We start from the raw sequence: 57,671 nt of genomic DNA on the forward strand, positions 1-57,671 counted from the left end.
GGACTTGAAGAGGAGTTCTGCATCAAGCGGCTCATGCGCCATGCTCCGTATTGCAACTTTGAGTATATCGTGCGCAACTGTTTCCGCAATGTTTATGACACGAGTGCGCCGAAATCGGAATGTGCCGTACCGAAGATGACGATAGATATTGAAAGACTGCGCACGTTTCTTAACGTGAGATATGCCTTCAGAAAGAATGAAATCACTAACGACTGCGAATATAGAGAGCGAGACAGTTTTCTCTTCTCGTGGAAATCGGTCACGAAAGAGGTGCTCAACACTATTACGATCAATGCAAAGGCTGAAGGAATAGATGCGTGGGACAAGGATGTGAAGCGATTTATTGAATCATCGTTCACAGAGGAATACGACCCGATTGCCGACTGGATATCGTATCTGCCCAAATGGGACGGAGAGGACCGTATTGATAAGTTTGCCGAGAGGGTGAAAACGGACAATCAGGACTGGGTGAAGAACTTCCACTTGTGGTTTATCGGTATGGTAAGTCAGTGGATGCGCACAAACTCCATGCACGGTAATTCACTTGTTCCGCTGCTTGTAGGTGAGCAGGGCGATGGAAAGTCAACGTTTTGCAGAATGATCATTCCCGAAGAGCAGCAGATTTATTTCACTGACAGGGTGGATTTCACGAAGAAAGAGGACGCAATGAAGGCTTTGAGTCGTTTCATACTGATAAACATAGATGAATATGACAGTATTTCAAAACGTCAGACAGCGTTTTTGAAGTACATGTTGCAGGCGGTGGACGTGAAATATCGCAATCTCTATGAGAGCATCACGCAGCAGCACAAGCGATATGCAGCCTTCATCGCTACGACCAATAATCCCCAACCATTGATAGACTACACCGGTTCACGACGATACATGTGCATCAGAGTCAAGGAGCGCATAGACACAAGCACGGCGGTGAACTACGAACAGATGTATGCTCAGGCAGTAGCGGAAGTGAAATCGGGAGCGAGGACCTATTTCGACAACGAGACGGAACATAAGATTCAGATTGACAATGCCGACTTCCTACAGATTGACTGCATGGACGACATCTTCTTCGAGATGTTCCATCGTCCGTCCAAGGATGAAAAGGCTTTGCGACTTACGGCAACGGAGATTGTGCAGCGGATGAAGATGAAGTATCATAACATCAGCATCAACAACAGTAACATCATGCGTGTGGGGCATATTGTGACACGCAACAAGTTCAAGTTGACAAGGGGAAAGTCCCGCCGATATGATGTTGCGACAAATGACACAGTGGTGACACTTGAATAATGCAGATAGGGGATGCAACATACTGATAATCAGAACATAGACACTACGACACTGGCATTTTTGAAAAACTCTATGTGCGTGCGCGCGAGGATGGGTGTTAAAGATGGGTTGAATGGGCTAGGGGGGAGTTGATTAATCAGCGGGAGATGTTGTTCTTGTGGTTTGTCTGCGTAAATCTGCGAGATCTGCGGGAGGCACATTGGGGTTTCTTTGTGCCGATAGTTTGAGTACTCTTGCGTGAATATTCTCCCGCAGATTACGCAGATCACGCAGAGAGGAATGCAGCAAGCTGCATTATTACGCAGAGAAAGACAGTTTGGTAGTTAATGTGGTTTTTGTGTTTTGTCTGCGATTATCAGCGTGATCTGCGAGAGACATTGGGGTTTCAGTTGCGCAATAACTTGAGTACTCTTGCGTGTTATTCTCCCGCAGATAGCGCAGACGAATGCAGCAAAGCTGCATTATATCGCAGAGAAAGACAGTTTGGTGAGGTTGTGAGGTTAATGTTGTTTTGGGTTTCGTCTGCGTAAATCTGCGAGATCTGCGGGAGAATAGGTCGTTCATGTGAAATAGGACTGATGAAACTTTGGCTAACACGGCATACATGATTTCATTGCACGCATGAAAAAATACGAGTACTTTTGCATAAAATTCAGCGGCGCTCGGCAAAACATTCAAGCTAGCTTGATGATTTTGCTCTCGTTTGCAGAATTTTTGCCCCTGTCATTTGAAAATCAGGTGACTGGGCTTAATGAAAGGAGGAACATTATAGGTGTGATGCTTTCAGCAAGTCTCAAACAGTAAAAAAACAATTTAAAACGAAAGGAAAAAGAAACATGCTGAATTACAAAATTTACATGAACAAAAACAAAAAGAATCTGAAAACCTATAACAAGTTTTACGCTCGTGCCGTCTATCTCGGAATAGCTCAACTTGATGACATGGCAGGAAAGATTCAGGCAAACTGCTCAGTTAAAAAGAGTGATGTGCTAGCGGTACTCACAGAACTTGCCGAGGTGATGACTGCCGAACTTCAGGAATCAAAGGTCGTAAAGATCGCAGGGCTAGGTTCATTCAAACTCACACTAANGTGTGTTGGCGCAGATAGCGTTAAGGAGTTCTCACCAGCCAAGAANATCAAAAAGGTNAACATCCGCTTCTGTCCAGAGGCACATGTAGACGCAGGTTCAAAGACACGCACAAAGGCATTGGTAACTGGTACGAAGATGAAGGAGTACGCAGAGTACAACAAAATCAANACTGCATCAGCTGCAGGTGATCCAAACGGCGGAGTAGTAAAGCCTTAAACATCGTTCCCCCTCTGCTGCGCATCAGAGGGGGATTTGTTTTAACACACAAACAACGAATTAAAAACAGAACAAAATGGAAAAGAACAAAGTAAACATTTCATGGATAATCAAGATAGTAATCGCTATCGCTTCAAGTCTTCTAGGGTTGCTCGGAACGCAACAGAATGAAACACAGGAATAGCCAAGTGAGCTATCACGATTTCAACGACTTAATTAAAATTATAACCAACTTGATATGGTTAATTGCAGCGCTCACAGCGCTACTTAGCTGCACGGTATGGATTGCAGGATAACAAGAGAGGGATGCGCTAAAGCGCATCCCTCTTAATCGTTTATGGGGTCTCGTAGATAATGTGTTGTTTGTTTTCTCGCAGATAGATTGAGTACTCTTACGTGAATATTCTCCCGCAGATTACGCAGATTACGCAGACGAATGCAGCGGGGCTGCATTATTTCGCAGAGAAAGACAGTTAGGTGAGGTTAATGTTGTTTTGTTGTTTTGGGGTTTGTCTGCGATTATCTGCGTAATCTGCGAGAGATACTGGGGCTTCTTCTGTGTATATAGATTGAGTAAGTTTGGATGTGTATTCTCCCGCAGATAGCGCAGATGACGAAGAGGAATGCAGCTTTGCTGCATTTATTCGCAAATGTTTGTATTTTAAAGTTATTGTATATTATCAGCGTGAATCAGTGTGTAAATAATTAGTGATAAAATTTGGTAGTAGATTAAAATTATGTAACTTTGCGTTTAGAAGTTATTCTCAGATGAGATAAATATCTGAAATTAAAATGACCATGAAACAGTTCTACTTACACACCAGACAAATAAAGATTCATGTTAGAATTATAAATCATGAAAAAATGCATATAACATTTTTGGCAATGGTGTTGTATTTCTTCGTTTTACCAATTTATGGCGTTCATCATGATATAATGATTGGGAGCACTAAAGACTCAACCATATGTGAACAGCCTGATACACTTCCTTATTTTTCCAAGGAAGGGATTGCATATCCTGAATATCTACAAAAACAATTTATGAAAAAGGCTAATAAAGATTTTTATCCTTTTCATATAATAATGAGTTTTGTAGTCGAAAAAGACGGACGTGTTTCAAATATTATAATAAAAACACCAAAGCAATCGAGATATTCCAGTCAGTTAAGAAAAATCATAAATAATATGGGAAAATGGAAACCTGGTTCAAAAGATGGTAAAACAGTTAGATGCAGACTTTACTTTAACGCCTATATCCATTAAAGATTAATGTAGAAATGAACATAAATATAACGGTTTTAATGCTCTCTATTAAGAATAACACGTATATTTCTACAAGTAGTGAACAGCTTAAAAATACAAACAAAATAGCTTATGATAAAAACAAAATCTTTATTATTGAATGTTGCCATATCTTTGGTTGTATTGGCATGTGGAATACTTATCGGCAAGTTTCTTCCCTCAACTAAGCCCAAAACGCCCAAGATTACAAAATATGTATATTATGGAGAGATTAATACGGGATGTAAAACCCCTATGCCACCACTAGTTCATCGTATTAGTCGTTCTGACATTTTTAATAAACTTGGTGGGGTGCCAAATGTTGCTACTGCTTATGAAATAAGTAATGCAATATTTATTCGTACATTTGGTAAAGATAAGATAAATTATTCCACGCCTTTTAGGATAGAATTACAAGATGGTTATATATGGAGTATAGAGGCGCAATCACTAAAAACACCACTTTTGCTTTTTTACAATATTAGAATTGATAAACGTAATGGTAGCATTGATAGTTTGTTCGTAGAAAAATAAAAAATAGCTTATGATGAAAACTAAATCTTTATTTGTGAAAGTTCCTATATTTTTGGCTATATTGGTATGTGGAATAGTTATAGGGAGGTATCTTCTCTCAGCTAAGCCTGAAGCACCCAAAATAAAAAAATATGACTATGTGGGAAAGATAAAAACAGGATTTCCTCCTGAAAAACTACAATATCATCATTTTACTAGCATCAAAGAGGTTAATAAATTTGGTGTGGTACCAGATGCCGCTACTGCTTATATTATAGCTAAAGCTATATTGCGTGCTACATATGGTAGAGAAGATAATATAGATTATTCCATACCTTGTACTATACAATTACAAGATGGTAATGTCTGGAGTGTTGATGCAGCATATAGTAGGGATATGTTTACGACATGTTATAATATTGCAATTGATAAACGTGATGGTCATATCGTAAACTTGAGCGCAGAAATATAATATGGTTTCCCGCAATTGTATTTCTCTGCGTAAATTTGCGTAATCAGCGAGAGACATAGGGGTTCCTTTGTGCATATAGATTGAGTACTCTTGCGTGTTATTCTCTCGCAGATAGCGCAGAGAATGCAGCAAGCTGCATTATATCGCAGAGAAAGCCAGTTTGTAGTTAGTGTTGTTTTGGGGTTTGCCTGCGTAAATCAGCGAGATCAGCGGGAGACTTATTGGGATAAAAGTAATCTACGCTACTGTGTATACTATATTACTACTCTGAGAATGTCACATTTATTGTTATCATATATTTGAATTCTGACATAATAATAGTATCTTTGCACTATGACATAAAGGAAACTGATAATCAATAATCATGAATGGCTGAATGTCGTTATTCTTGATATGTTAACTTGATATGATAGTGGCAGATTGCACTATATATAGCAGTGTAATCAGTAGGAAAATAGGGCATAGATATATAATTTATAGTCTAATTTTGTGTTGTACAAAAAAAGCTTACTAAGAATTATAATCAATTAATAAATCAGTTCATAAAGAACCACTGAATATATAAAAGACTTTAATGATGGAATTAAAAACAATCACGAAAATGTACTTCATGGACAGTAAAATAAAATGTATATATGTGTCCCTTTTACTGCTTTTGCTAAGCTCTTGTGGGAAAAATAAAGATGTCTCAGAATTTGTAGTAGATCATCCCTACGAAACTAAAGTGGAGTATATGAAAGACACAATCAAATTAACAGATATAAGTCTTAATGATCCCAGTGAGAATCGTTCTTATATATGGGTGAAAAAGAAGGGACAGTACTATTCTAATGGAGAGTTAATGATGTCAACAGAAGAACATACAGAATATTTTTCCACACTAATGTATAGTGAATCACCAATTAAAGGAGTGTCCATGATTCGTAAAGAAGGTAAAAATTTATATTCGTATAAAACATATTTAGAAGTGGCACCACATCATTGGGAACTGCATAATGCTATTTATTATGATAAATCTTATCGAATAATTAAGTTTCAAGATAAGTTTGCATGTGATTTTATGCTTAAAAAGTAGATTATGAAGAATATAAAGATTAAAATATTTTTAATATTGTGTATTGTCGTTTTGTTGAGTTCCTGCAAAAGAAACAATAGTATTTATAAGCTACATCCGCCATATAAATATCAAGTTGAATATTGTGGTAATAAAATCATTTTAAGTAAAATTAGCAATACAGGGGAGACTACTTCTACAATATGGAAGAAAAGAAACGGGGAATACTTTGATGAAAATAATCGTCTACAAATGTCATTAAAAGACACTAGTTATCGTTATTATCAGAAAGTACATAATGTTAGACATGTAAAAACATCTACATGGATCCGTCCAGAAAATGATAGTCTTTATTCAGCTACAACTAAATATATATGGAATAATTGCTATGATGAATTAAAGTTTGTTGTTTATTATGATAAATCTTATCGAATAAAAAAAATACAGGTTGGAGGATTATATGAGTATCGTAATAAATAGAGAATTATAGATGCTGTTGTAATGTTATGGGATTAATGCCGTAAACAAATGAATTAATCTTGTGTTGTGTTCGACTTGCACAACCTATAAATAAGAACTTCGAGATCAGCGGGAGACTTATTGGGGTTCCTTTGTGCATATAGATTGAGTACGCTTGCGTGTTATTCTCCCGCAGATAGCGCAGATTACGCAGACGAATGCAGCGGGGCTGCATTATTTCGCAGAGAACTGCATTTTGAAGTTATTGGGGGGTGTCTGTTTGGATCTGCGTGAGAATAATCCCAATCATGTTTATATTCCTTTGGCTTTATTAGCTATATATACGCCTGCTAGAATGAGGGCACTACCAATATATGCCATGGTTGTCATTGGCTCATTAAGGAATAGGGCACTTACTATAACGGTCGTTATAGGATTAAGATAAACATAATTTGATGTTTTCATTGCGCCAATCTGTCCGATTGCCCAACTCCATAGCATGAAACAAACGAAGGATGCGACGAAACCTAAAAATAAAAGATTCATCCATATCTCTGGTCTGGCAAGACCTGATAGTGGAAAGTTCCATGGCTTGAAGATGAATACTGGTAGGATCGTTACTAGACCATAGAAAAACACTTTTCTTGTGATAAAAATAGAACCATATCTTGATGATGCCCTTTTCATAAGAATACTGTATATAGCCCAACAGAAGGCTGCTGTGAGAGCAAGAATGTCGCCAAGAGGATTAAGATGTAGTACGAAATGACCATTGAAAATAACTACGCCAACACCCATTAAGGCGGTTAGTGAACCGATGATTAGTCGTGGAGAAGCCTTCACACTCTTAACCATTGCAATGGCGATACATGTCGTGATAAGCGGAGCCGTACAAACAATGAACGCAACGTTGTTGACATAGGTGATGCCTACAGCCATATTCTCTGAAAGAAAATACATCGAACCTCCAGATATTCCAAGCAGAATCATTAAAGCTTCGTCTTTCCAGTTGTCGCACATCAGTTTATGTGGTGATATAAACCAGATACTTATATAAGCAAGAAAAAAGCGTATTACAAATATTTCCTGTGGTTGCAGTCCGCCAAGCAGTAAAACTTTCGTGTTTATAAATGTGCCACCCCAACATAATACTGTTGCTATGGCTATAATATGACCTAATCGTGGCGATTTACTTTCCATCAATACAATTTGTTAATGTTGCCGCAAAGGTACAGTTTTTATTTCTATCTTTTTATATGATATTGAGTTTATCTCATACTTTTACCACAATGCCGCATAATGAATGTATTAATGTAAAGTCTCCTTCATCACTTAATGGCATTGAGAGATTTCAGAAATGCATCGTAATTTGACATATCAAGTTTGCCTGCTGATTTACCAGAGCGAGCCTCTTCAATAGCTTGACGTGTTTCCTCATTTGGCGTATTATATACAGCATCAAGCAGAATGCTCTCTACGTAGTTGTTGAGACTTCTGTTTGCATGTCTTGCCTTAATTTTCAATGCTTCAATCAAGCCTTCATTAAGTCTGAATGCGGTCTGTCTTTTGTTAGTTGAAATTTCTGCTTCCATATTTAATGTTATCTATATGTTATACATGTGTTATACATCTGTATGCAAATATATAACGCTTTTTCGTAATAACAAAGTAATTATGAATAAAAATATGAATTTTAATATTAATTTTATTTGTTATATCTGTACTTCTTAACCAAGAGTGTTTATGTTCTCAAACTTTATAATATAAACAAAATAGGCTAAGAACTAGTTTCTTAATCAACTTTGCCTTTAAAATATTATTTTGTATTCAAAAAAAATGCTACCTTTGCGTTATCTATGATAGACAGACTAACAGTTGAGAAGATTAAGGATGCATCCAATATTGTGGATGTTGTCTCGGAATTTGTTACACTGCGCAAGAGCGGCAGTAACTATAAGGGGTTGTGCCCTTTTCATAACGAGAAGACTCCTTCTTTCTACGTTTCGCCTGCAAGAGGTACTTGCCATTGTTTCGGATGTGGTAAGGGTGGAAACCCTATCAGTTTCATTATGGAGCATGAGCAGATGACTTACCCAGAGGCATTGAGATGGTTGGCTAATAAGTATAACATAGAAATACACGAACGCGAACTATCCGACCAGGAGAAGGAAGAACAGAGCGCACGCGAGAGTATGTTTATCATGAATGAATGGGCTAACGAATACTTTCAAAACTTGCTGCACAATAATGTTGACGGTGTGGCTGTGGGTATGCAGTATTTCAGAAGTCGTGGATTTCGTGATGACATCATCAAGAAGTTTCAATTAGGTTTTGACCTTACAGATAGGTTGGCACTTGCAAGAGCTGCCCTTGCTAAGGGATATAAAGAGGAGTATTTGCTGAAAACAGCGATTTGCTATAAAAGCGATCGTGGAGAAATTGTAGATAGATATTCTGGAAGAGTAATTTTTCCTTGGATCAGTTCTAGCGGAAGAGTGGTTGGATTTACAGCCCGTGTACTTGATAGCAGAACGAAGGGAGTGAACCAGAAATACGTTAATTCGCCTGATTCAGAAATATATCACAAGAGTAATGAACTTTATGGTATATACCAAGCTAAGAAGGCGATAGCCAAAGAAGACAGAGTATATCTTGTAGAAGGACAGGCTGACGTTATTTCAATGCATCAATCTGGCATTGAAAATGTGGTAGCAAACTCTGGTACGGCTTTAAGCATTCAGCAGATTCATACGCTTCATCGTTTCACTAGCAACATTACATTGCTCTATGACGGAGATGCTGCTGGTATTCATGCAGCATTGAGAGGTACTGATATGTTGTTGCTTGAAGGAATGAACCTGAAAGTATTGTTGTTGCCAGATAATGATGATCCAGATAGTTTCGCAAGAAAGCATACAGCAGATGAATTAAAGAAATATATTGAAGACAACTCTACCGACTTTATAAGATTCAAGACTTCATTGCTGCTTGATGGACAAAACGATCCATTGAAACGCTCGGAGGCTATAAACTCAATCGTGGCAAGTATTTCAATGGTGCAAAACCCGATATTGAGAGATACATATCTGCACGACTGTTCGCAGCAAATAGGTATAAACGAGGCTACACTGATTAATCAGATGAATAACATGATCCGTGAACGAAAGGAGAGCGGAGTAATGAGAAACTCTAATATGCCACAACAGGAAACAAATACTGCACAGCCTGGATATGCTGCAAATGCACAGAATGTGGCAGGAACGTCACAGTTGGCAGTCGCTTCAACACAGGTGGAACAACTCATGATACAACTTGTGATAAAGTATGGAGACAGAGTGGTGTTTAATGATGTAGAGGATGAAAACGGAAATGTTTTCGATTTGTCTGTGGCTGAATACATTAACTTGAGTCTTTCTGCAGATGAACTTTCTTTCAATGACCCAACGTATAACGATATACTAAACGAGGCGGTGGAACACTGCGAGGATAGAACGTTTAAGACAGAACCATACTTCGTGCATCATCACGACATCAAGATAAGTCAGATCGCCATAAACATGACAGAGGAACGATTCAAATTATCTGAAAGTCAACAGACAAAGGATGATGACGAAAGTCTGCGTACCAGGATTGAACACTTGCTGCTTGATTTCCGTATGGACTATGTGGAGCAGCATTTAAGGGACCTGAAAAAGCAAATATCAAAGTCTTCGTCTGACTCGGAAACCCTTTTCAAGCTTATGGCTGAATATAAGGACATGACAGAAATGAGAAATGCTCTGGCACGTCAACTGGGAAATAATATAATAGTATAACAACAAGTAAATAAAATCAATTTTATGTATTACATACAGAAAAGTTTTGAAATATCAGCCTCACATCATCTTACTCTTTCTTATGAGAGTAAGTGTACCAATGTGCATGGACACAACTGGCACGTGACGGTATATTGCAAGTCGAAGACCCTTAACTGTGATGGAATGGTTGCTGACTTCAGTGAGATAAAGCATCTTATTCATGGCAGACTGGATCATGCAGACTTGAACAAAGTGCTGCCGTTTAATCCCACTGCCGAGAATATAGCACGATGGATTACCGAACAGATACCTACATGCTACAAAGCCTCTGTTCAGGAAAGTGACGGAAACATAGCTATTTATGAAGAGGATGTATAGAGTTAACGATATATTTTATTCGCTTCAGGGTGAGGGTAGAAACTCTGGAATGGCAGCCGTATTCATAAGATTCAGTGGCTGCAATCTGAAATGTTCATTCTGCGATACCGACTTCTCGGAGTATAAAGAAATGACTTTAGACGATATTCTGGATAGCGTGAAGCAATTAACGGATGAATGTAACGGTAGTGAACGCCCACTCATCGTATTGACAGGAGGCGAACCAACATTGCAGGTTGACGAGGAATTTATTTCAGCTTTCCATGAACTAGGCTATAAAGTGGCAATGGAATCAAACGGGACAAAGGAACCACCAGTAAATCTTGACTGGTTTACTGTTTCGCCAAAGACAAATGTCAAGGTTAAGAAATGCAATGAGTTGAAATGTATTTTTGATGAGCGAATGCTTACAGACACATTTGACATAGAAGCTGATTATTACTATCTGCAACCTTGTGATACGGGTGATCTTATGCGTAATTCTGAAATCACTACTATCTGTATAGAATACATAAAGCGACATCCGAAATGGAGATTGAGTCTTCAGACTCATAAGCTGATTGGATTTAAGTAATACGAAATTTAACTGATTTAATAATATTACCTGAAGAATAGAATAAGTAATGATATATTTCCATTGGATAGTAATAACGGTGTATCTTATTGTTGTCATTCTCACGATGATAGCGGTATTGATGGACAATCGCCAGCCTGCAAAGACCGTTGCGTGGGTGATGGTGTTGTCGTTTATTCCAGCGGTTGGAATCATTATCTACTTCTTTTTCGGACAGAATTTCAGAAAAGAAAGAATTATAAGTCAGCGAAGTCTTGACGAATTGACTAAGCGAAGTATGCTTGAATTTGCCGAACAGCGCAATCTGCATCTTCCTGAAAAATCAAGATCATTGCTAAAGCTGTTTGCAAACCAGAGTATGGCTTTTCCATTTAAGGATAATTCAGTAGACATATATACAGACGGATATGATTTATTCCTTGCTCTGCTAAGGGATATAGGGCGAGCGCAGGACCATATTCATATAGATACTTATATCATAGACAACGACCCATTAGGAAGGCTTATATGCGATGCACTTATTGACAAGGCAAGACAGGGCGTAGAGGTACGCTTTATATATGATGATGTGGGCTGCTGGAGAGTTAAAGATAAATTCTTTGACAGAATGAGGAAGGAAGGAGTGAAAGTGCAGCCGTTTATGCCTGTAAAATTCCCTGCACTCACAGGAAAAGTGAACTATCGCAATCACCGCAAAATATGTATTATTGACGGTGAAGTAGGTTTCATCGGTGGTATGAATATCGCCATGAGATATATAAAAGGTGATGGCGACCGTCCTTGGCGTGATACTCATCTGCGCATTGTGGGTGGAGCTGTTTATGCATTGCAGCGTGCTTTCCTTATCGATTGGTATTTCGTAGACCGAACATTGATAACCGACCATAGATATTATCCGGATAACACCCATCTTGCGGAAAACAATTGTTTAGCCCAATTGGTGACAAGCAGTCCTATTCAGCCTTGGCCAGACATTATGCAAGGATATGTGAAGATATTGCTTGAGGCAAAGAAGTATGTTTATATGGAGACACCTTACTTTCTGCCAACAGAACCAATATTATTTGCTATGCGCACGGCAGCTTTGTCAGGTGTAGATGTGAGGTTAATGGTGCCGATGCATGGTGATTCCAAAATTTTGGAATGGGCATGCAAGTCATATCTTGGAGAGGTTGTAGAGGCTGGCGTGAAAGTCTACCTATACAAACCTGGATTCAATCATTCCAAGATTATGGTGAGCGATGATTATATCTCTACCTGCGGAAGCACGAATATCGACTTCAGAAGTTTTGAGAATAATTTTGAATCAAACATGTTCTTCTATGACACTGAAATGGCTTTAAGAATAAAGAATATATATCTTGAAGACGAAGAACATTGCATTGACATAGAAGAAGTTCGCGATTTCACTCATCGCTCATTTATTCAGAGACTTTGGGAATCGCTTGTAAGACTTTTGAGTCCGCTCTTGTGAAATATACTGAAGTTCACGCTTCCGTAACTTCTATGTTCAACGAAGTAAGGATTCTCTGAGAAATCATATTGCTTTCCGTGTTCAAAGACAAGTAATCCGTCTTCTTTCAGCAGATTGCCTTTCAATATCAAGTCTGGTATTGTTGGTAATTCCTTGAGTGCGTAGGGTGGATCGGCGAATATAAAGTCGAACTGCTGGTGGCAACATCTCAGAAATCTAAACACATCCCCACGAACAAGAATATCATTATCCTCATTAAGTTTAGCGAAGCATTGACGTATAAAACTTGAATGTTCACGGTCGGCTTCAACGCTGATAACCTGTTTGCATCCTCTGCTTGCAAGTTCGAGAGAAATACTTCCCGTACCAGCAAAAAGATCTAGTGCGCTTGCATCTTCAAAGTCAATATATCCCTGTAGCACATTGAATATGTTTTCTTTTGCGAAGTCAGTTGTAGGGCGAGCCTTGAACGTGCGTGGAATGTCGAAACGGCGTCCTTTATATTTACCTGTAATTATTCTCATCTTCCTTTTAAAAATAAAGTCATTAAATCAAATTGCAGTCCCTTTATCTGTGTAATAGGGGCGCGATTGAATTCTGCCGTAGGGTTTACGGCATATATTTTTTGTACGTATTGTTTTAGTTCAGTGGTAAGTTCCTCTTTGTCTGGAATGTTTCCACTAAGATATAATTCGTCTTCACGATTGTCTAGTCCCAACTGTTTCCATACGTAAAGTATGAAATAGGATGCGTCTTTGTGGCTCATGATGTCATAGCTGTTGCAGAAAGTGAATCTGTTTTGTGCAAAGCTGAACAGATCGAGTTGCTTACCTCTGAAATAAGCATAAAGTTTCTTTCTCACTCCGGTAAAGCTGCGCTTGTGCATATAGTTCCAGACAGGTTGCATAAGTGGCAGAATCTTTATATCGCTGAAATGATCAGTAAGCACTAGTTTGATATCTTTGTTTATAGGATATACAGCTACAGCATTCTGCATAGGCAAGACGGTGTTAAGAATTTCGTCTGATTCATGACCAGTGAAAGTGTGGCGAAACAGCAATTCGGAATCTTCATCATCAAATTCCTCAAGTGGAATGAGCATCACGGGAGTGTCTATAAGTACTTGCGCACGTTGAAATCCCTGACTTAGAATAGGACTATTGGTGAAAGCCTCTCTGAGATTGGCTGCCATAGACATTCCACTTCTTACAACATACGGATCATAAGCCAGTCCATTGATGGCTGTGCTGTCTACGATTGCAAACGACATAGAATTGCGCGCTATTCGTAGCGTAACTCTTGGTAGAGTTAGAGGTTTATTGCATGTTTCGTCTGTCATAATTTATATCTGTTTTATTTGTTCAATGTCAAATCTCATTCGTGCTGCTTCTTTAAAAAATCACTGTAGTGTTAATACAGAGGAAACATATCACAACGAGGGAAAGCATACATAAGGATAGAATTAAATTATTAGTGATTTTTAATTTCATTCCGATTATTATATCTATCTTTGTGCTGCAAAGTTACAAAAAAGTTTTTACTACATAGCATTGAGCACAAAGGAATTTATAAATCAAATAGTTATAGAGTTCGGATTCAAGCCTACAGAGGATCAGATGAATGCTCTTGATACGTTTGCCCGCTTTCTTTCAGATCGCAGTCAGCATTGCGTTATGATTATGCGCGGTTCGGCTGGAACAGGTAAGACTTCGCTTGCAGGTGCAATGGTTCGCACTTTTACTAGATTGGGACAGAAACTGCTACTTATGGCTCCAACGGGTAGGGCAGCAAAGGTATTCTCATTGAACAGCGGTATGCCAGCCTTTACGATTCATAGGAAGATTTATCGCGAGAAAAGTTATTCAGGTATTGACGGTAAGTTTAATCTGAATGACAATATGCACAAGAATACTTTGTTCATGATTGATGAGGCATCAATGATAGGTAGCGGAAACGGTTCTCTTAATGGTGATTTCGGTTCGGGAGACTTGTTGTCTGATCTTATACAATATGTATATCAGGGTGACAACTGCCGTATGATGCTTGTAGGAGATAAGGCTCAGTTGCCACCTGTTGGCGAGGATGAAGCACCAGCTCTTAATCGACTTCTGCTTGAAGGCTATGGGATAACGGTATATGAATGTGACTTAAATGAGGTGCTGAGACAGAGTAAGGATAGCGGTATATTATATAATGCCACCATGATAAGGCAGATGATAACGCATGACGAGGCTACTGAATTACCAAAAATTACTTTTACGGGTTTTGCTGATATTGTGATGATGCCAGGAAATGAACTTGTTGAAAGCATAAGTTCAAGCTACTCTGATGTTGGTATTGATGAGACAATGGTTGTTACGCGAAGTAACAAACGTGCAAATATATATAATCAGGGCATAAGAAACACTATTCTGGACAGAGAAGAAATGCTTTGCTCCGGAGATATGCTTATGGTGGTGAAGAATAAGTATCTGGAAACAAACGAACGTCAATTATCGTTCATAGCAAATGGCGATAGAGTGAAAGTGATAAGAGTGAGGAATATACGCGAACTGTATGGTTTCAGCTTTGCTAACGTGATGCTGTCTTTTCCAGATTATGACAATTACGAAATGGAACAGATCGTAATTCTAGACACGTTGATGTCTGAAGCTCCGGCACTGACTCATGAACAGAGCGAAAAACTTTATGAGCAAGTGATGGAAGACTATGCAGATATTCCGCTGAAGCGTGACAGAATGATGAAGCTGAAACAAGATGATTATTTCAATGCATTGCAGATTAAATATGCTTATGCAATAACATGCCATAAGGCACAAGGTGGACAATGGGCACATGTATATCTAGACCAAGGATATATGACTGATGAAATGTTGACACCAGACTATATCCATTGGTTATATACTGCCTTTACACGAGCTACAGATAAATTGTTTCTAGTGAATTGGCCAAAGACGCAAACAGCGTCTATTCCTCAACAATAGGGTATATTTCGATAAACTCTCCCTGATGACGCTTTCCATCGTAGATAATGTCTACAATCTTTTCGCCTACAAGGTCTGGCTCATGAAATCCAGGTAAACGCATTTTTCCGTTAAGATCTGTTGTTGTAGGTCCAGGATGAACACAATAGATTTCTACAGGAACTTTATTTTTATCAAAGTCGAATGCAAACGTCTCTGTCATCACGTTTTGTGCAGCTTTACTAGCCTTATAAGCCAAAGGATTCCAATATGGATTCACGCTTACTGGAACTGTTACATTCACAATTCTTCCTTTATTGTCTGCGATTGTAGGAACAAGTCCTTTCGTAAGATAATATGTTCCTATATAATTCACCTGAACGGTTTCAATAATATCTTTTATGTCTGAGTCATAGCTAGCGCAAGCCATGTCTCCAGGTATGCCAGCATTGTTTATTAGCATAGACAAGTCAGGATGATTACGCTTTATCTCTGCTATAGAATCGTCAAGAGACTTCAAGTCAGACAGATTTATATTCACCCATTCTGCATCTTTTGCTCCAAGATCCTTTAATTCCTGAATGGCTTTCTCTGCTCTCTCCTTGTTTCTGGCACCCACAAGTATATGCCATCCTTTCAAAGCTAAATGTTTACTAATTCCGAATCCAATGCCTTTGTTGGCACCTGTAATAAGAACTTTATTCATATTGATGATATTTATATTATATGTTAGTTTCTTTTTCCGTCAAGATACTCAGCGAAAATGATTGCAGCACTTTCAACTTTTCTCACACATGGACGCTTTTTGTAGTACTCTGCTGTGCGTTCAGATGCCTCGTAATTGGAATGAGCTGCATCTTCCTTGTTGAGTTTCAGCAGGTCTGCACATATAACTGAACCGTTACGTTCTTTGAATTTAGCCAACAGTTCTTGAACAACTTTGTAGCAAGCCGACTTTCCTTCTCTGTCTGAGCCTTCAGTTTGTCCGCAATCAAGTCCGGCAAGAATAACCATTCCCGATACTGCACCGCACATCATTCTCAATCTTCCTACACCTCCTCCAAATCCAGCAGAGATCTTCTTTGCTGTGATATCGTCAAGACCATATATATCTGCAAAGGCAACTACAACACTTTGGCAGCATCCGTAACCTTGCATAAAGTTATCTATCGCCTTTTGTACTCTATCTTCAAGTTCTTTTTCCATCTTTCTATTTTTGCTTTTATTGTGTTCGTTGAAATCACGATCAAAATATCTTATTTGGACTACTGATGGCAAAGTTACAATATTTTGCTTTAAATACAATTTCTTTGTTGCAATTTCTCTGTATACCATTTATATGGTAGATAGGTATGACGTATTTGTGTTATTAATATACCACACGGAAGGTATTGTTTACAAAGGAAAAACGTCCTAACTTTGCAACTGTGAAAATTAATAAATTTATTGTAATTGAAAATTAAAATTATGAATACAAATAACATGATTCGAATGTGCAACCGATGTTGCACGATTTCTATTAAATAAGAGACTGACACAAAAAAGATTTTGTCCGTCTACACGTTTGAAAGTTTTTAAATATTGTATACTATATATATAAGGGACAAAATGAGAATAATAAGTAATGTAGTAAAAAGAGGTTTTCAGATTATTAGCTATTGTATCACCCATAACAGATCAGATTGTAAGAATCTATGTTGATGGATCACCATTTACTTATTGAATTAACAAAATTCCAAATATAGTTGGGAACGATTTACTAGTCATTATGTTGGCTCCCGATGTAATTTTAATTGTATAGAAATTATGAAGATAAATATAAATTTGTGTGTATCACGAAGATACGCTCTAACCCTACTTGTACTCTTTGTGTTAGCTGGTCATGCTTTGGCTCAAACACTACATGGCACAGTAACAGATAAGAATACAGGTGAACCGATTATTGGCGCATCTATTAGTCTTAGAACAACGTCTGACGGCAAAGCTGTCGCCGTAAGCGATGAAGATGGTAAGTTCTCTATCAATGTAAATAACTTCCCTTCAACGCTTGTTATAAGTTATATTGGCTATAAAAAAGAAGAGATTAATGTTTCCAAGGTTAGCAATAGTAATCTAGACATTCATCTAACAGAAGACTTTCGTGGACTTGATGAGGTTGTTGTGACAGCTCTTGGTATATCAAAAGCCAAGAAAGCTATTGGTTACAGTGCACAGAATATTTCTGCAGCCGACCTTACTAGAGCACAGGACAATAATTTTCTTAACAATCTCAGTGGAAAGGTAGCTGGTCTTCGTATCACAGGCTCTCAGGGTGACCTTGGATCTAGCCGTATTGTTATACGTGGTGAGACATCAATAGCAGGAGAGAATCAACCTTTATTTGTTGTTGATGGAATCCCTGTAGATAATTCTCAACTCAATTCTCAGAATGTAGGTCGTGACTTTAAAAATGCTATAGCCGATCTTAATCCTGAGGATATTGATAATATAACAGTGCTTAAAGGTCCTAATGCATCGGCTCTTTATGGTTCTCGTGCAGCTCATGGTGCTATTATCATTACTACAAAAACGGGGAAATCACAGAAGGGATTGGGTGTCACTTTTACTAGTTCTAACAAATTGTCTTTTGCTGCAACGCTCCCTACTTATCAGAATGTATTTGGACAGGGTGCTGACGGACAGTTCAGTTACGTTGATGGTAAAGGAGGCGGTGTGAATGATGGTGTTGACGAGAGTTGGGGACCGAAGATGAACACAGGTCTTCTCATTCCACAGTTTGACAGTCCTCTTGATGCATCAGGCAATCGTATTGCTACTCCATGGGTGTCGCATCCTAACAATGTTAGAGATTTCTTTAGAACAGGTTTTAGTACAAACAATGGCATCTCTATACAAAAATCAGATGACAACTATCAGTTTCGTGTGGGCTACGACTTTGAAAAAGAACAGAGTATTGTGCCCGGTTCAGAGACTCATAAGTCTAATATAACCCTCAACACAGATTATAATCTAACTAAGTCTATAACGGTAGGAGCCACAGCTAATTATATTGTATATACAGCTCCTAGTATTCCAGGACAGTCTGGTCGTAACAACATGACGATGCTTCAGTTTCTTTGGAGTGGAAGACAGGTAGACATGAACTCTTTGAAAGCAGATTATTCGCGCAACTGGAATTCCAGCTATTATAGCAATCCTTATTGGACAACCACTTATAACACTCAGCAGCAAGAGCGTCATCGTCTTATTGGCGATCTCCACGTAGCATTCCATATTGCTAATGGACTTGACCTCCGCCTTAAGACGAGTACAGACTGGTATCAGGATCGCAGAAAGTCTCAGATACGTTGGGGAACAAGTGGAACTCCTTTTGGCAGTTACTCAGAGGATGCCTATACAGTGAAGGAACAAAACAGTGAGGCTATTGCAACCTATACAAAGAAACTTAATGATGATTTTTCACTTGATTTCTTAGCTGGATTCAATGTGCGTAACAAGCAATATGAAAACAATTATCAGCAGGCTCCTCGTTTGGCTGTTGCCGACCTATATACGCTAAGTAATTCACGTGACCCACTTGTCAGCTCAAATTACTTCTACAAACTGCGTCAGTATAGTGTTTACGGTTCTGCATCTGCCAACTATCGTAGTTGGGCTTTCTTGACAGTTACAGGACGTAATGATTGGTCATCAACACTTCCTACAGCCAATAACTCATATTTCTATCCATCAGTTACAGCGAGCGTTGTTCTTGATCAGGCCCTAGGCTTTAATAGTAACAATGTAAACTATCTTAAACTGCGTGGTGGTTGGTCTCAGGTTGGTAGTGATGCTGATCCTTATCAGTTAGCAACAGTCTATACTTCTGAGGCAGCATTTAGTGGAAATCCTTTGCAAACATCAAGTAAACAAGGATTAAACCCTAATCTGAAGCCAGAGCGTACCAGTTCTTATGAAGTAGGTCTTGAAGGAGCTTTTTTCAGCAATAGACTACATTTCGATGCTGCGTTATATCAGACAGATTCTCGTGACCAGATACTCCGCCTTGCTACAACAGCAGCTAGTGGTTATACATCTCAGGTTAGAAATGCTGGACACATTCGCAACAGAGGTTTTGAACTTTTCGTTGGTGGAACTCCAGTCATCGCTGGAAAATTCCGTTGGGATGTTGATGTTAACTATGGAACAAACAAAAGTAAGGTTATCAAATTAGATCCAGAAGGTCTCATCTCAAGCTATCAGATTGGTAATCCTGGTATTCAGGTTATCGCACCTGTTGGTGGCGACTATGGTACACTATTCGGAACTACCTATGTTCGTGATGCTGCTGGAAAGATTGTTGTAGATGACAATGGATTACCAAAGGTTTCATCTACATCAGCCAATCTCGGTAAGTTTCAGCCCGACTGGGAGGGTGGTATCAATAATACTTTCACTTATAAAAATTGGAGTTTGAGTGTCCTCATTGATGCAAGTATTGGTGGACAGATTTATTCTAACACAAATAGTACAGGACGTTACACAGGAGTACTAGCTAGTACGCTTCCTGGTCGTGATGCAGAGCATGGAGGACATTGGTATTACAAGGATGCTTCTGGTAACAATGTTCAAATTTCTGCACCCGACTATACCACGAGTTCTACAGGTCAATACTATGCCAATGTCAGTGGAAGCAAAACTCGTGTTTATCAGGATGGAATACTCTTTGACGGCGTAAAGGCTAATGGAGAAAAAAATAGCACACTTGCATCAGCAGAACAGTATTATCATCGTATCTATAGTATTGATGAGGCTAATGTTTGGAATGCAGATTATGTAAAGCTCCGTGAAGTAGTAGTCTCTTACTCTTTCCCGAAAGCTTTCGTACGTCGTCTTAAACTTCAGGATTTAGCTCTCTCGTTAACAGCACGCAACCTATGGATTATATATAAGGATGTTCCTAATGTAGATCCAGAACTTGCTCGTGGAACAGGTAATGCACAAGGATATGAGAGTCTATCACTACCTACAACGCGTCAGATAGGATTAAACCTTAAGATTAAATTCTAGAACATTTTATAATTATTTTAAAAGATAAGAAAATGAAAATCAAGACCATATATAGATATTTATTGCTTCCGGTGATAGTTTTTGCTTTCACTTCTTGCGATGACAAACTTGCAGAAATCAACAAGAATCCTAATGCGACTGAAAATCCTCAGCCTGCTTATCTGCTTTCTGCTGCGCAGTATCATGCTGCTCAATGGTTTATGGGTAATGATCTTAACTACAATGCTGCTTTGCTTTGGGATCAGCATTGGGCAAAGATTCAATATACCGAACCAGACTGCTATAATGTCACCACTAGTTCTTTTTCTAGTGTGTGGGATGACGGATATGCAACTATTATTGCAGACCTTAATGCTGTAGAGAATAGTAATTTAGGAAATGCGAACTATCGTGCTGTGGCAAAGATATGGCGATCATGGACTTTTTTACAGTTGACTAATCTGTTTGGTGATATCCCTTATACGCAATATGCTAAAAGTGTTACTCCTGCTTACGATAATCAGGAAGATGTGTTAAAGGGATTGCTCGGTGAACTTGAAACGGCTACTGATAGTCTGAAAGCGACAAACGGAAGCGTTAGTGGTGATCTTATCTACAAAGGTGACATCACTTCGTGGAAACGTTTTGCACAGTCACTTCGCCTGCGAATAGCGCTTGAGATAGCCGATCGTGACCAGGAATTATCGTCTGGCATTATCTCGCAACTTTATGCAAATCGTTCAGAATTAATATCATCAAATAGTGATAATGCAGACTTTGTGTTCACCTCTTCTCCTCAGTGGAATCCTTGGGCAAGTGCATTCAGTACACGTGATGATCAGCGCGTATCAAAGACGCTTATTGACAAGCTTAAAGATTATAATGATCCTCGTCTGCCAATATATGCTCAACTTCCTTCTGATACGACTGTGACTACTTATCAAGGAGCTGCAAACGGACTTTCTGCTGATCAGGCTAATAGTCAGGGTTTCAATAAACTCTCTCGCCCTGGTACTTATTTTCTTAAAGATAATGCCCCAGCAGTGTTCTTTACCTATTCAGAGATCAACTTTATCTTTGCTGAGGCTGCTGCAAGAGGTATCATTAATGCCGATGCGCAAGACTTCTATAATAAAGGTATCACGGCGTCTCTTCAGCAGTTTGGTGTAGGAGCCAATGCCGATAAATATCTTGCTCAGCCTTCTGTAGCCTATGATGCTAGTCATTGGGCTGAACTGATAGGATGGCAGAAATGGATAGGTTATTATGGACAAGCTTCTGATGCATTCACAGATTGGCGTCGTTTGGGGTATCCTAAACTAAAGGCAGGTCCTTCTTCTGTTCTCGACAAAGGACAGCTTCCCCGTCGTTTCTTTTACCCTGTTACAGAGCAAAGTCTCAATGGTAGCAACTATAAGGCTGCTGTAGCTCATCAGGGTCCCGATGAACTGACAACCCGTTTGTGGTTTGATGTGGAAAATAAAAACAGATAAAATACAGAATAGCGTATGAATAGATTGATAATTTTTGTTTGGGCAATAGCATTTTCTTTTGCCGTAAATGCTCAAACTAAGCAGTTCACCGATAGCATCGTTGTCGGTGACATAGCTCCCGAAGTGATTTCTAAGGATACATTGGGGGTTGAATATAAACTTTCTGATTATCGTGGTCACTGGGTCTTGCTAGACTTTTGGGCTTCTTGGTGTGGTGATTGCCGCAGAGAGATACCAACTGTAAAGGCTATTGCTAAAGAGTATCCAGAACTCGTTATCTATGGATATTCACTAGACCGTACAGCAGAGGCATGGAGAAATGCTTTGCGCAAGTATTCGCTCTCCTGGGTTAATGTGAGTGACGTAAAAGGATGGAGTCATAGTGCACCTCCTTTTGGTATTAGATGGATACCGACTACATTCTTAATAGATCCTAGTGGTGTTGTTAGGGCTGTAGCGCTGAATGAGACAGATCTTAAAACACAAGTTGACAGCATCTTGAAGAATAAGTAAATCTTCAAAATGTTAAGTGATATATTATAAATATTTTAATTGGAGTGCAGGCTTTTGCTGTTTTGTTTTCTTTATTTACAAAACGAGCAGTTGCTTGTACTTCAATTCTGTTTTATGTAAAGTAATTCCGGATGGTAGTCCTTATATCTTTTTTTTCAGCAAAGGTCGTTTATCCATAACCTTATATAAAGTTGCCTTTTGTACTTCTGTTTTCGATTCCTTTCTTTATCTTTCTATCAATGATTTTATGTATTCATCGAAATCAGATGATTCAGTTCTGTCCCAGATATCACCTAGTAGAGCGGCTCCTCCAAATCCTAAGTCTTTCACAGTATCTATATTTGCAGCTGATACACCTCCTAATGCAATGACCTTATTATCTATTGTTCCTTGTTTCATGGCGTTGTGCAATTCTTCCTTGCTGAAAGCTGAATTGTAACCACTTTTTGAAATGCTGTTGAATATCGGACTTAGGAATACATAGTCTGCCATATCTTTCTTTATGTCAACTTCTTCCAGACTATGGCAAGACATAGATACGCTTCCTTTGAAGTTGTCGGGAATAACATGGTTTCGCCTATTCAGATGAATGCCTCGTAAATGATATTCATTTGCTAGTGCAAGACAATCGTGTACAACTAATCTGTCGTAGCACCATTTAGGTAAACTATCCAATAGTAGCGCAAGTTGTTCACGCGTTGCACTAGGCTTGCGAATGTGTACTAAGTCTACACCCAATTGCAGTAGATGAGGAATAACAGATTCTTCACCTTTTATGAAATTAGGAGTCGTGATTACTATAATTTTCATTATTAAGATATCATATTGCTTATAATCTCACTACTTTATCAACAAAGGTATACTTTTATTTTTAATAAAGTCTAAAGGTGTTGCACTTTTTTAATATACTAACGAATTTATTAGTATCTTTGTAGAACTATTATTACAGAGGCTATAATAATTTATTTATATATGAAAATGACATTTAAAAAATTAAGCATTGCTGTCCTTTTGGTGCTATGCGCAACATCTGTCAAAGCACAATTTGGCATGCCTGATGCTGACACTAAGTATGCAACAGCATTGTTGAAGCCAGGAACAAAAGCTCCCGACTTTAAGTTGAAAACAGCTGAAGGAAAGACTTTCAAATTAAGCAGTTTGAAAGGTAAGTATGTAGTTGTTGATTTTTGGGCTAGTTGGTGTCCTGATTGCAGAAAGGATCTGCCTAACGTAATCAGAATGAATGATGAGTTCAAAAACAAGGGCGTGGAGTTTGTTGGTGTTTCTTTTGATACCGACAAGGCTGCATGGACAAAGCTCATGACAAAATATGGTATGACATATACCAATGTAAGTGAACTGAAGAAATGGCACGATACAGAGGTCTCAAAGGCTTATGGAGTTAACTGGATTCCTTCAATGTATATCATTGGTAAGGATGGAAACGTGATTCTTGGTTCTGTATTATCAGACAAGGTTGAGAAGACTCTTACAGAGCTAACTGCTGTGAAGAAGGTTATTCCTGGAACAACAGAGAAATTGACTATAAACGGATCAATGGGAAAGCTTGCTGCAATTATTCAGAAGCCAGTACTTGTTGCTGGTCAGCGTTGCCCTATGGTAATGATTCTTCATGGATTCATGGGTAATAAGGGTGGACAGCTTAATGAACTTATTGCTGACTCATTGCAGAAACATGGCATTGCTTCTATCAGATTTGACTTTAACGGACATGGAGAGAGTGAAGGCGATTTCCAAAAGATGACCGTTCTAAATGAAATTGAAGACGCAAAGAAAGTTTATGACTATGTAGCTGCTTTGCCTTATGTTAATAGCGTTGCCGTTTCAGGACATTCACAGGGTGGAGTAGTAGCAAGTATGCTTGCAGGAGAATTGGGAAGCGACAAGCTTAAGGCTGTCGTCTTGATGGCTCCAGCAGCTGTATTGCGTGAAGATGCAATAAAGGGAAATGTTTTCGGAAAGTCTTTTGATCCACTTGATCCTCCAGAAGCTGTAGATATGTTTGGTGGAAAGAAGTTGGGCGGTGACTATATCCGTACTGCTTTCTCTTTACCTATATATGAGACTGCTGCAAAGTATGACGGACCTGCTTTGATAGTACATGGAACAGGTGATAGAGTTGTGCCTTATACTTACGGAGAGCGTTATCATCAGATATGGAAGAATAGTGAATTGCAGATTCTTGATGGTTTTGATCATGGTTTCTCACAGAACATCTATCGTGCGGATGCCATTGTTTCTAATTATCTTATTAAAGAGTTATGCAAGTAAGCATAGAATGGATAGAGAAGTGGTTTGCCGTTTTCAATAAAGATTATTTTGGCGGCAAACTACCTCTTCCCGATTTAGCATTATCAAAATCAAAAACTCGTCTTGGTAGCATGTCTTGTAAACATGTTACAAGATTTGGGCGTACTAAAGTATATGATTTCGCCATACGTATAAGTAATTATTATGATATGACGGAACGCCAGTTTCAGAATGTGCTTTTACATGAAATGATTCATTATAGCATTACTTATACAGGATTGAAAGATACTGCGCCACATGGAGTAGTGTTCAGAGGTATGGCAGATGCAATGAATAAAAAGTATGGTTGGGATATCAATGTAATGATTTCCATACGTAATGTAAAGATTGCCGATGAAAAGATAGTAAAGCCTTTTCTAGTGATGGCTTTGGAGTTGCAGACAGGCGAACGTTTGCTTACCGTTGTTAATCCCAAATACGCAAAGAAGGTGGATAGTATGGCAAGAAATGTGAAACGTATTTCAAGGTTTGCTTGGTATACTAGCACTGATAAGTATTTTATTCATTATCCGCTTGTGCGTGCGTTAAGAGGACGTCGTGTTACATTGGATGTATATGAAGAAAAGACTTCTGAAATGCAAGAGGTTTTAGTTTAATATCGTGTATCTTGTATTTCGAAAATCTTTTGAATCAATATAAATGCGATTGCTCAATAGCCCCTATATGTATTAGGTTTATACTCATTAATGTTTAAAACTATACATAGGTTTTGTAAATTAACAAGCGTCTAGATGTCTATCATTTGATATTCAGCAAGTTAGATTGTCTTTTTGTTAAAAGATAGTGTCGGGCAAACGTCAAATAGTATTTCCATTTCTATATAGAAACGCAAACTTTATATCGTAGAAACGGAAACTTTATGTCGTAGGAATGCAAACTTTATATCGTAGAAACAGAAACTTTATGTCGTAGAAACGATTTTTTGATATATAAAACAATATAGATATATTAGAAATCAATGAATCTTATGATTGATATCTTCAACTTTAGTTGTAGATATGTTACGATAATAGATAAATAAAAGCCCCACATCTCACGACGTGGGGCTTTGTTGATTTTGTGAGATTTATATAAATCTGATCTACAGATTTGCTAATTCAATAACCTTGTCTACGGCAGCATTAATGCCGTCAAGGTTCTTTCCGCCAGCCTGAGCATAGTGAGGCTGACCACCACCACCACCTTGAATCAGCTTTGCTGCTTCGCGGATAATCTTACCGGCGTTAAGTGCGTGGTCGTTAACCATATCATCACTAAACATTACGGTAAGCAATGGCTTATTATTTGATGTGCTACCGATAACGGCAACAAGATTCTCAGGAATTGCTTCACGAAGTTTGAAGACAAGGTCTTTGGCTGCTGCAGGCTCTAGTGGCAATACTGCATTAATAACCTTCACACCATTAACTTCTCTTGCTTTGTTGATAAGTTCAACCTTTATGCGCTCAACTGCCTGAGCTTGGAACTTCTCTATTTCCTTTCTCATGTCATCATGCTCGTCAATAAACTTCTTCAGTGTTGCTGTGAGGTCTTTGGCATTGTTGAACATTGATTTGAGAGATGTCATAGTATCTTGGATAGCATATATTGAATCTTCGCAGGCTTTGCCTGTAAGTGCCTCAATACGGCGTATGCCTGATGCTACACTGCTTTCGCTGATAATCTTGAAGAAACCAATACGACCTGTACTCTGTGCGTGGATACCACCACAGAATTCGCAGCTAGGACCGAAACGTACTACACGTACTTTGTCTCCGTATTTCTCGCCGAACAATGCAATTGCACCAAGTTCTTTAGCTTCCTCTATTGGAGTTTCACGATGCTCGTCAAGCTGTAAGTCCTGACGTATCATGCTGTTTACTAGCATTTCTACCTTACGCAGTTCCTCGTCAGTGACTTTCTGGAAATGAGAGAAGTCAAAGCGCAATGTAGTTGCATCAACATAAGAACCCTTCTGTTCTACGTGGTCTCCAAGAACCTGCTTTAAAGCATAGTCAAGCAAGTGGGTTGCTGTGTGGTTAGCAGCGCTTCCGTCACGCTTGTCAATATCTACACAAGCCATGAAGTCAGCGTTGATATCCTTAGGCAGTTCTTTTACGATATGAATGCTTTGGTTGTTCTCGCGTTTAGTATCAATGATTTCAATTGTTTCGTTTTCGCTAACCAAAGAACCCTGATCACCAACTTGACCACCCATTTCACCATAGAAAGGAGTATTGTCAAGTACAAGCTCATAGAATGTATTTTTCTTTTGAGTTACTTTGCGGTAGCGCAATATTTTACATTCATATTCTGTATAGTCATATCCAACGAAATTCTGTTCACCATCCTTGATGATTTGCCAGTCTCCGCTTTCTACGACAGCAGCATTGCGTGCGCGTGCTTTCTGCTTTGCCATTTCCTCGTTGAAGCCCTTCTCGTCAACTGTATATCCGTTTTCACGGCAGATAAGTTCAGTTAGGTCAAGAGGGAAACCGTAAGTATCGAATAGGCGGAAAGCACTTGTACCATCAAGTTCTTTCTGTCCATGTGCTTTAAGTTCGTCCATATCACCATTAAGAAGGTTGATACCCTTCTCAAGAGTTCTAAGGAATGAATCTTCTTCTTCCTTAATAACGCGTGTGATAAGTTCCTGTTGAGCAGCTATCTCTGGGAAAGCATGTCCCATTTCCTGTACCAATACAGCAAGGAGTTTATAAAGGAATGCACTCTTCTGGTCTAGGAATGTATATGAGTAGCGTACTGCACGGCGCAATATTCTGCGTATCACGTAACCAGCTTTGGCGTTGCTAGGCAACTGACCATCAGCAATTGAGAAAGCAACAGCACGAAGGTGGTCAGCAACGACACGCATTGCAATATCAATCTTCTCTTGCTCGTCTTTTCCTTCTCCATTCTCACCAGTAGGTGTGGTAAATCCGTATTTCTTTCCGCTAAGGTTTTGTATTTCTTTGATGATTGGCTGGAATATATCAGTATCATAGTTACTGTGCTTACCCTGAAGCATACGTACAAGGCGTTCAAATCCCATACCTGTATCGATAACATGCATTGGCAATGGTTCAAGACTTCCGTCAGCCTTCCTGTTATACTGCATGAAAACGATATTCCATATTTCAATAACTTGTGGGTCGTCTTGGTTTACAAGGTCACGACCTGCAATCTTTGCTCTTTCTTCTGGAGTACGTGAATCCACGTGAATCTCAGAGCAAGGACCACAAGGACCTGTATCGCCCATTTCCCAGAAGTTATCATGTTTGTTTCCGTTGATGATGTGATCAGCAGGAACATGCTTAGCCCAATAGCTTGCAGCTTCGTCATCACGACTTAGTCCTTCTTCTTTTGAACCTTCAAAAACAGTTACATAAAGGTCTTCTGGATTAAGATGTAGAACGTCAACGAGATATTCCCATGCATAGTCAATGGCGCCTTCTTTGAAATAATCTCCGAAACTCCAGTTGCCAAGCATCTCAAACATTGTGTGATGGTATGTATCATGGCCAACTTCTTCTAGGTCATTATGTTTTCCGCTTACACGCAGGCATTTCTGAGAATCAACACGACGCACATCCATTCCTGGATCTTTTGTTCCGAGAATAATGTCTTTCCACTGGTTCATGCCGGCATTGGTGAACATCAGTGTTGGGTCATCCTTAATGACCATAGGGGCTGATGCTACGATTTTATGTCCCTTAGCCTCAAAGAATTTCTTATATGACTCACGGACTTCGTTTGCTGTCATCATCTTAAATATGTTATTTTAATTAATTCTTTATAAAAAATCATCCGCAAAGGTACAAAAAAGTTTAGAGATGTTGAGAGGAGTTGGCATAAATTTGCTAACTTTGCAAATAAATTAATCATTGTTTAATAAAAAAGTATGCAAATATGGCTTTGAATCCAAATAAAAACATTAAGTTGTATTACTCAATCAAAGAGGTCGCAGCAATGTTTGATATCAATGAGAGTACTTTGAGATATTGGGAAAGTGAGTTTCCGCAGTTACGTCCTAAGACTCAGAACGGTACAAAGATTCGTCAATATACCGAGAAGGATATTGAACAGCTTAGGGTTATCTATAATCTTGTGAAGGTGCGTGGCTTTAAACTTGCTGCTGCACGCAAGATGTTGAGTGCCAACAGAGATGGAGTAGACAAGACTGCTGATGTGCTTGATACGCTATTGTCTGTAAGAACTCAGTTGAAGGAATTAAAACAGCAACTTGACGGTTTGCAATAATAATGAAATTTATTGATACTCATCAACCCAAAAAAGTTGTTTTTTATGGTTGAGAGTAATCATAGATATATTTACTTTTTTTCTATTTATACCCTGGAAGACGATTCTATATTATGTTTTAGCGGAATTAGAATCATCGCATATTTGTGCTTCAGAAATTCTATTTCAGCAAAATAGAAATAAATCATAGTCAATCACATCTTACTTTAAATGAAAAGTAATGGCAAATCAAAGCCTTCACTCTTTATGAAAGTTCTGTTCCATGCTATTCTGTAGGAGCTAACGTTTCAGAGAGAGTGAAGGCTGATTTCTGAAACCATCTTCAAGAGATGGTTGATTTAATATCTAATGACTTGTAAATTAGAACTTATTCAATAGATCTTTTAACTTATCGGCATTAAAATAAGCATCAAATGTATACTGAATTATTTTCCCATCCCTACCAATAAGAGCAGCGCGTGGTATGACTGTGAAGTTGAACATTGCTTGTAGCAGTGCCCATTCTGATGGTGTAACATATATGTGTTCACCATTGAGCTTAGACTCAGACATCCATTTCTCTGCTTTGTCGCGTGGAGTATCACCCTCATTGCAGATAAAAAGGAACTTAAATTTTTCATTTTTCAGCTCTTCTACATATTTACGATAATTCAACATAACCTGACGGCATCCTCCACAAGACATTCCCCAGAAGTCTATTAGCATTAAATTTCCATGATATTGAGATGTTAGTTTATCCCATAAAGCTTTTTGTGCTGGTGTCCATGTTTCTGTTATGTCTTTTGTGTTGTTTCCTTCAGTAGTTTTAACCATATTTCTATAACCATCCATCACAGAATAGGCAACTTTAGGATAGTGCATCTCTATTAAACCATTAGTAGTATTCATTTCTTCAGTTGATACGCGTGCACTATTTATTTCTTCAGCTAACAAGAGTGTACTATTGCATTTCTCCAATTCATAATTATTGATCCAATATTCATATCTATTTGCTGCTGTCTGAGATATAAAGAGGTCATTCATAAAAGTACCTTTCATATTAAACTCCTCAGAAGGTTTCTTTATATCCTTTGAAAGATTATATTGCTCAGGGTGAAATCTTATACCTATTTCAATGAAGAGAGGTCCACACAATGTTCTGTTTAGAAATGTCCATTGCTGACTCTCGCTGATTACCAATGGGTTATCATAGAGTAACGACTTATATTTTAAGAGTGGACGATAAATAGATTCATAGTCGAGTGGAATAAATGTGCTATCCTGTTTCCCCTCCGTTGAACCGTCTGCTTTTGTCTTCACGATGTATCTATTTCCATCATAGTTCATCATCATATTTTCCATCGTTGTGAGATATTGGCACAAGGTGGATGTCATAAGAAGGTCCTTGCCATATATGGAAAGTGGTGTGTCACGTATTATTTGGTGCATCTTATCACTTTCAATCAGTTCAATAGTCTTATCAGATAAATCTTTAAGTGCTTTTTCCACACCTCCTTTTCCTTGTTTGACAGCGCCTTCGATAAAATGATAATCATATTCCTTATTAATCAATTTTTTCATCAATACAGGAATCAATGTATTAATCATTGCCGACTCACTATTGCTGCAGAAAGATTTATAGCGCACCTGTTGATTCGAGCTACGTTCTGCTGTAGTGTATAAGTCAAGTGTATCTCCCCCTTGCACATATACATATTCCATAATAGGCATAATTAATACAAACTGAGGAGCATTAAGAGGTATCTGAAATTCTACACTATTATCTTTATTAAGTTCTCCTGGTATTACATTTTCTTTTGTATTGAATTCATTCTGGAATTTTGCACTCATAACACCGAAGTCTTTTCTCAGTACGTTTGGCAAATGGGCGATGTGTATTCTCAATGTTGCAGACTGCGATTTACAGAAATCTAAATCCTTGTAGCGTGATGGATCAAATGTCCAATCAGAGTTCTTTGATGGCAATTTAAGATAATCATCTGCAGTTTTAGCTTGATTGCCAATTAATGTCTTATTTGACTGCTTCTTAGTTGTTGATTTCAGCTGAATGCCATAAGTCTGCTCATATGGCGGTGTGCCAGGTTCTATCATATTGAATAGTTTAACACTCTTGCTTAACGGTTCAAAATATAGAACACAAGATTTGCTACCAGACTGAGGCATCAATATCAGTTCATTCGTCTTTACACTATCAATGCGTAATAGTTTGAAACTTTTATTTGATTGTGCATCTTGCAATACGGTTTTGGCGTTAATGCGAACTCCATAATTAGGCAAATTGTGTAAGGTGCAATGCAGTATTGTTGCATCTTTTGTTTGTTCAATAGCTTGAATTTCAATCCATGCAGGAGTATATTCTACTTCAGGATTCTTAATCTTTTGTTTTGCAACTGTTGAAAGTGAAAACACGACAAATAGGAATAATAAAATTCTTTTCATGTGATTAATTATTTGGTTTAGTACTAATTATATTTACAAAGATATATAAAATCGCTAATATATAGCTTATAAACGCGAATTATTTGTCGAAAAACCTCAAAAAAGTTTCTTTTGGGGAAACATTTGCTAAATAGTGCTTTTGTATTCGCCTTTAAATCAAACGATCATGAAGATATTGTGCATTTCTGCAAAAATATAATATAGGCTGATTTATATTATTGAGCTAGTTAAAAAATAATGGCTAATCATAGCCTCTACTCTTTATGAAAGTTCAGTTTCTATGAATCTAAAGTTTCAAAGAGAGTAAAGGCTGATTTCTGCAAGTATCTTCAAGCTATGATTGATTTTGCATCTAATGACTTGTAAATTAAAACTTATTCAATATTTCTTTCAAATTACCGATATTTAAATAATCATCAAATGTATACTGTATTATTTTCCCATCCCTACCAATAAGAGCAGTGCGTGGTATGGCTGTGAAGTTAAACATAGCTTGTAGCAGTGTCCATTCTGATTGTGTTACATATATGTGTTCACCATTGATCTTAGACTCAGACATCCATTTCTCTGCTTTGTCGCGTGGAGAATATGTTTGGTCGCATACATATAGGAACTTGATTTTTTCATTTTTCAGCTCCTCTACATATTTACGCATATTCAACATACCCTGACGGCATGGTCCGCATAACATTCCCCAGAAGTCTATTAGCATTAAATTTCCATGATATTGAGATGTTAGTTTATCCCATAAAGCTTTTTGTGCAGGTGTCCATGTTTCTGTTATGTCTTTTGTGTTGTTTCCTTCAGTAGTTTTAACTACATTTCTATAACCATCCATCACAGAATAGGCAACTTTAGGATAGTGAATCTTCATTAAATCATTAGTGGTATTCATTTCTTCAGATAATAAGCGTGTACTATCGCATCTACCCAATTTATAATCATTGAGCAAATAGTGATATCTACTTGCTGCTTTCTGAGATATATAGACGTCATTCATAAAAGTACCTTCCATATTAAACTCCTCAGAAGGTTTCTTTGTATCCTTTGAAAGATAATATTGCTCAGGGTGGAATCTCATCCCTATTTCAACGAAGAGAGGCCCATGCAATGTTCTGTTTAGAAATACCCATTGTTGGCTCTCACTGACTATTAATGGATTGTCATAGAGTAACGACTTATATTTTAAGAGTGGACGATAAATAGATTCATAGTCGAGTGGAATAAATGTGCTATCCAGTTTCTGCTCTATTGAACCGTCTGCTTTTGTCTTCACGATGTATCTATGATCATCATAGTACATCATCAAATCTTCCATCGTAGTGAGATATTGGCACAAGGTGCATGTCATAAGAAGGTCCTTGCCATATATAGAAAGTGGTGTGTTACGTATTATTTGCTGCATCTTATCACTTTCAATCAATTCAATAGTCTTATCAGCTAAATCTTTAAGCGCCTTTTTCACGCTTTCATTCCCTTGTTTGATAGTACCATCGATGAATTGATAATCATATTCCTTATCCATCAATTGTTTCATCAATACAGGAATCAAAGTATTAATCATGGCCGATTCACTATTGCCACTGATAGATTTATAGCGTACCTCTCCATATGAGCTGCGTTCTGCTGTAATATATAAGTCAAGTGTATCTCCTCCTTGCACATATACATTTTCCATAATAGGCATAACGAATACAAACTGAGGGGCATTAAGAGGTATCTGAATTCGCACACAATTATCTTTATTAAGTTCGCCTAGTATTATATCTTCTTTTCTATTGAATGGATTCTGGAATTTTGCACTCATAACACTGAAGTCTTTTCTCAGTACGTTTGGTAAATGGGCGATGTGTATTCTCAATGTTGCAGACTGCGATTTACAGAAATCTAAATCCTTATAGCGTGATGGATCAAATGTCCAATCAGAGTTCTTTGATGGCAATTTAAGATAATCATCTGCCGTCTTAGCTCTATTACCAATCAACGTGCTCTTTGTTTGCTTATTATTTGTTGATTTCAGCTGAATGCCATAGGTTTGCTGATTTGGCGGTGTACCAGGTTCTATCATATTGAATAGTTTAACACTCTTGCTTAACGGTTCAAAATATAGAACACAAGCCTTGCTACCAGACTGAGGCATCCATATCTGTTCATTCGTCTTTACACTATCAGTGCGTAATAGTTTGAAACTTTTGCTTGATTGTACATCTTGTAATATCGTCTTGTCACTAATGCTAACCCAATTATTAGGCAAATTGTGTAAGGTGCAATGCAGTATTGTTGCATCTTTTGTTTGTTCAATAGCTTGAATTTCAATCCATGCAGGAGTATATTCTACTTCAGGATTCTTAATCTTTTGTTTTGCAACTGTTGAAAGTGAAAACACGACAAATAGGAATAATAAAATTCTTTTCATGTGATTAATTATTTCGGTTAGTACTAATTATATTTACAAAGATATATAAAATTGCTAATATATAGCTTATAAACGCGAATTATTTGTCGAAAAACCGGCAAATGGATCTTTCTGGAGATAATTTGATAAATAGTGCTTCTGTATTTGCTTTTAAATCAAACGATCATGAAGATATTGTGCATTTCTGCTAAAATATAATATAGGCTGATTTATATTATTGAGCTAGTCAAAAAATAATGGCTAATCATAGCCTCTACTCTTTATGAAAGTTCAGTTTCTATGAATCTAAAGTTTCAAAGAGAGTAAAGGTTGATTTCTGCAAGTATCTTCAAGCTATGATTGATTTTGCATCTAATGACTTGTAAATTAGAACTTATTCAATAGATTTTTTAACTTATCGGCATTAAAATAAGCATCAAATGTATACTGAATTATTTTCCCATCCCTACCAATAAGAGCAGCGCGTGGTATGCCTGTGAAGTTGAACATTGCTCGTAGCAGTTCCCATTCTGATGGTGTAACATATATGTGTTCACCATTGATCTTAGACTCTGACATCCATTTCTCTCCTTTGTCGCGTGGAGTATCACCCTCATTGCAGATATAAAGGAACTTAAACTTTTCATTTTTCAGCTCCTCTACATATTTACGCATATTCAACATACCCTGACGACATGGTCCACAAAATATTCCCCAGAAGTCTATTAGCATTAAATTTCCATGATATTGAGATGTTAGTTTATCCCATAAAGCTTTTTGTGCTGGTGTCCATGTTTCTGTTATGTCTTTTGTGTTGTTTCCTTCAGTAATTTTAACCATATTTCTATAACCATCCATCACAGAATAGGCAACTTTAGGATAGTGCATCTTTATTAAATCATTAGTGGTTTTCATTTCTTCAGTTGATAAGCGTGCACTATTCATTTCTTCAGCTAACAAGCGTGTACTATCGCATTTCTCCAATTGATAATTATTGATCAAATCTTTATATCTACTTGCTGCAGTCTGAGATAAAAAGAGGTCATTCATAAAAGTACCTTCCATATTAAACTCCTCAGAAGGTTTCTTTATATCCTTTGAAAGATCATATTGCTCAGGGTGTAATCTCATACGTATATCACGGAAGAGAGGTCCATACAATGTTCTGTTTAGAAATATCCATTGTTGGCTCTCGCTTATTACCAATGGGTTATCATAGAGCAATGACTTATATTTTAGGAGTGGACGATAAATAGATTCATTGTCAAGTGGAATAAATGTGCTATCCTGTTTCCACTCCATTGAACCGTCTGCTTTTGTCATTTTGATGTATCTATTTTCATTATAGTACATCATCATATCTTCCATCGTTGTGAGATATTGGCACAAGGTGCATGTCATAAGAAGGTCCTTGCCATATATGGAAAGTGGTGTGTTACGTATTATTTGGTGCATCTTATCACTTTCAATCAGTTCAATAATCTTATCAGATAAATCTTTAAGCGCATTTTTTACACCTTCATTGCCTTGTTTGACAGCGCCTTCGATAAAATGATAATCATATTCCTTATTCATCAATTTTTTCATCAATACAGGAATCAATGTATTGATCATTGCCGACTCACTATTGCTGCAGAAATATTTATAGCGCACTCGTCTATACGAGTTACATTCTGCTGTAGTGTATAAGTCAAGTGTATCTCCCCCTTGCACATATACATATTCCATAATAGGCATAATGGATACAAACTGAGGGGCATTAAGAGGTATCTGAAATTCTACACTATTATCTTTATTAAGTTCGCCTGGTATTACATTTTCTTTTCTATTGAACTGATTCTCGAATTTTGCACTCATAACACCGAAGTCTTTTTTCAGTACGTTTGGCAAATGGGCGACGTGTACTCTCAATGTTGCAGACTGCGATTTACAGAAATCTAAATCCTTGTAGCGTGATGGATCAAATGTCCAATCAGAGTTCTTTGATGGCAATTTTAGATAATCATCTGCAGTCTTAGCTTGATTGCCAATTAATGTCTTATTTGACTGCTTCTTAGTTGTTGATTTCAGCTGAATGCCATAAGTCTGCTCATATGGCGGTGTACCAGGTTCTATCATATTGAATAGTTTAACATTCTTGCTTAACGGTTCAAAATATAGAACACAAGATTTGCTACCAGACTGAGGCATCAATATCAGTTCATTCGTCTTTACACTATCAGTGCGTAATAATTTGAAACTTTTGCTTGATTGTGCATCTTGTAATACCGTTTTGTCGTCAATGCGAACCCCATAATTAGGCAAATTGTGTAAGGTGCAATGCAGTATCGTTGCATCTTTTGTTTGTTCAATAGCTTGAATTTCAATCCATGNAGGAGTATATTCTACTTCAGGATTCTTAATCTTTTGTTTTGCAACTGTTGAAAGTGAAAACACGACAAATAGGAATAATAAAATTCTTTTCATGTGATTAATTATTTNGNTTAGTACTAATTATATTTACAAAGATATATAAAATCGCTAATATATAGCTTATAAACGCGAATTATTTGTCGAAAAACCTCAAAAAAGTTTCTTTTGGGGAAACATTTGCTAAATAGTGCTTTTGTATTCGTCTTTATACTAACCGGTCATAACAATATTGTGCGTTTGCACTGAAATTAAATATATCGTTGATTTCTTTTATTGAGTATCTTGAAAAATCATTGGTGCGCGCACGTGCGCGTACATTAATATAAGATGTTTGATTTCGGTATTACTTGCGTTTTTATCGTATTATACAAAAACTACTTATCCTTTGTTGGAATCCAGTTTGTGCATTGCTTGAATACATTTTCTAATGTAATATTAGCTGCTTCTTTCTTTGAAAGTTGGTGTGTCCATTTCACTCTGCCTGAATTGTTAGCTCCAGCACCATTGTTGTTATATTCTGAATAACGTGCAGTCTTTTCATTCTCTGGATTTTTCCAGTTCTCCCATCCTTCTGGTCGAATGTGTTTCCCTAAGTCGCAGTTCATAAATAGTGTACATGCGTATGGACGCCAAGGACGACCTAGATAAACCTTATTCACATCGTCTTGCGCTATCAGTTTACAATGATCGAATATGTAACCAAATGGTTGTTCAGCTGGTGTTGATGCTGCTGTTACATAACTATCAGCTTTACTCTTTATTGTGCAGTGTTCAAACCAAGCTGTGGCAGGACCAAAGATGAAGTCTGTTGTCCCCTCAATATAGCAGTCGGCAAAGTAAAGACGAGTGCCAGCTATGCCTGTAAATATCGTATCTTGGTGTCCTAAGAAGTTACAATTCACAAATGTCAGTCGATCACCTTCCGTGTGAAGTGATACCGCTTGTCCAAGTCTTGCTGAATTGTTTTCAATTGTAATATTCTTTAGTTTGATATCGTTTCCTTCAATCTTCAACGTATATGTGCGAAACGTACCCATTGGTTTGCCAGTCTCAGGAATCTTTATGTTTGCGTGATCATCATACGTGATAATGGTCTTGTCACGGTCTTCTCCACAAATCTCTATATTGTTGAGCCATGATGGAATGACTAACTTTTCTTTGTAGATGCCTTTCTTAACGAAGATAACCTTGTGGTAGTCCATAAATGCACGACAAACTTCAATGGCTTCTGATATGTTACGAAACTCAGCTGTCCCGTCACGTGCTACGAAAAGCGTATCGGGGTTGTCATACTTGTTTGCGGCATTGATGTTTGCAGCCATAAAGATAGCAGCAAACAGTAGCATTATTTTTTTCATAGTTTTGTTTGTTTAGTATTATATATCAGTTCTTATTATTTAAGGTACAAGGTCGTTGTTTGCGTTTTACATAATCTGCATTACTTCCTGCAAATCGTCTATACCTTTTAGGTTTTCCATAATGTCTCTTACTTCGTCTCTGTCATGTACTTTAACCTCTATACTACCGTCAAAGATGCCTTCGTCACTATTGATTGTAACCTTATGAATGTTAAGGTTCATGCGTGAAGATATTACTTCTGCTACATCCTGAAGCATACCTTTACGGTCAATACCTCTTATTTCGATTGTAGCATCAAAATACATCTGTTTATGCATATCCCATTTTGCATCAAGAATACGATTGCCGTAGCTAGATTTTAGTCGGCTTGCCACAGGACATACACGCTTGTGAATTTCGATATGGTTCTTGTTGTCAATATATCCAAGTATATCATCACCTGGTATAGGGTGGCAACAGGATGGGAATATAAACATATTAATTGTTTCTTCGCTAATGATTACAGGCTTCTTTTTCTTGAAGTCTTTGTTAACGATAAACAGATTGTTTATTTCATCTTCTTCATCTTTGCCCTTATCGTCTTTCTTGCCGTGTAGGAATGGTACATATTTGCGCCATCCGGAATTAGTTAATTCTTTCTTAACCTTACCAAGCAACTCGTCAAGATCTTTTTCTCCTAATATAATCTTCTTGTCGCCAAGAGCAAGGAATAAATCTTCTGGTTTCTGCACGTCATGGTAATCGCATAGCTTATCCAGTACAGAAGATGTGAGTTCTAGACTGTTATTTGTGAGCCATGCATTTAGTACGCTCTCTCCGTTCTTCTGAATTTCACGGTTGTCACGACGCAAAATAGCCTGTATCTTCGCTCTTGCCTTTGCTGTAGACACAAAGTTTATCCATGAAGGCTGCACATGCTGAGACTTACTTGTGAGTATTTCTACTTGATCGCCACTGTTTAATTTATGACTTAAAGGCACAAGTTTATGATTGACCTTAGCTCCGATACAATGACTTCCGAGGAATGTGTGTATCTGGAATGCAAAGTCAAGTGCCGTACATCCCGCTGGCATCGTTTTAATCTCGCCTTTAGGTGTAAATACAAATATCTCAGAAGCGTATAGGTTTAACTTTATACTGTCAAGGAAGTCCATTGCATCAGGCTGTGGATCATCAAGAATCTCCTTGATAGTTCCCAACCAATTGTTTAGTTCTCCTTCGTCCTCAGTGTATTCAGCACCGTCCTTATATTTCCAATGAGCAGCAAAGCCTTGTTCTGCAACTTCGTCCATGTGATCAGAACGGATTTGCACCTCAATCCATCTGCCCTGTTTACTCATAAGGGTAACATGGAGTGCTTGATATCCGTTAGCCTTTGGATGATTTAACCAGTCACGTAATCTGTCTGGATGACTCTTATAAATGCGGCTTATAGCAACGTAGATGTTGAAACATTCGTTGATTTCTTCCTTACGAACTTTAGGTTCAAAGATTATTCTTACAGCAAGAATATCATAGATTTCTTCAAATGTTACATGCTTATTCTGCATCTTATTCCAAATGGAATAAGGACTTTTTACACGAGCTTTGATTTGATATTGTAGTCCAATCTTGTCAAGAGCCTCACGTATAGGATCTGTGAACTGTGCAAAAAGCATGTCACGCTGTTCGCGTGTAGAAGCCAGTTTATCTTGTATTGTTTTGTATTCTTCAGGATGCTCGTATTTAAAACTCAGATCCTCAAGCTCTGTCTTTATCTTATTAAGTCCCAAACGATTAGCCAACGGTGCATATATATATAAGGTCTCACCTGCAATCTTATATTGCTTGTTGGCTGGTTGTGAAACAAGAGTTCTCATATTGTGGAGACGGTCACAAATTTTGATGAGAATCACGCGAATGTCATCACTCATTGTGAGCAGTAGTTTCTTGAAATTCTCTGCTTGTGCAGAAGCCTTATCACCGAAAATACCACCACTTATTTTAGTCAGACCGTCTACAATCTGCGCTATTTTGTTTCCGAATATGTTTTCTATGTCCTCAACAGTATAGTCTGTGTCTTCAACGACATCGTGCAGAAGTGCTGAACATATACTTGTTGAGCCGAGTCCCATTTCTTCGCATGCAATAAGAGCAACGGCAATAGGGTGCATGATATATGGCTCGCCAGATAATCTTCTCACACCTTTGTGAGCTTGTCTGGCGAAATTAAAGGCTTTCGTGATTATGTCAACCTTCTTCCTGTGTCGAGATGCAAGATAGGTATCAAGCAAATGCTGGAAAGCATCTGTTATCATTTTGTCTTCGGCAGCTTCACGTGCAGCCTCTTTCATATCATGCTCATCCATATTCGTATAGTTTATTTACTTAACTTTAATTTTCTTTCCAGCACGTATATTGCTTCCATCAATACCATTTAGTTTCTTCAACTTAGAAACTGTTGTATTATGTTTTTCTGCGATTTCAGAAAGCGTATCACCGTCACCAATGGTAACGCTTTTGCTTGTATGTTTGCGCTTGTTTTTCTTCTTTCTGGTATATTTGCTTGAACTGGAATAGCTTTTGTGTCGACTGTATGAACGGCTCTTTGTAACTACTGGCTCTTCATTGTTAACCTCTACCTCTGTACGCTTGCTAGCCATTTCTGCAGGCTTGTATGCGCAAATAGAATCTTCATTGTCAATGAATTTTGTAATCATCAATGTTGGTAATCTCAATGAAGATGGACGCCAGCTTCCGTTAACCAAGTCATGACGATATTGTGGGTTCAAAGTCCTAATCTGCTCTATATCTATACCTAGAACATGTGAAATCTGTTCAAAGTTTATATCCTTATTTACTAATATCGTATCAGTCTTCTCTGGAAGTTCTGAAGTCATTGGACATATATTATGATCACAATAGTAGTTCATAATATAGTTTGCTGCGATGAAAGCAGGAACATATCCCTTAGTCTCGTCAGGAAGATAAGGATAAATCTGCCAATAGTCAGTCTGTTTTGAGCGATGCATAGCTTTGCTAATCTTATCTGTACCGCAATTATATGCTGCAATTACAAGATTCCAATCGCCATATAATTTATATAAGTCGCTGAGATAGTGTGCTGCTGCATAAGAAGATTTTATAGGGTCGCGACGCTCGTCAACAAGAGAGTTTACTGTTAGTCCGTATTTCTTTGCAGTCTTTATCATGAACTGCCACAGACCTGTTGCTCCAACTCTAGAAACAGCACATGGATTAAGTGCAGATTCTATTACAGGAAGATATTTAAGTTCGAGTGGAAGACCGTAGGTATCTAGTGCCTCTTCAAAGATTGGCATGTAGAAATTCTGAGCTCCCAACATATAACTTACTGAATTGCGCAGATGACCGCTGTATCTATCAATGAATGTTTGCACAACATCATTGTATGGCATTTCTATTACAGTAGGTAACATGCTAAGTCGTTTCATGTAAATGGCTTTATCATATACAGGATTAACATCCGGCATGTTACAGTTTGTATCAGGTTTGAGATAATTTTTTGTGTTGTATAGATGCATCAAACTGTCAAGTTCTTGTGTCATGGCCTCTGGAAGGTCTATGGTTACTTGCTTTCCTTGTGCATCTTTAACGGTAATCTCCGTTTCTTTTTTATTATCATCCTTTTCAACTTGCGCCTGTATTGCACAGTTTCCGGCAAAGAGTAGGGTGATGGTGAATAAATAGATTTTCTTCATTACTTAATTTTTGTCATATATAATGTTTTCTCTTCTCAACTTACTCTAGAAGTTTAGGCTGCAGTGCACGCCTATACCACCTGAAGTGAGAGGATTTCGGTTGTTGTCTGTATTTATGATAGCAGGCTCAACGCTGAGACTGAGATCGTTTGATATATCAAATTCTGATAATGATGCGTCAACATAAGCGTCAATTACAGAAAGCGCATAGACGCCTACTAGTACAAAGAAGCTCATGTCTCTCCAACGACGGAAGCGGTCTTTTCGATTTTTGAAAAGATTTTGATATGTAGCGAGGTTTTCGTTTGTTATTTTTGCGCCGAGATGCATAAACTGATTATAGCTGGCAGTATTGGGGTCATTATCCATTATGTCCATATATGCCTGGGAATAGTCATGATACATCTGATTGTTCCATTTCATAGCGTAAACGCATCCTACTATTCCTCCATAAATGATAGGTAGTTTCCAAAATTTGCGGTTGTAAATCTGTCCAGCTCCAGGCAATACAAGAGCTAACCATAATGCCCTCTTTGGTTCAGGACGCCATGTAGCCCAGTCACGCTTTGGCTTTTTGACCTTTTTTGTGTCGTTAGCCACTAGCGTAAGACTATCTTTGTGAGTAAGTGCATCTGTAGCTTTGATATTCGTAGTATCGGAAATAACGATACGATTTTTCACATTCTGTGCTTTAGCAGAGAACGGCATGGCGAATATCGCAGCAGATATGATTATAAATGAAGTTATCTTCACAGACATATTAATCTTTCAGTTTGTCGAAAACGTTCATGATCCGTTCTAGTTCTTCTTCATTAGCGAAAGGAATGCTAATTTTTCCTTTTCCTTTTGGCGAACAAGTCATTTGAACTTTTGTATTGAGAAACGATGCAAGGCGTGTTTTCAGTTCATTGAACTCTTCTGGCAATTGACTGCGTGCAATGATTTTCTTCTTGCTGCTTTCAATATCTTCTCCACTCTTTAAAGCCTGAACAAGTTCTTCAACTTTTCTTACCGAGTATCCGTTTTTCTGTATTTCCTTGAAAAGTTTTATTTGTAATGACGGACTATCGATAGCAAGCAATGCTCGTGCATGTCCCATATCAATTTCCTTCTTCTGCAAAGCCATCTGTACTTCTGCAGGAAGTTTTAATAATCTAAGATAGTTGGTTATTGCTGTACGGCTTTTTCCTACACGTTCAGAAACTTTTTCCTGTGTCATTCCGCTACCTTCCATTAGATGCTCGTATGCAAGTGCAATTTCTACAGCGTTCAGGTCTTCACGTTGGATATTCTCAACGAGTGCCATTTCCATAACATTCTCGTCTTTTATCGTACGAATGTATGCTGGAATAGCTTTAAGTCCTGCAAGTTGAGAAGCTCTCCATCTTCTTTCACCAGCAATAATCTGAAATTTGTTCTCAGTTATTTGTCTTAGAGTGATAGGTTGAATAATACCTATTTCTCTAATACTTACTGCCAATTCATGTAATGCTTCGTTTTCAAATTCACGACGAGGCTGATTAGGATTAGCTTCTATTTGGTCTATAGCAATCTCATTGATGGTAGAAGAACCCTGAGTGCGCACAGCATCTGTTGATATCAGTGCGTCAAGTCCTCTTCCGAGTGCGTTGAATTTCTTATGTACAGCCATTTCTTCTTATGATGTATTATTAATTGATGACGATATTCATTCAATCATCATTAAAGAATTTATGAGTTCTTGTTTATTATTTCTTTTGCAAGTGCCAGATGATTCTTAGCTCCTGTAGATTCTGCATCGTATAGAATTACAGGAAGTCCGTGACTAGGGCTTTCACTGAGTTTCACGTTACGCTGAATAACAGTTTTAAATACTAATTCCTGGAAGTGGCGTTTCACCTCATCATATATCTGGTTTGCAAGGCGTAGACGACTGTCATACATAGTGAGCACAAATCCTTCAATCTCTAAGTCCTGATTCAGTTTGCTCTTAATAATCTTTATCGTATTAAGAAGTTTGCTGATACCTTCAAGTGCAAAATATTCACACTGAACAGGAATAACAACAGAATTAGCTGCAGTGAGTGCGTTTACAGTAATCAGACCTAATGAAGGGCTACAGTCAATAAGGATGTAGTCATATTCATTACTAATCGGGTCAAGTAGGTTTTTCAAAACCTTTTCTCGGTTTTCTAAATTCAGCATCTCAATTTCAGCACCTACCAAATCTATATGGCTTGGTATTATATCCAAACCATTGATGTCTGTGGTATAGATGGCGTCGCGCACATCTGCGTGGTCGATGATACATTCATATAGGGAGCAGTCAACTTCTTTAATGTCCACTCCTAAGCCACTGGATGCATTTGCCTGTGGGTCTGCGTCTACTACGAGAACTGTTTTCTCTAATGTAGCAAGTGATGCTGCAAGGTTTATGGTCGTAGTGGTCTTGCCCACGCCGCCCTTTTGGTTAGCTAAAGCGATTATTTTTCCCATTTCGAAAAAAGTTGATTTGACCGCAAAGTTACATATTTTATGCGAGAAATACTAGAATTAAACCTTTTTTTAGTACTTTTGTGCCAAACTTAAAAGTTAAATATGAATAATTGCCGTCCATTAATACTTATATCAAATGATGATGGATATCATGCAAATGGTATCAAAACTCTAGTTTCTTTTCTCAAAGATAAAGCTGATTTGATAGTTTGTGCACCTGAATCAGCACGCTCTGGATTTTCTTGTGCCTTCTCTGCAACAACACCATTGAGGCTCAAACGTCGCCATAATATGGGAGATGTAGAGATATGGTCTTGCAACGGAACTCCTGTAGACTGTGTAAAAATTGCTATCTCTGAATTGTGTGGTGGCAGAATTCCTGATCTTGTTATAGGTGGTATCAATCACGGTGATAATTCTACAGTTAATAATCATTATTCAGGAACGATGGGAGTGGCTCTTGAGGGATGTATGAAATATATTCCGTCTATAGCTTTCTCTTCATGTAACTATGATACAGAAGCTGAATTGGGATATTTGAAAGATGATGTTTGCAAGATTGTTGACAAAGTACTTGCTGAGGGATTGCCAAAGGGAATATGTCTTAACGTTAACTTCCCGAAAATGCCTCCTTTCAAAGGTACAAAGATATGCCGAATGACAATGGGGCAATGGGTGAACGAAATCGTAAAGGAACGTCATCCACGTGGATATGATTATTATTGGGTAGTAGGAGAGTATCGTAACGATGAGCCTGACGCAGAGGATGGAGATCAGTGGGCTGTCAACAATGGATATGTTGCTATAACTCCTACAAAAATTGATGTAACTGATTACGAGATTATTGATAAACTTAATAGCTGGGGGCTTTAAATAAAAGTTTTGTTATGAAGTATTACATTATTGTTGGTGAAGCTAGTGGAGACCTTCATGCATCACATCTGATGATGTCGCTGAAAAAACAGGACAGCAATGCTGAGTTTAGATTTTTTGGTGGAGATTTGATGTCTGCTGTTGGAGGTTTCCGCGTCAAGCATTATAAGGAACTTGCTTATATGGGATTTATTCCTGTACTTTTGCATCTGCGCACAATATTCCGCAATATGGCTTTGTGCAAGAAGGATATTGTAGCTTGGAATCCTGATGTTGTAATACTTGTAGACTATGCCGGTTTCAATCTTGATATAGCTAAATATATTAAAGCAAATACTAAAATACCTGCTTATTATTATATCTCTCCTAAGATATGGGCTTGGAAGGAATGGCGAATAAAATCTATAAGAAGAGATATTACAGAACTATTCTCAATATTGCCTTTTGAAATACCGTTTTTTGAACAAAAACATAATTACAAAATACATTATGTAGGTAATCCTACTGCTGACGAAGTAAATAGGTTTAAAAATGAGTATAAAGAGAGTAGGGAAGAGTTCTGTAACAGGAATTCTTTAGTTGCAGATAAACCTATTATTGCATTGCTTGCAGGTAGTAGAAAACAGGAAATAAAGGATAATCTTCCAGCTATGATTAAGTCGGCAGTAAAGTATGCTGATAAATATCAGTTGGTGCTTGCTGGTGCTCCTTCAATTGATAGGGAATATTATGACATGGTGCTTGACAAGATTAAAGATTGTGGAGATTTTAAAATCAATATAGTTAATAATGAGACCTATCCATTATTGAAACATTCTGTTGCAGCTCTCGTTACAAGTGGTACTGCGACTCTAGAAACAGCTATGTTTGGTGTTCCGCAAGTTGTATGTTATGAAACTCCTGTTCCGCATTTGATACGTTTCGGATTCAATCATGTAATAAAGTGCAAATATATTTCTCTTGTAAACCTTATCGCTGATAAGGAAATTGTGAAGGAACTCTTTGCTGATCGTTTCTCTGTATCAAATATATCAGAAGAACTTGGTCGTATACTTCCTTGTGGTGATGGGCGACAGAAGATGCTTGATGATTATGAGGATGTGTATAAAAAACTAGGCGACACTATCGCTCCGGATAATGCCGCCCGTATTATGGTAGATTTGCTTAATCATAAAGATTAAGCAAGTCTTTATTTGTTATATTCACGTAGATAATCTCTAACCTTTTTACCGTAAGGCTTTATAACATCATTAGTCCAATTCCCTTCTGATTTAGCCCTTGGTAGCAACATAGAGCAGGTTTCGTTCTTATCGGAAACAGACCAGTTTATCCAACTGACTTTTAGTTTCTCCATAAGATCAATCCATTTTTGCCATTCTTCAGTATTCAGAGGTCCGTCTCCAGAAGCTTCCATACCAGCACATTCGCTGACGAAAACAGGTAATCCATTGTCAACGGCTGCTTTCATTTTGTTACGCAGATAGTCTTTGTGAGTAGCTGCATAGAAATGTACTGTGTACATAACGTTGCTAACTCCCTCAATAGGGCTTGCTGCAGCAAGGTCTATGTCCTGATCCCAATGTGGACATCCCATCAGGATGATATTGTCGGGATCATATTGTCTGATTGCTGTAATTACGGTTTTGCCATACACCTTTAAGCTATCCCAATTGTCTCCAATGGGTTCGTTATATAGTTCGTAGATAACGTTAGGATACTTTCCGTATTTCTTTGCCATATTGGTGAAAAACGTTGTAGCCTCTTTTGTGTGCATCGTGTGTGCATGCCAGTCGATGATTACATATACACCGTTTTTAATTGCTGCTTCAATAACAGGAGACATGCATTTCATAGCAAATTCAGGATTGTCCAGATAGTTATCTTCTATCTGTATTCCCATAGCAGCTCGGATAATATTGGCATGCCAGTCGTTTTTCAACCATTTAATGGCTTCTGCGTTATAGAAGCGCGGCCATAGATTGTGCCAACCAAGACTTACACCTCGTAATACTACAGGGGTGCCATTATTATCACATAACTGTGCTCCCTTTACTTGTAATTGTCCCCATTCTTTTACAGGATTAGTGGCAAAGGATGGGGAAAGGCAGAATACCGCTAATAAGGTTAAAAGGTATTTTTTCATAGTATGGTATTTGATTTTGCTTAGAAAATCTGTATAGTATAAAGGTATATTACAGCTGCTGGGATCGCCATCAATGATGAATCAAAGCGGTCTAGCATTCCTCCGTGTCCAGGAAGGATATTTCCACTGTCCTTTATTTCCAAAGTTCTTTTGAATAGGCTCTCAACAAGATCACCTAATGTTCCGAAAACAACTACCGTTAGTCCTAGTCCAATCCATCCTATTATAGATAAATGTGATGTTGATGCACCATTTTCGTTAGTCATATAGCCGATTACTCCTGCAACAATCATAACAAGTATGCCGCCTCCAATGCTGCCTTCCCAGCTTTTTGCTGGACTTATTCTTGGAAAGAGTTTATGCTTTCCGAAGAGTGATCCGCTACAATATGCACCAGTATCGTTGAGCCAGAGGAAAATGAATACACACAATGGAATTAGCATGTTGTAGCTAATACTGTTTTCGTTAGATGAAACCTCAAAACCAAGTATGTTTATCATAGAGAAAGGTAATGCAATATACATTTGTCCTAGCATGGTGTACGCCCAATCGTTTATGGGGTCTTTCTGTTTAAGATATAGTTCGCTGATAAACAGATATACAATTGTCAGAAGATATGGCACGAAGATTACGAAATTTGTCGCAATGCCAATTCTGAATGCTGCAACTGCAATGAAAAAATAAACACCTGCTATTGTAGATATGAATCTGTTTACCTTAATGTTCTCTTTCTGATTTACAAGTCCTGTGTATTCCCATACAGCCATACCTGTTATGAAAGCAAAAAGAGCCACCATAGCTCTGGGACTAAAGAATCCCACAACCATGATGGTGACAAACAGCGCACCTGTAACAGTGCGTGTTATTAGATTTTGTACTTTGTTAGTCATATTTTTATATCCGACTTTTATTCTTTTATTCTTTTATTCTTTTTCTTTTGCTGCCTGATGCTCTGCTTCAGCCTGCTTTACAACGTCAGGCATTTCTTCTAGTTTAGGAGCATTGGCTTCGTTCTCTTCTATAATTTCCTGAGAACGGCTTACCCAAGGGCGTTTGCCGAATATCTCTTCTACATCCTCTGCATAGATTACTTCTCTTGTAATAAGGAGTTCTGCAAGCTTGTTGTGTCCTTCCTTATGTTCCTCAAGAATTTCCTTTGCATGGGCGTATTCTGAATTTACCATCTTTAGAACTTCATCGTCTATAATCTTTGCTGTTGTTTCAGAGTATGGACGCTGGAATTGGTATTCCTGATTGTTATAATAGCAGATGTTAGGCAATCTGTCGCTCATACCTGCGTATGCAATCATTCCAAATGCACTCTTTGTCGCACGTTCAAGATCGTTCATTGCTCCAGTAGATATGTGACCTGTAAAGAGTTCCTCGGCAGCACGTCCACCAAGTAATGCGCAGATCTCGTCAAGCATCTGTTCCTTAGTTGTGATTTGGCGTTCTTCAGGAAGATACCATGCAGCACCCAAAGCCTGTCCACGTGGTACAATACTTACCTTTACAAGAGGATTAGCATGTTCGCAGAACCAACTTATAGTAGCATGACCTGCCTCATGAAGTGCGATAGATCGCTTCTCGTTTGCAGTCATCACCTTTGTCTTCTTTTCCAAACCGCCAATTATACGGTCTACGGCATCTATGAAATCTTGTTTTGTAACGCTCTTGCTGTTATGTCTTGCGGCGATAAGTGCAGCCTCGTTACATACATTTGCAATATCAGCGCCAGAGAATCCTGGTGTCTGTCGTGAAAGGAAGTCTATATCTAGAGAATCGTCAATTTTCAATGGTCTAAGATGAACCTGGAATATAGCTTTACGCTCTGTCAAATCAGGTAGGTCTACATTTATCTGTCTGTCAAAACGTCCAGCACGTAACAGTGCCTTATCAAGCATATCTGCACGGTTTGTAGCAGCAAGTACTATAACACCGCTATTTGTTCCGAAACCATCCATTTCTGTAAGCAGTGCGTTCAGTGTGTTTTCACGCTCGTCGTTACCGCCCATTGAAGGATTCTTGCTTCTTGCTCTACCAACGGCATCAATCTCATCAATGAAAATGATACATGGGGATTTTTCCTTTGCTTGGTGAAATACGTCACGTACGCGACTTGCACCTACACCGACAAACATTTCAACGAAGTCTGAACCACTCATTGAGAAGAATGGAACTCCTGCTTCACCGGCAACAGCTTTTGCAAGCAAAGTCTTACCTGTTCCCGGAGGACCAACTAGCAAAGCTCCCTTTGGAATTTTTCCTCCAAGTTCTGTATATTTCTTTGGATTCTTAAGGAATTCTACTATTTCCTGAACTTCCTGTTTAGCTCCTTCTTGTCCAGCTACATCTTTGAAAGTTATTCCAAGGTCGTCAGCCTTCTCGTAAAGTTTAGCTTTACTTTTTCCGACGCTGAATATACCGCTACCTCCACCGGCACCATTTCCTCCACTCATGCGTCTCATTATCCAGAACCAGAATACAAGCAAAAGTATAAATGGTCCATAACTGAATAATATGTTGCTAAGGAAACCGTTGCTGTCATTATTCTCGTAGCTAAAATCAGCAATCTTTCTTGACTGTTGCTCTTTAGTGAGATATTTCTCCAGTTCGTCAATAGATCCGAAATTCACGTTTAAGTATGGATTAGAACCAACTTGTTTTGAATTTCTATGGAATATATCCTGAATATGTTTGGGGTTAACAAACATTTTAAGAGTACTCTTCTCCTTGTTAATTACAACGTTGGTAGCATATCCTTTCTCTACATATTGTTTAAACTTTGTATATGTAGCTTCCTGACTTGCTCCGTCACCAGCTAACATATTACCTCCGCCAGAGAAAATAATAACTCCCAATGTGAGGGCTACGAGAAGATAGAGCCAGTTCATATTGAAACGTGGCATCTTTGGATCGTTTTTGTCTCTGTTATTTAAAGGGTTGTTTTTATTGTCCATTTATTCTAATTTTAGTTTTCGGATATTATACAAATAACGTGCCAAACGAACTAATCCAGATTTGGTATTTTAGTGATGGCAGCGTCTTCCCATAATGTTTCCAAATTATAGTATTCGCGTGTCTCAGGCAAAAATATATGTACCAATACATCTGAATAGTCAATAGCTACCCATTCTTTATTTCCAAGACCAGCTACGTTTGTAGGCTTTTCTTTTATTTCAGTGCGTACAGTGTCGCTTATAGAACTGGCTATTGCTTCTACCTGAGTTGTAGAATTACCTTGACATATAACGAAATATTTTGCAATTGCCCCGTCTATATTGGCCAGGTTGACAATCGTTATGTATTCGCCTTTTTTCTCTTGTATGCCTTTTGTTATAGTTTCAACTAATCTACTTGTTGCTTCCATTAATAGAATTTCTTTTGTTGTGTATTATATAATGTGTGATATCAGTCACAAAGGTACATAAATTATAGATATAACATTAACAAAAGAGAGTCTATTTTGTTTTTTTTCTTATTTTTATGAAAAAAAATTGGTGAAAGTTTTGGAAGTTTACAAAAAAGCACTACCTTTGCACACGCAATTCAGAACAACACTGATAAATGCAATTAATATTGGGATATGGTGTAATGGTAACACTGCAGATTCTGGTCCTGCCATTCTTGGTTCGAGTCCGAGTATCCCAACTACAAAGCAACTCTTTTGAGTTGCTTTTTTTGTTTTATTATTATTCTGTGGCTTTGAGATAGGGTAGTTAATAGATTTGTTGACTTATCAATTCCTATGTATAAAGTCTGTCAATGATGAAGAAAAAGAATCTGAAAATATATGGCAAAAGTAATAATGATAGATAAGGTTGAAATTAGCTAAATGGTTTATTTGATATAGAAGAACTGTGCTAAAACATTTAAGGTTGCACTCTCTTGATAAAATTTATGAATGCATGATTTCCTGTGATGTTTATTATAGCTGTTCTTGGAAATATGTAATCCGTGATAATAAATAGCTGTGACTATATAAAAGTTGTATGATGGTATCAACTTATGGAATTATCTTCTTGCATATACGCAATGATTCTGATAGGCCATATAACGAGTGTCTAGAAGAAGATGTTGTTTGTAGCTTGTCGGCAAAAAAAAATTGATTGTCTCACGACAACCAATCTCTTAACCTTAATAATCTAATACCATGAAAAACATGCTGCAAAGATATAGGCTTTTTGCGAAACCTCCAAATTATTAGTCATGAAATCATAGTATTTTATATTTTGTTAACCATATGGTTACTACTCACTTTTCTTTGTTTTTGTTCTTACTTGTTGAAATTCTCAGCATCAATAGCCTTGATTTTCTGCTTAATAAGTTCCACATCATCCTTAAGTTTCTGAACCTTGTGATTCATTTCGTCAATAAGGCTATTACCTTTCTTACTACTTACACTAAGGAAACCGAGATTATTCTCGTATGTGATTATTTCTTGTTTCAGACTTTCATAGCGTCTCATAAGTCTTCCACGCTCGTTGTCTATTGCGTCTTCACCGTTTTTAGCTACATTCCTCAGGTTGTTTCTGAAGTTGTCTATGCGTCTTTTGGCAATAGATATATGAAGATCTTTGTACAACTTATCCAGAATATCGTGATATTCTTTGTAAAGTGTATCTTTTTCTTTATATGGTACATGTCCAATATTGTTGTATTCTTCAACAAGTTTTTGAACTTTATCCTGTACGTTGTCTGAAACTTCTTCTGCAAGAGTTTTAAGTTCTGAAATAATATCTTTCTTTTTGCTCAAGTTGCTATGCTCCTCATTGCGAGTACCTGCATTAGCAGCATTGCGTGCTTCAAAGAACTTGTTGCATGCAGAAAGGAATTTGGTCCACAATTCATCACCTAACTTCTTTGGGACAGGACCTATCGTCTTCCAATCTTTCTGCAGTGCAATAAACTTGTCTGTAGTAGCTTTCCAGTCAGTGCTGTCCTTTAGAGATTCAGCTTGTTCTATCAAGTTTTGTTTCTTTTCGGTATTCTCATTGAAATGCAGTTTCACTTCCTTGAAGTGTTCAGCCTTGTTACCGAAGAATTCATCACAAGATGCGCGGAATCTTTCAAAAATCTTCACGTTCATCTTCTGTGGTGCAAATCCTATCTTCTTCCATTCTGCCTGAAGACCTATGATTTCTTTTGTATGTTTGTCCCAATCGCCTTCACCATTGTTTTCGGCTTTCACGATTTCTTCAAGTTGTTCACATAGTTTGGTTTTCTTTTCAAGGTTGTCTTCTTCTTTTGTGCGTAAATCTTCGAAGTGCTGTTGGTGCTTCTTGTTTATCACGGTTGATGCAGCCTTGAATCTATTCCATGTTTCTTCGCGCAGTTCCTTAGAAACAGGACCTGTCTCGCGGTATTGTTGATGAAGTTCTTGTAATTGGTGGAACGCACTTATAACATCTGGTTCTTCAGCAAGCTTTTCAGCAGCATCGCATAAGTGGCGTTTTATTTCAAGATTCTTCTTAAAGTCATATTCACGTGCTTCACGATTTAAGTTCAGCAAGTCGTAATATTGCTCTACATAAAGTTGATAGTTTCTCCATAATTCATTGGCTTTGTCTGCAGGAACAGTTCTGATTTCTTTCCATTTCATTTGCAACTCCTTAAATTCCTGATAGCTTTTGTTAGCCTCGTCAGGAGAAGTTATCATTGCCTTTATGCGCTCGATAATATCTATCTTTTTCTGTAGATTATCTTGCTTTTCAGCTTCTTGCTCAAGGAATAATTTTGCACGACGTTCTTTTATCACACTCATTTGAGCTTTGAATATTTCTTCATCCTCATCTGGTACCATAACATATTTTTCTGGGTCGCCACCGGCTTCCAGATATGCTTTTTGCTTAGTGTCACGCTCTGTAATATGAATTTTGTAGAAAGTGGTTTTTAGATTATCGAGTTCCTCTTTTGTTGGGTTCTCTTCATTTCCGACAATTTCTTTGAGACGTTCTAGAATCTCAGCCTTGCTCTTATATGTTTTAGGCTCGGCAGGAGTTTCATTTGTATTCTCTACTTCAGCAGAACTTGTAGTCTTCTGCATTTCATCATCTAACATTACCTCTTTAGGGGTATTCTCTTGAGAGTTCATCATTTCACCGGTTTAGTTTATGATACTGATTTTCATTGCGTTGTGCAATCATTATTAGCTTGCAAACTTAAATAAAAAAAATGTAAAATCCTAATTTAAATTGGTTTTTTTTACTTTTCAGTTGTTATAGTAGGCGTTTGTAACGCAAAATCCACCATGACATACCTGATACTAAGACAGAGATAACTATTGCTATGATAAATCCAAACTTATTTGTTTCCATTCCGTTAAGCAAATTCATACCAAATATACTTGCTATAAGGGTAGGGAACATCATGATAATACTCACAGAAGTGAGCGTACGCATCACCGTATTCATGTTATTATTAATGATACTTGAATACGTCTCCATCGTTGATTCCAAAATATCAGAATATATGTTTGTCGTTTCACGTGCCTGTGTCATCTCAATACTTACGTCCTCAATAAGGTCGGCGTCAAGTTCATCCACCTGAAGTTTGAACTTTAGTTTTTGCAGAAGGTTCTCGTTGCCACGTATTGATGTTATGAAATATGTAAGTGAGTCTTGTAGACGGCTTAGTCCTATTAGACTTTCGTTGTTTACTCCCTGATCAAGATTATGCTTTGCTTTCTCAATTAAAGAGTTTATCTGTTTGAGTCGTTTCAGATACCAAACAGCACTAGAAAGGAATAGGCGGAATATCAGGTCCACGTAGTCAGTGAATCCTTCTCGTCTTTTCTGCTGATAGCTCACGAAGTCTATCATCATATTCGTTTCGTAATAGCACACTGTTATTGTGACATCCTGCTTATGTATTATACCAAGCGGTACAGTAGTGTAGGGCGTGCGCGAACGAACTTCTTTTACGTATGGTATACGAAGGATGATAAGCATCCATCCGTCATCATATTCATAACGTGCACGCTCGTCGGTATCGCTAATGTCTGATAGGAAGTAATCTGGTATTTTGAAAGTATCTTCAAGATATTCCTGATCTTCGTCTGTTGGGCATGTAACCTGTATCCAACAATTTGGCTGCCACTCTTTAAGGGCGCTCAAATTCTCGCTAATGTTCCAGTATGTTCTCATTGCAGCTAATCTCCGTAAAATAGAATCCTAGGTGTGGGGATTAGCTTCAACTAAATCCTCACGCCTATAAATTAAATGTTTCCGCGTGATAATCGTCCATATATTTGTTATTATGTTTGATTTAACACTGCAAAGGTAACAATTAAATATTAAATATTTTCATATCTAATAGGAAATTATTCATTTTTTTCATTCACATGTTTGATGTTCCTTAACATTGTCGTTAGATTTTATCCAACGCCTGTTTGATGTCATCAAGTATATCTTCGCTGTCTTCTATTCCAACAGAAAGTCGGATAAGGTCTGGAGCTATACCTGCTTCACGCAATTGCTCATCAGATAACTGGCGGTGTGTGTGACTTGCTGGATGAAGCACGCAACTGCGACAGTCGGCAACGTGTGTGACGATGTTAATCAATTCCAGTGAGTCCATCCATTTTATAGCTGTTTCTCTGTCACCTTTCAGTCCGAATGCAATTACACCGCATGAACCGTTTGGAAGATATTTCTTTGCAAGTTCATGATTTCGGTCGTTTTTAAGTCCGCAGTAGTGTACCCATGCAACTCTAGGGTCTTCAGACAGGAATTCAGCTATGCGCTGTGCATTTTTGCAATGCTGAGCCATACGCAGGTGCAGACTCTCTAGTCCTAAATTAATAAGGAATGCATTATGTGGTGACTGTACACTTCCAAGGTCGCGCATGATTTGTGCCACTAGTTTTGTGGTATATGCCATATTGCCGAAGCTCTTTGTGTATGTCAGTCCGTGATAAGAGTCATCTGGCGTGCATAGTCCTGGGAATCTCTCTGCGTTTGCGTCCCAGTCAAAGTTACCGCTGTCTACTACCACTCCGCCAATCGTTGCAGCGTGACCGTCCATATACTTTGTTGTTGAATGTGTAACAATGTCACATCCCCATTCAAAAGGTCGGCAGTTAATTGGTGTAGCAAAAGTATTGTCTACAATCAATGGTACACCATTTTTGTGGGCTATCTTTGCGAATTTTTCAATATCCAGAACGTTACATCCAGGGTTTGAAATCGTTTCTCCAAACATTGCTTTTGTGTTTGGTTGGAAAGCTTTCATAATGTTTTCCTCTGTGTCTTCAGGATTAACGAATGTGCATTCTATTCCCAGTTTTTTCAGAGTCACTCCAAACAAGTTGAAAGTTCCGCCATATATCTCATTTGAGGCAACTACGTGGTCACCAGCTTCGCATATATTAAATAGTGCATAGAAGTTAGCTGACTGACCGCTTGATGTAAGCACGGCTCCAACTCCGCCTTCCAATGCTGCAATCTTCTTTGCTACAGCGTCATTTGTTGGATTTTGCAGTCTACTATAGAAATAGCCGTCTTTCTTTAAGTCAAAGAGCATAGCCATTTCTTCAGAGTTGTCATATTTAAATGTTGTACTTTGGTACACCGGAACCTCTATTGGTTCTCCGTTTTTAGGTTCCCATCCTGCCTTTACGCATAGGGTTGAAAGTTTCAGTTCTTTCTTCATCAGTAGTATATCTTTCCTTTGTTTAATTAGTTGATTGTCATTAAATCATTTGATGACGATGCAAATTTACTAAAAAAACGCGTAATAACTTTTGTTTATATATTATTTTGTTACATAAAGTTGCAGAATGATATTCTTATTCGCAATTCTTCATGAATTCATCAAATAGATTCTTCATGTTTCCAGGAACAATGATATGATGATTTCCTATTGGGTTAGTGAGGAAGTAGTTTGTCTTCTCTGCATTCTCCAGTTGTATCACCTGCTGTGTACGGCATAAGTTTGGCTTAGCCTGACTGCTTACCAGTTCACCATTTTCAGCGAAATGTCTGCTAAGATTACCCGAAACCTTGAATATTGTCACAGGACCGTTTTTCATATATCCTCTTATTCCTACGCCGATTCCTGATTCAAAGTGCGTATCAAATTCATAGCGCTCAATCATATTAAATGGTATTGTGCAGTGAGCAAAAAGCATTTCTCCGCTTGTTGGATTTATGTGTGCAGGGTTAGCCTGAAAACCAGATACCGAAGCCAGTGAATTAGTTATAGCCATAGACAGCATTGCCGGAACATCACCTTCGCATGTTGCGATAATACCTTCGCTGTTGAATTTAGCCAGAGCCAGACATCCCGTGTTCTTCACTGCTGTAAGCAAGTCAAAACAGCGTAGTGTAAAGCCGTTTAAATCATATTTCTTTATAATCACTTTCAGTGCCAGATATATCTGTTCTGCAATTGGCAACGCCTTCTTAATATTTTCGTTAGGAGCCTTTGCTACCAGTTCTTCTGGGTTAGGCATCGGAATCTCCTTTATCTCGTCTAGCAATTCCTGCATTGGGATATTAATGATTTCAATACCAGTTTTAGCCTTCACCGTTTCATAGTCAGCATTACTTGATATCAACCAGTCTGACGGTTCGCCCACAACGCCAAGTCTGCATCCGTCGAGTTGTTTTCTAGCCAGTCCCACCTTTTCAAGAATATTTATTCTCTCAGCCACATATTCAGTACTGCCGTGCAGTATTTCACCTTTTATATTATGAAGTCTTAGAAACGACAATATTTCCATTGATGCAGCAAGAGAGTTGCTCTTTCCTGATGTCAGCAGATAAATAGGTTGCTTTGAATTAGCTTGTATTTGTGGAAGCAGTTTTTTGAAGATACCTTCAGTTCCGCCAGTGCGCACATATATAAGGTTTAATGCGTGATCACCATAATTAGTAAAGTCACTACCAATGAAATCAAATTTGATGTTCAGACTGCCTAAAAATTCAGCAGTAGCCCCATCTACAGCCTTTTCGTCGTGAAGCTGTGATGTAAGAGTATAGATTGAAATATTCATAATGTTGTTTTCTGTTTGAGTGCCAAAGTTACATAAAAATATTATTTTGAGGAATAAATTCTGCATTTTTTCTATTTTATCGTCTTTTGTTTCGTTAGAAATAAGTAATTTTGCGTATTAAATATTTAAATAGAGTAGAAAAATGACTATACGTTTGGCAACAGTTGATGACGCTGAAGAATTGTTGGGCATATATGGCCCGTATGTAGAACATACCGCAATAACGTTTGAATATGATGTCCCAACCCTCGAAGAATTTCGTAATCGCATTATAAAAACTTTGAGTAGATATCCATATTTGGTAGCTGAAGAAAATGGAAAGTTGATAGGTTATGCTTATGCCGGACCATTCAAGGAACGAGCTGCTTATCAGTGGGCGGTTGAAACTTCGTTATATTTAGACAGGAGTTATCGTGGAAATGGTCTTGGTAGAATATTGCATGATGCTTTATGCGATGCTTTGCGTAAGCAGGGTATACTAAATATGAATGCATGTGTTACTTATACATCTAAAGAAGACGAATATCTTACACATGCTAGCTTGAAATTTCATAAGCGATTGGGTTATACTATTGCTGCGCATTTCCATAAGTGCGGCAAGAAGTTTGATCGTTGGTATGATATTATTTGGATGGAGAAGCATATTGGAGAACATAAATAAAATAATCAAATGAAAAAAATCAGTTTAATTTT

General features: G+C 37.9%; 48 protein-coding genes and 1 tRNA gene (1 of these 49 running past the window's edge). 24 read left to right on the forward strand and 25 right to left on the reverse strand.

What is annotated here, in order from left to right; translation table 11 throughout:
• The 8 genes from B045_RS14290 to B045_RS15610 form a co-directional block, all read left to right on the forward strand.
• A partial coding sequence (locus B045_RS14290; protein WP_018463178.1) for a VapE domain-containing protein occupies window positions 1–1,290 on the forward strand: 1,290 nt, incomplete at its 5' end.
• A gap of 836 nt (window positions 1,291–2,126) precedes the next feature.
• Window positions 2,127–2,597: an HU family DNA-binding protein gene (locus B045_RS0105015; RefSeq protein WP_018463180.1), complete on the forward strand. Its 471-nt coding sequence runs from the start codon at window positions 2,127–2,129 to the stop codon at window positions 2,595–2,597.
• Between the two features lie 76 nt (window positions 2,598–2,673).
• The gene (locus B045_RS15605; RefSeq protein ID WP_238312169.1) at window positions 2,674–2,781 is read left to right on the forward strand and encodes a DUF6486 family protein; all 108 of its coding nucleotides are present in this window, start codon (window positions 2,674–2,676) and stop codon (window positions 2,779–2,781) included.
• Window positions 2,782–3,395: 614 nt separating this feature from the next.
• A complete protein-coding gene (locus tag B045_RS0105020) occupies window positions 3,396–3,860 on the forward strand; it encodes an energy transducer TonB (protein WP_155951788.1) in 465 nt (154 codons plus the stop codon).
• Window positions 3,861–3,971: 111 nt separating this feature from the next.
• Window positions 3,972–4,412: a hypothetical protein gene (locus B045_RS0105025; RefSeq protein ID WP_018463182.1), complete on the forward strand. Its 441-nt coding sequence runs from the start codon at window positions 3,972–3,974 to the stop codon at window positions 4,410–4,412.
• Window positions 4,413–4,422: 10 nt separating this feature from the next.
• Entirely contained in the window at window positions 4,423–4,863 is a 441-nt protein-coding gene (locus tag B045_RS0105030) for an NTF2 fold immunity protein (protein WP_081618593.1), read from the forward strand.
• 610 nt (window positions 4,864–5,473) lie between these two features.
• The gene (locus B045_RS0105035; RefSeq protein ID WP_154650107.1) at window positions 5,474–5,938 is read left to right on the forward strand and encodes a hypothetical protein; all 465 of its coding nucleotides are present in this window, start codon (window positions 5,474–5,476) and stop codon (window positions 5,936–5,938) included.
• A 231-nt stretch (window positions 5,939–6,169) separates the two neighbouring features.
• On the forward strand, window positions 6,170–6,397 hold the full coding sequence (locus tag B045_RS15610) for a hypothetical protein (RefSeq protein WP_238312171.1): 228 nt from the start codon (window positions 6,170–6,172) through the stop codon (window positions 6,395–6,397).
• Between the two features lie 291 nt (window positions 6,398–6,688).
• Here the strand turns inward: B045_RS15610 and B045_RS0105045 are convergent, their stop codons facing one another.
• Complete coding sequence (locus B045_RS0105045; RefSeq protein WP_018463186.1) at window positions 6,689–7,576, reverse strand: DMT family transporter; 888 nt, start codon at window positions 7,574–7,576, stop codon at window positions 6,689–6,691.
• A 128-nt stretch (window positions 7,577–7,704) separates the two neighbouring features.
• On the reverse strand, window positions 7,705–7,968 hold the full coding sequence (locus B045_RS0105050; protein ID WP_018463187.1) for a hypothetical protein: 264 nt from the start codon (window positions 7,966–7,968) through the stop codon (window positions 7,705–7,707).
• A 264-nt stretch (window positions 7,969–8,232) separates the two neighbouring features.
• Between B045_RS0105050 and dnaG the strand changes: the two genes are divergently transcribed.
• Genes dnaG through cls form a run of 4 tightly spaced genes read left to right on the forward strand, consistent with a single transcriptional unit; the run spans window position 8,233 to window position 12,599 of the window.
• Entirely contained in the window at window positions 8,233–10,191 is a 1,959-nt protein-coding gene (dnaG, locus tag B045_RS0105055) for a DNA primase (RefSeq protein WP_018463188.1), read from the forward strand.
• 24 nt (window positions 10,192–10,215) lie between these two features.
• Window positions 10,216–10,551 (forward strand): 6-carboxytetrahydropterin synthase QueD, encoded by a 336-nt coding sequence (gene queD, locus B045_RS0105060; protein ID WP_025883993.1) that lies wholly within the window; start codon window positions 10,216–10,218, stop codon window positions 10,549–10,551.
• A complete protein-coding gene (locus B045_RS0105065) occupies window positions 10,535–11,125 on the forward strand; it encodes a 7-carboxy-7-deazaguanine synthase QueE (RefSeq protein ID WP_025883994.1) in 591 nt (196 codons plus the stop codon). Before queD ends, B045_RS0105065 begins: the two co-directional genes overlap by 17 nt.
• A gap of 49 nt (window positions 11,126–11,174) precedes the next feature.
• A complete protein-coding gene (gene cls / locus B045_RS0105070) occupies window positions 11,175–12,599 on the forward strand; it encodes a cardiolipin synthase (RefSeq protein WP_026234344.1) in 1,425 nt (474 codons plus the stop codon).
• Here cls and B045_RS0105075 read toward each other — a convergent pair.
• The gene (locus B045_RS0105075) at window positions 12,551–13,123 is read right to left on the reverse strand and encodes an RsmD family RNA methyltransferase (RefSeq protein ID WP_018463192.1); all 573 of its coding nucleotides are present in this window, start codon (window positions 13,121–13,123) and stop codon (window positions 12,551–12,553) included. The two genes, cls and B045_RS0105075, sit on opposite strands and share 49 nt — an antisense overlap.
• Window positions 13,120–13,938, reverse strand: coding sequence for a DUF3822 family protein (locus B045_RS0105080; RefSeq protein ID WP_018463193.1), 819 nt, complete (start codon window positions 13,936–13,938; stop codon window positions 13,120–13,122). Before B045_RS0105080 ends, B045_RS0105075 begins: the two co-directional genes overlap by 4 nt.
• 211 nt (window positions 13,939–14,149) lie before the next feature.
• On the opposite strand from B045_RS0105080, the gene B045_RS0105085 reads away from it, so the two are divergent.
• Window positions 14,150–15,583 carry an ATP-dependent DNA helicase gene (locus B045_RS0105085; RefSeq protein WP_018463194.1) on the forward strand — a complete coding sequence of 478 codons (1,434 nt, stop codon included), beginning with the start codon at window positions 14,150–14,152 and terminating at the stop codon, window positions 15,581–15,583.
• Here B045_RS0105085 and B045_RS0105090 read toward each other — a convergent pair.
• Both B045_RS0105090 and B045_RS0105095 read right to left on the reverse strand, forming a co-directional pair.
• Window positions 15,567–16,268 (reverse strand): SDR family NAD(P)-dependent oxidoreductase, encoded by a 702-nt coding sequence (locus B045_RS0105090; protein WP_018463195.1) that lies wholly within the window; start codon window positions 16,266–16,268, stop codon window positions 15,567–15,569. The two genes, B045_RS0105085 and B045_RS0105090, sit on opposite strands and share 17 nt — an antisense overlap.
• A 23-nt stretch (window positions 16,269–16,291) precedes the next feature.
• Window positions 16,292–16,768: a C-GCAxxG-C-C family protein gene (locus B045_RS0105095; RefSeq protein ID WP_026234346.1), complete on the reverse strand. Its 477-nt coding sequence runs from the start codon at window positions 16,766–16,768 to the stop codon at window positions 16,292–16,294.
• Window positions 16,769–17,368: 600 nt separating this feature from the next.
• Here B045_RS0105095 and B045_RS0105100 point away from each other — a divergent pair.
• The 3 genes from B045_RS0105100 to B045_RS14295 are packed head-to-tail and all read left to right on the forward strand — an operon-like array spanning window position 17,369 to window position 22,596.
• Entirely contained in the window at window positions 17,369–20,611 is a 3,243-nt protein-coding gene (locus tag B045_RS0105100; protein ID WP_018463197.1) for a SusC/RagA family TonB-linked outer membrane protein, read from the forward strand.
• A 32-nt stretch (window positions 20,612–20,643) separates the two neighbouring features.
• Window positions 20,644–22,083 carry a SusD/RagB family nutrient-binding outer membrane lipoprotein gene (locus B045_RS0105105; RefSeq protein WP_018463198.1) on the forward strand — a complete coding sequence of 480 codons (1,440 nt, stop codon included), beginning with the start codon at window positions 20,644–20,646 and terminating at the stop codon, window positions 22,081–22,083.
• A 15-nt stretch (window positions 22,084–22,098) separates the two neighbouring features.
• Window positions 22,099–22,596, forward strand: coding sequence for a TlpA family protein disulfide reductase (locus B045_RS14295; protein ID WP_018463199.1), 498 nt, complete (start codon window positions 22,099–22,101; stop codon window positions 22,594–22,596).
• Between the two features lie 225 nt (window positions 22,597–22,821).
• Here B045_RS14295 and B045_RS0105115 read toward each other — a convergent pair whose 3' ends face one another.
• Complete coding sequence (locus B045_RS0105115) at window positions 22,822–23,406, reverse strand: thiamine phosphate synthase (RefSeq protein ID WP_018463200.1); 585 nt, start codon at window positions 23,404–23,406, stop codon at window positions 22,822–22,824.
• Between the two features lie 168 nt (window positions 23,407–23,574).
• Between B045_RS0105115 and B045_RS15815 the strand changes: the two genes are divergently transcribed.
• Together B045_RS15815 and B045_RS0105125 are read left to right on the forward strand one after the other, a co-directional pair.
• Window positions 23,575–24,888 carry an alpha/beta fold hydrolase gene (locus B045_RS15815; RefSeq protein WP_154650108.1) on the forward strand — a complete coding sequence of 438 codons (1,314 nt, stop codon included), beginning with the start codon at window positions 23,575–23,577 and terminating at the stop codon, window positions 24,886–24,888.
• Complete coding sequence (locus B045_RS0105125) at window positions 24,879–25,523, forward strand: SprT-like domain-containing protein (protein ID WP_018463202.1); 645 nt, start codon at window positions 24,879–24,881, stop codon at window positions 25,521–25,523. The genes B045_RS15815 and B045_RS0105125 overlap by 10 nt, the downstream gene beginning before the upstream one ends.
• 485 nt (window positions 25,524–26,008) lie before the next feature.
• On the opposite strand, the gene alaS is transcribed toward B045_RS0105125, so the two are convergent.
• On the reverse strand, window positions 26,009–28,672 hold the full coding sequence (gene alaS, locus B045_RS0105130; protein WP_018463203.1) for an alanine--tRNA ligase: 2,664 nt from the start codon (window positions 28,670–28,672) through the stop codon (window positions 26,009–26,011).
• A 143-nt stretch (window positions 28,673–28,815) separates the two neighbouring features.
• Between alaS and B045_RS0105135 the strand changes: the two genes are divergently transcribed.
• On the forward strand, window positions 28,816–29,166 hold the full coding sequence (locus tag B045_RS0105135; protein ID WP_018463204.1) for a MerR family transcriptional regulator: 351 nt from the start codon (window positions 28,816–28,818) through the stop codon (window positions 29,164–29,166).
• A 360-nt stretch (window positions 29,167–29,526) separates the two neighbouring features.
• Here the strand turns inward: B045_RS0105135 and B045_RS0105140 are convergent, their stop codons facing one another.
• The 9 genes from B045_RS0105140 to B045_RS0105185 form a co-directional block, all read right to left on the reverse strand.
• Window positions 29,527–31,605, reverse strand: coding sequence for a TlpA family protein disulfide reductase (locus B045_RS0105140; RefSeq protein WP_018463205.1), 2,079 nt, complete (start codon window positions 31,603–31,605; stop codon window positions 29,527–29,529).
• 367 nt (window positions 31,606–31,972) lie between these two features.
• Window positions 31,973–34,021, reverse strand: coding sequence for a TlpA family protein disulfide reductase (locus B045_RS0105145; protein WP_018463206.1), 2,049 nt, complete (start codon window positions 34,019–34,021; stop codon window positions 31,973–31,975).
• 366 nt (window positions 34,022–34,387) lie between these two features.
• The gene (locus B045_RS0105155) at window positions 34,388–36,466 is read right to left on the reverse strand and encodes a TlpA family protein disulfide reductase (RefSeq protein WP_018463208.1); all 2,079 of its coding nucleotides are present in this window, start codon (window positions 36,464–36,466) and stop codon (window positions 34,388–34,390) included.
• Window positions 36,467–36,786: 320 nt separating this feature from the next.
• Window positions 36,787–37,734, reverse strand: a complete 948-nt coding sequence (locus B045_RS0105160; protein ID WP_018463209.1) for a pectinesterase family protein — start codon at window positions 37,732–37,734, stop codon at window positions 36,787–36,789.
• A gap of 102 nt (window positions 37,735–37,836) precedes the next feature.
• Window positions 37,837–40,119: a RelA/SpoT family protein gene (locus B045_RS0105165; protein ID WP_018463210.1), complete on the reverse strand. Its 2,283-nt coding sequence runs from the start codon at window positions 40,117–40,119 to the stop codon at window positions 37,837–37,839.
• A 15-nt stretch (window positions 40,120–40,134) separates the two neighbouring features.
• On the reverse strand, window positions 40,135–41,490 hold the full coding sequence (locus B045_RS0105170) for a lytic transglycosylase domain-containing protein (protein WP_018463211.1): 1,356 nt from the start codon (window positions 41,488–41,490) through the stop codon (window positions 40,135–40,137).
• A 45-nt stretch (window positions 41,491–41,535) separates the two neighbouring features.
• Complete coding sequence (locus tag B045_RS0105175) at window positions 41,536–42,249, reverse strand: DUF5683 domain-containing protein (protein WP_018463212.1); 714 nt, start codon at window positions 42,247–42,249, stop codon at window positions 41,536–41,538.
• A 1-nt stretch (window position 42,250) separates the two neighbouring features.
• The gene (locus B045_RS0105180) at window positions 42,251–43,141 is read right to left on the reverse strand and encodes a ParB/RepB/Spo0J family partition protein (protein ID WP_018463213.1); all 891 of its coding nucleotides are present in this window, start codon (window positions 43,139–43,141) and stop codon (window positions 42,251–42,253) included.
• Window positions 43,142–43,200: 59 nt separating this feature from the next.
• Window positions 43,201–43,965 (reverse strand): ParA family protein, encoded by a 765-nt coding sequence (locus B045_RS0105185; protein ID WP_018463214.1) that lies wholly within the window; start codon window positions 43,963–43,965, stop codon window positions 43,201–43,203.
• Between the two features lie 102 nt (window positions 43,966–44,067).
• Between B045_RS0105185 and surE the strand changes: the two genes are divergently transcribed.
• Both surE and lpxB read left to right on the forward strand, forming a co-directional pair.
• Window positions 44,068–44,838 (forward strand): 5'/3'-nucleotidase SurE, encoded by a 771-nt coding sequence (gene surE / locus B045_RS0105190; RefSeq protein WP_018463215.1) that lies wholly within the window; start codon window positions 44,068–44,070, stop codon window positions 44,836–44,838.
• Between the two features lie 14 nt (window positions 44,839–44,852).
• Window positions 44,853–46,019, forward strand: a complete 1,167-nt coding sequence (gene lpxB, locus B045_RS0105195; protein ID WP_018463216.1) for a lipid-A-disaccharide synthase — start codon at window positions 44,853–44,855, stop codon at window positions 46,017–46,019.
• Between the two features lie 8 nt (window positions 46,020–46,027).
• Here the strand turns inward: lpxB and B045_RS0105200 are convergent, their stop codons facing one another.
• Genes B045_RS0105200 through rsfS form a run of 4 tightly spaced genes read right to left on the reverse strand, consistent with a single transcriptional unit; the run spans window position 46,028 to window position 50,351 of the window.
• Window positions 46,028–46,981: a glycoside hydrolase family 5 protein gene (locus B045_RS0105200; RefSeq protein ID WP_018463217.1), complete on the reverse strand. Its 954-nt coding sequence runs from the start codon at window positions 46,979–46,981 to the stop codon at window positions 46,028–46,030.
• 20 nt (window positions 46,982–47,001) lie between these two features.
• The gene (locus B045_RS0105205) at window positions 47,002–47,871 is read right to left on the reverse strand and encodes a phosphatidate cytidylyltransferase (RefSeq protein ID WP_025884012.1); all 870 of its coding nucleotides are present in this window, start codon (window positions 47,869–47,871) and stop codon (window positions 47,002–47,004) included.
• 33 nt (window positions 47,872–47,904) lie between these two features.
• Window positions 47,905–49,941: an ATP-dependent zinc metalloprotease FtsH gene (gene ftsH / locus B045_RS0105210; protein ID WP_018463219.1), complete on the reverse strand. Its 2,037-nt coding sequence runs from the start codon at window positions 49,939–49,941 to the stop codon at window positions 47,905–47,907.
• A gap of 50 nt (window positions 49,942–49,991) precedes the next feature.
• Window positions 49,992–50,351 (reverse strand): ribosome silencing factor, encoded by a 360-nt coding sequence (gene rsfS / locus B045_RS0105215; protein WP_018463220.1) that lies wholly within the window; start codon window positions 50,349–50,351, stop codon window positions 49,992–49,994.
• Window positions 50,352–50,561: 210 nt separating this feature from the next.
• Here rsfS and B045_RS0105220 point away from each other — a divergent pair.
• Window positions 50,562–50,632 (forward strand) — tRNA-Gln (locus tag B045_RS0105220).
• 625 nt (window positions 50,633–51,257) lie between these two features.
• Here the strand turns inward: B045_RS0105220 and B045_RS0105225 are convergent.
• The 4 genes from B045_RS0105225 to B045_RS0105240 form a co-directional block, all read right to left on the reverse strand.
• Window positions 51,258–53,078 carry a DUF349 domain-containing protein gene (locus tag B045_RS0105225; protein ID WP_018463221.1) on the reverse strand — a complete coding sequence of 607 codons (1,821 nt, stop codon included), beginning with the start codon at window positions 53,076–53,078 and terminating at the stop codon, window positions 51,258–51,260.
• Between the two features lie 121 nt (window positions 53,079–53,199).
• Entirely contained in the window at window positions 53,200–54,126 is a 927-nt protein-coding gene (locus B045_RS0105230) for a magnesium transporter CorA family protein (RefSeq protein WP_018463222.1), read from the reverse strand.
• Between the two features lie 223 nt (window positions 54,127–54,349).
• Window positions 54,350–55,633, reverse strand: a complete 1,284-nt coding sequence (locus tag B045_RS0105235) for an O-acetylhomoserine aminocarboxypropyltransferase/cysteine synthase family protein (RefSeq protein ID WP_018463223.1) — start codon at window positions 55,631–55,633, stop codon at window positions 54,350–54,352.
• A 136-nt stretch (window positions 55,634–55,769) separates the two neighbouring features.
• Window positions 55,770–56,978 carry a hypothetical protein gene (locus tag B045_RS0105240; RefSeq protein ID WP_018463224.1) on the reverse strand — a complete coding sequence of 403 codons (1,209 nt, stop codon included), beginning with the start codon at window positions 56,976–56,978 and terminating at the stop codon, window positions 55,770–55,772.
• 142 nt (window positions 56,979–57,120) lie between these two features.
• Between B045_RS0105240 and B045_RS14300 the strand changes: the two genes are divergently transcribed.
• Both B045_RS14300 and B045_RS0105250 read left to right on the forward strand, forming a co-directional pair.
• Window positions 57,121–57,639 (forward strand): GNAT family N-acetyltransferase, encoded by a 519-nt coding sequence (locus B045_RS14300; RefSeq protein ID WP_018463225.1) that lies wholly within the window; start codon window positions 57,121–57,123, stop codon window positions 57,637–57,639.
• A 9-nt stretch (window positions 57,640–57,648) separates the two neighbouring features.
• Window positions 57,649–57,671: the beginning of a S9 family peptidase gene (locus tag B045_RS0105250; protein ID WP_025884015.1), read on the forward strand. Its footprint extends 2,038 nt past the window's final position; only the first 23 of its 2,061 coding nucleotides appear in the window; its start codon is at window positions 57,649–57,651; its stop codon lies off the right edge, out of view.

It is taken from the genome of Segatella paludivivens DSM 17968 = JCM 13650 (assembly GCF_000373185.1).
Classification (GTDB): domain Bacteria; phylum Bacteroidota; class Bacteroidia; order Bacteroidales; family Bacteroidaceae; genus Prevotella; species Prevotella paludivivens.

Coding starts and splice junctions, on each gene's coding strand:
- B045_RS0105165 (WP_018463210.1), bottom strand. CDS start 40,119: ATGGATGAGCATGATATGAAAGAGGCTGCACGTGAAGCTGCCGAAGAC.
- B045_RS0105050 (WP_018463187.1), bottom strand. CDS start 7,968: ATGGAAGCAGAAATTTCAACTAACAAAAGACAGACCGCATTCAGACTT.
- B045_RS0105035 (WP_154650107.1), top strand. CDS start 5,474: ATGGACAGTAAAATAAAATGTATATATGTGTCCCTTTTACTGCTTTTG.
- B045_RS14295 (WP_018463199.1), top strand. CDS start 22,099: ATGAATAGATTGATAATTTTTGTTTGGGCAATAGCATTTTCTTTTGCC.
- B045_RS0105090 (WP_018463195.1), bottom strand. CDS start 16,268: ATGAATAAAGTTCTTATTACAGGTGCCAACAAAGGCATTGGATTCGGA.
- B045_RS0105095 (WP_026234346.1), bottom strand. CDS start 16,768: ATGGAAAAAGAACTTGAAGATAGAGTACAAAAGGCGATAGATAACTTT.
- B045_RS0105080 (WP_018463193.1), bottom strand. CDS start 13,938: ATGACAGACGAAACATGCAATAAACCTCTAACTCTACCAAGAGTTACG.
- B045_RS0105025 (WP_018463182.1), top strand. CDS start 3,972: ATGATAAAAACAAAATCTTTATTATTGAATGTTGCCATATCTTTGGTT.
- alaS (WP_018463203.1), bottom strand. CDS start 28,672: ATGATGACAGCAAACGAAGTCCGTGAGTCATATAAGAAATTCTTTGAG.
- surE (WP_018463215.1), top strand. CDS start 44,068: ATGAATAATTGCCGTCCATTAATACTTATATCAAATGATGATGGATAT.
- B045_RS0105240 (WP_018463224.1), bottom strand. CDS start 56,978: ATGAATATTTCAATCTATACTCTTACATCACAGCTTCACGACGAAAAG.
- B045_RS0105125 (WP_018463202.1), top strand. CDS start 24,879: ATGCAAGTAAGCATAGAATGGATAGAGAAGTGGTTTGCCGTTTTCAAT.
- B045_RS0105030 (WP_081618593.1), top strand. CDS start 4,423: ATGATGAAAACTAAATCTTTATTTGTGAAAGTTCCTATATTTTTGGCT.
- B045_RS0105235 (WP_018463223.1), bottom strand. CDS start 55,633: ATGAAGAAAGAACTGAAACTTTCAACCCTATGCGTAAAGGCAGGATGG.
- B045_RS0105175 (WP_018463212.1), bottom strand. CDS start 42,249: ATGTCTGTGAAGATAACTTCATTTATAATCATATCTGCTGCGATATTC.
- B045_RS0105075 (WP_018463192.1), bottom strand. CDS start 13,123: ATGAGAATAATTACAGGTAAATATAAAGGACGCCGTTTCGACATTCCA.
- B045_RS15815 (WP_154650108.1), top strand. CDS start 23,575: ATGACATTTAAAAAATTAAGCATTGCTGTCCTTTTGGTGCTATGCGCA.
- queD (WP_025883993.1), top strand. CDS start 10,216: ATGTATTACATACAGAAAAGTTTTGAAATATCAGCCTCACATCATCTT.
- B045_RS0105145 (WP_018463206.1), bottom strand. CDS start 34,021: ATGAAAAGAATTTTATTATTCCTATTTGTCGTGTTTTCACTTTCAACA.
- B045_RS0105205 (WP_025884012.1), bottom strand. CDS start 47,871: ATGACTAACAAAGTACAAAATCTAATAACACGCACTGTTACAGGTGCG.
- B045_RS0105065 (WP_025883994.1), top strand. CDS start 10,535: ATGAAGAGGATGTATAGAGTTAACGATATATTTTATTCGCTTCAGGGT.
- dnaG (WP_018463188.1), top strand. CDS start 8,233: ATGATAGACAGACTAACAGTTGAGAAGATTAAGGATGCATCCAATATT.
- B045_RS14300 (WP_018463225.1), top strand. CDS start 57,121: ATGACTATACGTTTGGCAACAGTTGATGACGCTGAAGAATTGTTGGGC.
- B045_RS0105200 (WP_018463217.1), bottom strand. CDS start 46,981: ATGAAAAAATACCTTTTAACCTTATTAGCGGTATTCTGCCTTTCCCCA.
- B045_RS0105105 (WP_018463198.1), top strand. CDS start 20,644: ATGAAAATCAAGACCATATATAGATATTTATTGCTTCCGGTGATAGTT.
- lpxB (WP_018463216.1), top strand. CDS start 44,853: ATGAAGTATTACATTATTGTTGGTGAAGCTAGTGGAGACCTTCATGCA.
- B045_RS0105185 (WP_018463214.1), bottom strand. CDS start 43,965: ATGGGAAAAATAATCGCTTTAGCTAACCAAAAGGGCGGCGTGGGCAAG.
- B045_RS0105115 (WP_018463200.1), bottom strand. CDS start 23,406: ATGAAAATTATAGTAATCACGACTCCTAATTTCATAAAAGGTGAAGAA.
- B045_RS0105020 (WP_155951788.1), top strand. CDS start 3,396: ATGAAACAGTTCTACTTACACACCAGACAAATAAAGATTCATGTTAGA.
- B045_RS0105170 (WP_018463211.1), bottom strand. CDS start 41,490: ATGAAGAAAATCTATTTATTCACCATCACCCTACTCTTTGCCGGAAAC.
- B045_RS0105225 (WP_018463221.1), bottom strand. CDS start 53,078: ATGATGAACTCTCAAGAGAATACCCCTAAAGAGGTAATGTTAGATGAT.
- B045_RS0105140 (WP_018463205.1), bottom strand. CDS start 31,605: ATGAAAAGAATTTTATTATTCCTATTTGTCGTGTTTTCACTTTCAACA.
- B045_RS15605 (WP_238312169.1), top strand. CDS start 2,674: ATGGAAAAGAACAAAGTAAACATTTCATGGATAATCAAGATAGTAATC.
- B045_RS0105135 (WP_018463204.1), top strand. CDS start 28,816: ATGGCTTTGAATCCAAATAAAAACATTAAGTTGTATTACTCAATCAAA.
- ftsH (WP_018463219.1), bottom strand. CDS start 49,941: ATGGACAATAAAAACAACCCTTTAAATAACAGAGACAAAAACGATCCA.
- B045_RS15610 (WP_238312171.1), top strand. CDS start 6,170: ATGTCATTAAAAGACACTAGTTATCGTTATTATCAGAAAGTACATAAT.
- B045_RS0105180 (WP_018463213.1), bottom strand. CDS start 43,141: ATGGCTGTACATAAGAAATTCAACGCACTCGGAAGAGGACTTGACGCA.
- cls (WP_026234344.1), top strand. CDS start 11,175: ATGATATATTTCCATTGGATAGTAATAACGGTGTATCTTATTGTTGTC.
- B045_RS0105160 (WP_018463209.1), bottom strand. CDS start 37,734: ATGGCTGCAAACATCAATGCCGCAAACAAGTATGACAACCCCGATACG.
- B045_RS0105045 (WP_018463186.1), bottom strand. CDS start 7,576: ATGGAAAGTAAATCGCCACGATTAGGTCATATTATAGCCATAGCAACA.
- rsfS (WP_018463220.1), bottom strand. CDS start 50,351: ATGGAAGCAACAAGTAGATTAGTTGAAACTATAACAAAAGGCATACAA.
- B045_RS0105230 (WP_018463222.1), bottom strand. CDS start 54,126: ATGAGAACATACTGGAACATTAGCGAGAATTTGAGCGCCCTTAAAGAG.
- B045_RS0105100 (WP_018463197.1), top strand. CDS start 17,369: ATGAAGATAAATATAAATTTGTGTGTATCACGAAGATACGCTCTAACC.